This window comes from Streptomyces phaeoluteigriseus (assembly GCF_001896135.2).
GTDB lineage: Bacteria > Actinomycetota > Actinomycetes > Streptomycetales > Streptomycetaceae > Streptomyces > Streptomyces phaeoluteigriseus.
The window spans coordinates 332,269-380,786 of the sequence record NZ_MPOH02000005.1 but is presented as its reverse complement, the minus strand read 5'-3'; the positions used below and the strand labels follow the sequence as shown (position 1 = coordinate 380,786).

General features: G+C 72.8%; 32 protein-coding genes and 9 pseudogenes. 27 read left to right on the top strand and 14 right to left on the bottom strand.

The annotated features are described in order from the left end of the window. Positions 1-375 precede the first annotated feature (375 nt). Together BM536_RS04910 and BM536_RS04905 are read left to right on the top strand one after the other, a co-directional pair. Entirely contained in the window at positions 376-2,760 is a 2,385-nt protein-coding gene (locus tag BM536_RS04910; protein ID WP_094102574.1) for a phosphoketolase family protein, read from the top strand. 368 nt (positions 2,761-3,128) lie between these two features. Then, positions 3,129-4,199, top strand: coding sequence for an ATP-grasp domain-containing protein (locus tag BM536_RS04905; RefSeq protein ID WP_107439548.1), 1,071 nt, complete (start codon positions 3,129-3,131; stop codon positions 4,197-4,199). On the opposite strand, the gene BM536_RS04900 is transcribed toward BM536_RS04905, so the two are convergent. Then, on the bottom strand, positions 4,183-4,674 hold the full coding sequence (locus BM536_RS04900) for a SpoIIE family protein phosphatase (RefSeq protein WP_073493354.1): 492 nt from the start codon (positions 4,672-4,674) through the stop codon (positions 4,183-4,185). The two genes, BM536_RS04905 and BM536_RS04900, sit on opposite strands and share 17 nt — an antisense overlap. Positions 4,675-4,972: 298 nt before the next feature. Here BM536_RS04900 and BM536_RS04895 point away from each other — a divergent pair. Continuing rightward, a pseudogene (locus tag BM536_RS04895) lies at positions 4,973-7,359 on the top strand (ATP-binding cassette domain-containing protein). 418 nt (positions 7,360-7,777) lie between these two features. Next, the gene (locus BM536_RS04890) at positions 7,778-8,629 is read left to right on the top strand and encodes a fructosamine kinase family protein (protein WP_094102573.1); all 852 of its coding nucleotides are present in this window, start codon (positions 7,778-7,780) and stop codon (positions 8,627-8,629) included. An 84-nt stretch (positions 8,630-8,713) separates the two neighbouring features. Here the strand turns inward: BM536_RS04890 and BM536_RS04885 are convergent, their stop codons facing one another. Then, positions 8,714-9,067, bottom strand: a complete 354-nt coding sequence (locus BM536_RS04885; protein ID WP_094102572.1) for a DUF8129 domain-containing protein — start codon at positions 9,065-9,067, stop codon at positions 8,714-8,716. 56 nt (positions 9,068-9,123) lie between these two features. Continuing rightward, entirely contained in the window at positions 9,124-9,489 is a 366-nt protein-coding gene (locus BM536_RS04880) for a DUF6479 family protein (protein WP_094102571.1), read from the bottom strand. Between the two features lie 114 nt (positions 9,490-9,603). On the opposite strand from BM536_RS04880, the gene BM536_RS04875 reads away from it, so the two are divergent. After that, positions 9,604-9,978 (top strand): four-helix bundle copper-binding protein, encoded by a 375-nt coding sequence (locus tag BM536_RS04875; protein WP_073493363.1) that lies wholly within the window; start codon positions 9,604-9,606, stop codon positions 9,976-9,978. Between the two features lie 118 nt (positions 9,979-10,096). After that, positions 10,097-11,273 (top strand): annotated as a pseudogene (locus BM536_RS04870) (acyl-CoA dehydrogenase family protein). A 9-nt stretch (positions 11,274-11,282) separates the two neighbouring features. Here BM536_RS04870 and BM536_RS04865 read toward each other — a convergent pair. Then, a complete protein-coding gene (locus BM536_RS04865; protein WP_073493365.1) occupies positions 11,283-12,137 on the bottom strand; it encodes an NUDIX hydrolase in 855 nt (284 codons plus the stop codon). 135 nt (positions 12,138-12,272) lie between these two features. On the opposite strand from BM536_RS04865, the pseudogene BM536_RS04860 reads away from it, so the two are divergent. Continuing rightward, positions 12,273-13,849 (top strand): annotated as a pseudogene (locus BM536_RS04860) (phytoene desaturase family protein). Positions 13,850-13,898: 49 nt separating this feature from the next. Here BM536_RS04860 and BM536_RS04855 read toward each other — a convergent pair. Further along, positions 13,899-14,705, bottom strand: coding sequence for an SDR family NAD(P)-dependent oxidoreductase (locus BM536_RS04855; protein WP_094102570.1), 807 nt, complete (start codon positions 14,703-14,705; stop codon positions 13,899-13,901). 142 nt (positions 14,706-14,847) lie between these two features. Here BM536_RS04855 and BM536_RS04850 point away from each other — a divergent pair, with 142 nt between their 5' ends. The 3 genes from BM536_RS04850 to BM536_RS04840 all read left to right on the top strand — a co-directional run bounded on the left by BM536_RS04850 (position 14,848) and on the right by BM536_RS04840 (position 18,389). Continuing rightward, the gene (locus BM536_RS04850) at positions 14,848-15,636 is read left to right on the top strand and encodes a helix-turn-helix transcriptional regulator (RefSeq protein ID WP_094102569.1); all 789 of its coding nucleotides are present in this window, start codon (positions 14,848-14,850) and stop codon (positions 15,634-15,636) included. Between the two features lie 78 nt (positions 15,637-15,714). Beyond that, entirely contained in the window at positions 15,715-16,839 is a 1,125-nt protein-coding gene (locus BM536_RS04845) for an NAD(P)H-dependent flavin oxidoreductase (protein ID WP_094102568.1), read from the top strand. Continuing rightward, positions 16,836-18,389: an acyl-CoA synthetase gene (locus BM536_RS04840; RefSeq protein ID WP_073493369.1), complete on the top strand. Its 1,554-nt coding sequence runs from the start codon at positions 16,836-16,838 to the stop codon at positions 18,387-18,389. Before BM536_RS04845 ends, BM536_RS04840 begins: the two co-directional genes overlap by 4 nt. Before the next feature lie 19 nt (positions 18,390-18,408). On the opposite strand, the pseudogene BM536_RS04835 reads toward BM536_RS04840, so the two are convergent. Continuing rightward, positions 18,409-20,653, bottom strand: a pseudogene (locus tag BM536_RS04835) (penicillin acylase family protein). Between the two features lie 642 nt (positions 20,654-21,295). Between BM536_RS04835 and BM536_RS04830 the strand changes: the two are divergent. Then, on the top strand, positions 21,296-22,795 hold the full coding sequence (locus tag BM536_RS04830; RefSeq protein ID WP_073493371.1) for an acyl-CoA synthetase: 1,500 nt from the start codon (positions 21,296-21,298) through the stop codon (positions 22,793-22,795). 64 nt (positions 22,796-22,859) lie between these two features. Here the strand turns inward: BM536_RS04830 and paaK are convergent. Then, positions 22,860-24,157: pseudogene (gene paaK / locus BM536_RS04825) on the bottom strand (phenylacetate--CoA ligase PaaK). 176 nt (positions 24,158-24,333) lie between these two features. Between paaK and BM536_RS44710 the strand changes: the two are divergent. Together BM536_RS44710 and BM536_RS44705 are read left to right on the top strand one after the other, a co-directional pair. Further along, a pseudogene (locus BM536_RS44710) lies at positions 24,334-24,787 on the top strand (alpha/beta fold hydrolase); the annotation flags it as partial. 217 nt (positions 24,788-25,004) lie between these two features. Beyond that, positions 25,005-25,214, top strand: coding sequence for an alpha/beta fold hydrolase (locus tag BM536_RS44705; RefSeq protein ID WP_425444603.1), 210 nt, complete (start codon positions 25,005-25,007; stop codon positions 25,212-25,214). 16 nt (positions 25,215-25,230) lie between these two features. Here BM536_RS44705 and BM536_RS04815 read toward each other — a convergent pair. Further along, positions 25,231-26,843 (bottom strand): annotated as a pseudogene (locus BM536_RS04815) (acyl-CoA synthetase). A gap of 186 nt (positions 26,844-27,029) precedes the next feature. Between BM536_RS04815 and BM536_RS04810 the strand changes: the two are divergent. From BM536_RS04810 to BM536_RS04775, 8 genes and pseudogenes are all read left to right on the top strand, one after another. Continuing rightward, positions 27,030-27,830, top strand: a complete 801-nt coding sequence (locus BM536_RS04810; protein ID WP_073493375.1) for a crotonase/enoyl-CoA hydratase family protein — start codon at positions 27,030-27,032, stop codon at positions 27,828-27,830. 13 nt (positions 27,831-27,843) lie between these two features. Beyond that, entirely contained in the window at positions 27,844-28,785 is a 942-nt protein-coding gene (locus BM536_RS04805) for a Zn-ribbon domain-containing OB-fold protein (protein WP_094102567.1), read from the top strand. Next, positions 28,782-29,852 (top strand): thiolase domain-containing protein, encoded by a 1,071-nt coding sequence (locus tag BM536_RS04800; protein ID WP_094102566.1) that lies wholly within the window; start codon positions 28,782-28,784, stop codon positions 29,850-29,852. Before BM536_RS04805 ends, BM536_RS04800 begins: the two co-directional genes overlap by 4 nt. Beyond that, positions 29,849-31,015: a thiolase domain-containing protein gene (locus BM536_RS04795; protein WP_073493379.1), complete on the top strand. Its 1,167-nt coding sequence runs from the start codon at positions 29,849-29,851 to the stop codon at positions 31,013-31,015. Before BM536_RS04800 ends, BM536_RS04795 begins: the two co-directional genes overlap by 4 nt. An 82-nt stretch (positions 31,016-31,097) precedes the next feature. Beyond that, a complete protein-coding gene (locus BM536_RS04790) occupies positions 31,098-31,340 on the top strand; it encodes a DUF397 domain-containing protein (protein ID WP_073493381.1) in 243 nt (80 codons plus the stop codon). Positions 31,341-31,518: 178 nt separating this feature from the next. Next, positions 31,519-32,421 (top strand): universal stress protein, encoded by a 903-nt coding sequence (locus BM536_RS04785; protein WP_094102565.1) that lies wholly within the window; start codon positions 31,519-31,521, stop codon positions 32,419-32,421. Between the two features lie 43 nt (positions 32,422-32,464). Then, positions 32,465-33,064, top strand: coding sequence for a CGNR zinc finger domain-containing protein (locus tag BM536_RS04780; RefSeq protein WP_094102564.1), 600 nt, complete (start codon positions 32,465-32,467; stop codon positions 33,062-33,064). A gap of 90 nt (positions 33,065-33,154) precedes the next feature. After that, positions 33,155-33,651 (top strand): annotated as a pseudogene (locus BM536_RS04775) (hypothetical protein). 6 nt (positions 33,652-33,657) lie between these two features. Here BM536_RS04775 and BM536_RS04770 read toward each other — a convergent pair. Further along, positions 33,658-35,643: an N-acetylmuramoyl-L-alanine amidase gene (locus BM536_RS04770; protein WP_094102563.1), complete on the bottom strand. Its 1,986-nt coding sequence runs from the start codon at positions 35,641-35,643 to the stop codon at positions 33,658-33,660. Positions 35,644-35,876: 233 nt separating this feature from the next. After that, entirely contained in the window at positions 35,877-37,019 is a 1,143-nt protein-coding gene (locus BM536_RS04765) for an aminoglycoside phosphotransferase family protein (RefSeq protein WP_073493383.1), read from the bottom strand. Between the two features lie 233 nt (positions 37,020-37,252). Here BM536_RS04765 and BM536_RS04760 point away from each other — a divergent pair, with 233 nt between their 5' ends. Then, complete coding sequence (locus BM536_RS04760) at positions 37,253-38,749, top strand: DNA-binding protein NsdB (protein WP_073493385.1); 1,497 nt, start codon at positions 37,253-37,255, stop codon at positions 38,747-38,749. A gap of 27 nt (positions 38,750-38,776) precedes the next feature. Here the strand turns inward: BM536_RS04760 and BM536_RS04755 are convergent, their stop codons facing one another. Then, entirely contained in the window at positions 38,777-40,189 is a 1,413-nt protein-coding gene (locus BM536_RS04755) for a PP2C family protein-serine/threonine phosphatase (RefSeq protein ID WP_094102562.1), read from the bottom strand. Positions 40,190-40,642: 453 nt separating this feature from the next. On the opposite strand from BM536_RS04755, the gene BM536_RS04750 reads away from it, so the two are divergent. Further along, positions 40,643-41,065 carry an SsgA family sporulation/cell division regulator gene (locus tag BM536_RS04750; protein ID WP_073493387.1) on the top strand — a complete coding sequence of 141 codons (423 nt, stop codon included), beginning with the start codon at positions 40,643-40,645 and terminating at the stop codon, positions 41,063-41,065. 14 nt (positions 41,066-41,079) lie between these two features. Here the strand turns inward: BM536_RS04750 and BM536_RS04745 are convergent, their stop codons facing one another. Together BM536_RS04745 and BM536_RS04740 are read right to left on the bottom strand one after the other, a co-directional pair. After that, positions 41,080-42,093 carry a Gfo/Idh/MocA family protein gene (locus BM536_RS04745; protein WP_073493389.1) on the bottom strand — a complete coding sequence of 338 codons (1,014 nt, stop codon included), beginning with the start codon at positions 42,091-42,093 and terminating at the stop codon, positions 41,080-41,082. A 59-nt stretch (positions 42,094-42,152) separates the two neighbouring features. Then, positions 42,153-43,247: a baeRF3 domain-containing protein gene (locus BM536_RS04740; RefSeq protein WP_094102561.1), complete on the bottom strand. Its 1,095-nt coding sequence runs from the start codon at positions 43,245-43,247 to the stop codon at positions 42,153-42,155. 299 nt (positions 43,248-43,546) lie between these two features. Here BM536_RS04740 and BM536_RS04735 point away from each other — a divergent pair, with 299 nt between their 5' ends. The 4 genes and pseudogenes from BM536_RS04735 (at position 43,547) to BM536_RS04720 (ending at position 47,615) form a co-directional block, all read left to right on the top strand. Further along, the gene (locus BM536_RS04735; RefSeq protein ID WP_073500186.1) at positions 43,547-44,500 is read left to right on the top strand and encodes a carbohydrate ABC transporter permease; all 954 of its coding nucleotides are present in this window, start codon (positions 43,547-43,549) and stop codon (positions 44,498-44,500) included. Positions 44,501-44,519: 19 nt separating this feature from the next. After that, positions 44,520-45,394, top strand: a pseudogene (locus tag BM536_RS04730) (carbohydrate ABC transporter permease). A gap of 149 nt (positions 45,395-45,543) precedes the next feature. After that, complete coding sequence (locus BM536_RS04725) at positions 45,544-47,160, top strand: glycoside hydrolase family 13 protein (protein ID WP_073500104.1); 1,617 nt, start codon at positions 45,544-45,546, stop codon at positions 47,158-47,160. Between the two features lie 107 nt (positions 47,161-47,267). Further along, positions 47,268-47,615: a DUF1330 domain-containing protein gene (locus tag BM536_RS04720; RefSeq protein ID WP_073500102.1), complete on the top strand. Its 348-nt coding sequence runs from the start codon at positions 47,268-47,270 to the stop codon at positions 47,613-47,615. A gap of 35 nt (positions 47,616-47,650) precedes the next feature. Here the strand turns inward: BM536_RS04720 and BM536_RS04715 are convergent, their stop codons facing one another. Continuing rightward, positions 47,651-48,073, bottom strand: a complete 423-nt coding sequence (locus BM536_RS04715; protein WP_073500100.1) for an ATP-binding protein — start codon at positions 48,071-48,073, stop codon at positions 47,651-47,653. Positions 48,074-48,518 lie beyond the last annotated feature (445 nt).

The following is a 48,518-nucleotide window of genomic DNA, read 5'->3' as shown; positions in this document are numbered from 1 at the left end:
CCCTGCCCCGAAGGTCAAGCATCATCCGGTAGCCCCGCACCGCCTCGAAGGTCCGGCACTCTCCGGTTGGCCCGGCCCCGGGCAGAAGGTCCAGCACTCTCCGGTAGGCCCAGCCCCGCGCAGAAGGTCCGGCCCCGCTGCCGGGAGGCCCCGCCCTCGCTCGGCGAGCCCGGCACCGGTCCCGGCGGCCGTGCACTCGTCCGGCACGGGGAACCCCGGCATCCGTCCAGCGAGCGCCCACCCCGTCCGGCGTCCTCCGGATGGCCCGTCCGGCCCTGGCGGGTACCCGGGGGGTCGGGAGAGGGTGGGAGGGAACGGACCGGCCCCGCACTTCCCGCGCACCTACCGCCGAACCGATCTTGGAAGGGACCCGAGATGTCCGTCGACCCCCAGCAGGCGTCCGCCCGTCTCACCGACGACGAACTGAGGACGCTGGACGCCCACTGGCGCGCCGCGAACTACCTGTCCGTCGGCCAGATCTACCTCATGGCCAACCCCCTGCTCACCGAGCCGCTGCGCCCGGAGCACGTCAAGCCGCGGCTGCTCGGGCACTGGGGTACGTCCCCCGGGCTGAACCTCGTGTACACCCACCTCAACCGTGTCATCCGCGACCGTGACCTGAACGCCCTGTGCGTATGGGGGCCGGGCCACGGCGGGCCGGCGGTGGTCGCCAACTCCTGGCTGGAGGGCTCGTACACCGAGACGTACCCCGACGTCACGCGGGACGCGGCCGGCATGGCCCGGCTGTTCAAGCAGTTCTCCTTCCCCGGCGGCATCCCCAGCCACGTCGCCCCCGAGACGCCCGGCTCCATCCACGAGGGCGGCGAACTCGGCTACTCGCTCTCGCACGCCTACGGCGCCGCCTACGACAACCCGGACCTGCTCGTCGCCTGCGTGATCGGCGACGGTGAGGCGGAGACCGGGCCGCTGGCCGCTTCCTGGCACTCCAACAAGTTCCTCGACCCGGTCCACGACGGCGCCGTCCTGCCGATCCTCCACCTCAACGGCTACAAGATCGCCAACCCGACGGTGCTGGCCCGCATCCCCGAACCGGAACTGGACGAACTGCTGCGGGGCTACGGCCACGACCCGATCCACGTCACCGGCGACGAGCCGGCCGCCGTGCACCGCGCGATGGCCGAGGCCATGGACACCGCCCTGGACCGCATCGCGGCGATCCAGCGCGCCGCCCGGGACGAGGCGCCGGCCAGCGGCCCCCGCTGGCCGGTGATCGTGCTGCGCACCCCGAAGGGCTGGACCGGCCCCGCGCAGGTCGACGGGTTGCCCGTGGAGGGCACGTGGCGCGCCCACCAGGTCCCGCTCTCCGCCGTACGGGACAACCCGGAGCACCTGCGTCAGCTGGAGACGTGGCTGCGCTCCTACCGGCCCGGGGAACTCTTCGACGAGCAGGGCGCCCCCCGGCACGACGTACTGACCTGGATCCCCGACGGCACCCGCCGCCTCGGCGCCACCCCGCACGCCAACGGCGGACTCCTGCTGCGCGAACTCCCGCTGCCCGCTTTGGAGTCGTATGCCGTCGCCGTCGACAAGCCCGGCACGACCCGGCACGAACCCACCGGTGTCCTCGGTGAGTTGCTGGAGGAAGTGATGCGGTCCACCGCCGGGCGGCGCGACTTCCGGCTGGTCGGCCCCGACGAGACCGCCTCCAACCGCCTCCAGGCCGTCTACGGGGCCAGCGGCAAGGCATGGCAGGCGCAGACGCTCCAGGTCGACGAAGACCTCGACCGGCACGGCCGGGTGATGGAGATCCTCTCGGAACACACCTGCCAGGGCTGGCTGGAGGGCTATCTGCTCACCGGACGGCACGGACTGTTCTCCTGCTACGAGGCGTTCGTGCACATCGTCGACTCGATGGTCAACCAGCACATCAAGTGGCTGCGCGTGACCCGCCGGCTGCCCTGGCGCGCCCCCATCGCCTCCCTCAACTACCTGCTCACGTCGCATGTGTGGCGCCAGGACCACAACGGCTTCTCCCACCAGGACCCCGGCTTCGTCGACCACATCCTCAGCAAGAGCCCCGAAGCCGTCCGCGTCTATCTGCCGCCGGACGCCAACACGCTGCTGTCGGTGGCCGACCACGTGCTGCGCAGCCGCGACTACGTCAACGTCGTCGTGGCCGGCAAGCAGCCCTGCTTCGACTGGCTGACGCTGGACCAGGCCCGCGCCCACTGTGCCCGCGGCGCCGGGATCTGGGACTGGGCCGGCACCGAGAACGGCACCCGCGAACCGGACGTCGTCCTCGCCTGCGCCGGGGACGTACCGACCCAGGAAGTGCTGGCCGCCGCCCAGTTGCTCCGCCGCCACCTGCCCGAACTCGCGGTCCGCGTGGTCAACGTCGTCGACATCGCCCGCCTGATGCCGAGCGGCGAACACCCGCACGGCATGAGCGACTTCGAGTACGACGGTCTGTTCACCGCCGACAGGCCCGTCGTCTTCGCCTACCACGGCTATCCGTGGCTGATCCACCGTCTGGCCTACCGCCGCACCGGCCACCAGCACCTGCACGTGCGGGGTTACAAGGAGATCGGCACCACGACCACGCCGTTCGACATGCTGGTCGGCAACGACTGCGACCGGTACCGCCTGGTCATGGACGTCATCGACCGCGTCCCCGGCCTCGCCGTGCGTGCCGCGGCCGTGCGCCAGCGGATGGAGGACGTCCGGCTGCGCCACCACGACTGGATCCGTGTCCACGGCACCGATCTGCCGGAGGTCGCCGACTGGGCCTGGGACGGCTGACCCGGACCCCGGGCAGGGCGCACGGTCCGGGCGGACGGCGCAGAGGCAGGGGCAGGAGCCGGGCGGCCGTGCGCCCTGTCACGGGGCCGGGCCCGGTGCTTACAGTGGTCGGCCAGCCCCGCGGCACGATCCGACGGGGCGCCCCCACCCACGTGGTCACCGGCCGCCCCGGCCCCGGCGGTGGTCCGGGCCCGGCCCCCCGGCCCCGGCGGTGGTCCGGGCCCGGCCGGCCCGTATCCCGGCGCGGCTCCCAGGGCGACGGGTGCGAGGACCACCCGCGCGACAGGCACCACACACCGTGACGCCGTTTCGTACCGCGCGACCGGGACCGCGGTACGAGCGCGCGTCGAGAGCCACTGGAGGCCGCTGTGTCCCGACCGTGCATCGCCCTGATCGCCGACCCGACGTCGCCCGAAAAATGTAGCGAGTACCTGGCCGACGCCGTGGAACTGCTCACCGGCGCACCGCCCGTGCGCATCGACTCCCGCCACTTCGCGACCGGAGGAAACGCAGGAAACGGAGGCCCCGGAACGGCCGGAGCGGCCGGAGCGGCCCAAGCCTCCGGCCGCGGCGTCCGCGACGGAGGCCGCTTACGGCTGCGGGTCCCGCAGGAGGGGCTGGACTTCGTGCCCGACATCGTCGTGCTGTACGAGATCCCGCCGCACCGCCGCCGCGCCCTCGCCGGCTTCCAGGAACTCCTGGGCCGCCATGACGTGGTCACACTAGGCACCGGCCCCGACGCGTGGCGGACCGCCACGGAGAAGAACCTCACCGTCGAACGCTTCCGCCGGGACGGCATCGCCCAGATGGAGACCGCCGTCCTGTCCCGTCCCACCGCACGGGAGGCCGCCGAGGCGTTCGAGCGGCTCGGCGGCGACACCTGGGCGCGGCCCGTCGTCGGCACCGGCGGCAACGACACCTTCCACGTCACCACGCCCGCCCAACTGGAGGCGGCGACCGGCTACTACGCCGAGCACGGCACCGACTGGATGCTCTCCCGCGACGCGGGCAACTTCACCGCCGACGGGCTGCGCCACCAGTTCCGTGTCTTCGTCCTCGGCGGGCGCGTCGTGCACGCCCGCGAACATCTCCAGCCCGCCCCCGACACCCCCTGCAACACCTGCCAGGGCGCCACCGCCGTCCACATCGACCCGCCGGACCTGCCGCCCCGCCTCACCGAACTCGCCGTCGCCGCCACCGCCTCCGTCGGCCTGCCCTTCGCCGGGGTCGACCTGGCCGTGGAGAACGGCGGCGTCGTCTTCGAGGTCAACGTCCAGCCCGCGTTCGTCGACGGGGAACTCGAGAGCGTGGCCGTCCCGTACATCAAGGCGCACCTGGACGCCTACGAGCTGGCGGTGGGCGGCCGTCGCACGGCACGGGAGCCGCACCTGACCCAGCCGGTCACCACCGGCCGCAGGGGCTTCACCGCCCCGGCCTGAACCCGGTCGTCCGCCCTCGTCCCACGGCCGCACTCCGGGCCGTGGGACGAGGCGCGCGCGCCGCGCGCCGCGTCCGGAGCCCTACGCCGCCGGGAGCTGTGCCAGCAGGAGGGTCACGTCGTCGTTGTGACTCTCCGGATCCGGCAGCACCCGCGAGCATCCGGTCGACCGCCTTCTCCAGGCGGGGCGCGTCGGCGAACAACTGCCGGAGCGGCACGGTGAGTTCGGCGATGCCCAGCTCCATGTCGCTGCCCGGTGTCTCGATCAGGCCGTCCTTGTAGAGCACCAGGGTCGCCCCCGGGGGTGTCTTCGCGCGGGCCCGCTCGAGCGGGACGTCGCCGATGCCGACGCCGACGCCGAGAGGCATGTTGACCGGGCAGTCGAGCGCCCGCACGCCCTGTCCCGTCCCGACGACCAGGACCGGCAGATGCCCCGCCGAGCAGATCGTCACCGTCCCCGCGCCCGGGATGATCAACGGATAGCAGCAGCTAGGAGCAGATAGCAGCAGGTGACGAGCCGGTCGGGCACGTCCAGGTCGGCGACGCAGGTGTCCGGCGCGCGCATCAGCGGTCGCGGGGTGTGCGCCACCGGCGGGTTCGGGCCGTGCTCCGCCGCCGATCCGAGGGGTATGCCACGGTACGTGCCCCGGCAGCGCCGGCACGGACCGGTTCGGTCAGGAATCGAGAAGCGCCGGTCACCGGGCAGCGCATAGCGTGAGAGCGACGCCCACGGAGACCGCGAAGGCCGGCCCGGACAACCGATGGAGACAGTTGATGAGCACCACGAAGAGGACGGCCGCCCGGCCGCCCGTGCCGCACGCAGCCGACACCCACGACGTGATCCGTGTGCACAGCGCGCGCGTGAACAACCTCAAGGACGTCAGTGTCGAGATCCCCAAGCGCCGGCTGACCGTCTTCACCGGTGTGTCCGGCTCGGGCAAGAGCTCTCTGGTGTTCAACACGATCGCCGCCGAGTCGCAGCGGTTGATCAACGAGACGTACAGCGCCTTCGTACAGGGCTTCATGCCGACACTGGCGCGGCCCGACGTCGACGTCCTCGACGGTCTGACCACCGCGATCATCGTCGACCAGCAGCGGATGGGCACCGACCCCCGCTCCACCGTCGGCACCGCCACCGACGCCAACGCGATGCTGCGCATCCTCTTCAGCCGGCTGGGCGAGCCGCACATCGGCCCGCCCAGCGCCTACTCCTTCAACACCGCCTCGGTGCGGGCCAGCGGCGGCATCACCGTCGAGCGCGGCACCAAGAAGACCGTGAAGGCGACCTACAACCGCACCGGCGGCATGTGTGTCCGCTGCGAGGGCCGGGGCACGGTCTCCGACATCGACCTCACCCAGCTCTACGACGACAGCAAGTCGCTGAACGAGGGCGCGCTCACGATCCCCGGCTACAGCATGGACGGCTGGTACGGCCGCATCTTCAGCGGCTGCGGCTTCTTCGACCCGGACAAGCCGATCCGCGAGTTCACCAAGAAGGAGCTGCACGACCTCCTCCACAAGGAGCCGACCAAGATCAAGATCGACGGCATCAACCTGACGTACGAGGGTCTGATCCCGAAGATCCAGAAGTCGATGCTCGCCAAGGACATCGACGCGCTCCAGCCGCATGTGCGCGCCTTCGTGGAGCGGGCGATGACGTTCACCGTCTGCCCCGAGTGCGACGGCACCCGGCTCAGCGAGGGCGCCCGCTCGTCGAAGATCGACAAGGTCAGCATCGCCGACGCCTGCGCGATGCAGATCACCGACCTGGCCGACTGGGTCCGGGCACTGGACGAGCCGTCGGTGGCGCCGCTGCTCACGGCGTTGCGGCAGACCCTCGACTCGTTCGCGGAGATCGGCCTCGGCTACCTCTCGCTCGACCGGCCGGCGGGCACCCTGTCGGGCGGTGAGGCGCAACGCGTCAAGATGATCCGCCACCTCGGCTCCTCGCTCACCGACGTCACCTACGTCTTCGACGAGCCCACCGCCGGTCTGCACCCCCATGACATCCAGCGGATGAACGACCTGCTGCTGCGCCTGCGGGACAAGGGCAACACCGTGCTCGTCGTGGAGCACAAGCCGCAGACGATCGCGATCGCCGACCACATCGTCGACCTCGGTCCCGGCGCAGGTACGGCGGGCGGCACCGTCTGCTTCGAGGGCACCGTGGAAGGGCTGCGGGCCGGCGGCACCGTCACCGGCCGCCATCTCGACGACCGGGCCGCCCTGAAGGAGTCCGTGCGCAAGTCCACCGGGGCGCTGGAGATCCGCGGCGCGACGGCGCACAACCTCCAGGGCGTCGACGTGGACATCCCGCTCGGCGTGCTCGCCGTCATCACCGGTGTCGCCGGTTCCGGCAAGAGTTCGCTCGTGCACGGGTCGATCCCCGGCGAGGCGGGCGTGGTGTCGGTCGACCAGAGCCCGATCAGGGGCTCCCGGCGCAGCAACCCGGCGACGTACACCGGACTGCTCGACCCGATCCGCAAGGCGTTCGCCAAGGCCAACGGTGTCAAGCCGGCCCTGTTCAGCGCCAATTCCGAGGGCGCCTGCCCCACCTGCAACGGCGCGGGCGTCATCTACACCGACCTGGCGATGATGGCGGGCGTGGCCACCACCTGCGAGGACTGCGAGGGCAAGCGGTTCCAGGCGGCGGTGCTCGACTACCACCTCGGTGGCCGGGACATCAGCGAGGTGCTCGCGATGCCGGTGGCCAGGGCCGAGGAGTTCTTCGGCTCCGGCGAGGCGCACACCCCGGCGGCGCAGCGCATCCTCGGCCGCCTCGCGACGTCGGGCTCGGCTACCTCACCCTCGGCCAGCCCCTCACCACCCTGTCCGGCGGCGAGCGGCAGCGGCTCAAGCTGGCCACCCACATGGGCGACAAGGGCGGCATCTACGTCCTCGACGAACCGACCACCGGCCTGCACCTCGCCGACGTCGAGCAACTGCTCGGCCTGCTGGACCGGCTCGTCGACTCCGGCAAGTCGGTCGTCGTCGTCGAACACCACCTGGCGGTCATGGCCCACGCCGACTGGATCATCGACCTCGGCCCCGGCGCGGGTCACGACGGCGGCAGGATCGTCTTCGAGGGCACTCCGGCCGACCTGGTCGCGGCCCGCTCGACCGTCACGGGTGAGCACCTCGCGGGGTACGTGGGCGGTTGACGCGGACGTCGTCGTGGTGGGGGGGCGGGGTGCCCTGGTGTGGTGCGGGCCGGGGTTTCCGGGGAGGCCGGGCGGGTGGTCTTGGAGGGCACTCCGGCCGACCTGGTCGCGGCCCGCTCGACCGTCACGGGTGAGTACCTCGCGGGGTACGCGGGCGGGTGACGGTCGGCGTCGTCGTGGCCCGGGAGTCGCGGTGTCGCTTCACTCGGGGCGAGACGGTGACCGGAGTGTTGTCGGGCTCGGGGCACCGGGGTGTCGTCGGGTCCAGGGTGTGACGGTGGCCGAGGTGTCCCCGGGTTCGGGGTTGTGACGGTGGCCTGGGTGTCCTCGGGTTCGGGGTGCTGGGGAACAGGGCGTCACGGTGGCCGGGGTGTCGTCCAGGGCGCCCCGGCCCCCCCGTCGTCGTAGCCTGGGCGCCGTGACTCCGCCTGACGAACCGGGTGCCGCCGCGGCGTGGCTGACGGGTGCGGCCGTCCAGCGCGTGCGCCCGCTGTCGGGGGACCTCGCCGAGGTCGTCCTCGACGGCGGGCGGGCGGTGATGGTCAAGCGGGGCGACCCCCGCGCCGTGCGGGCCGAGGCCGCCGGGCTGCGCTGGCTGGCCGACGCCCGCACGGTCCGCGTCCCGGCCGTGCGCGGCGCCGGAGGACGATGGCTGGTGACCGACCGGGTGCCGACCGGTCCGCCGAGCCCCGAAGCGGCCTTCCGGTTCGGCCGCGACCTGGCGGCCCTGCACCTCACCGGCGCCCCCGCCTTCGGCGCACCGCCCCCGGACGGCCCGCGGGAGGCGTTCGTCGGCCTCGCCCCGATGCGCAACGTGCCCGGCGACGACTGGCCCGCCTGGTACGCCGAGCACCGGGTGCTGCCGTATCTGCGGACGGCCTTCGACCAGGGGACCGTGCGGCCCGCCGGGGCGGCCCTCGTCGAGCGGGTCTGCGAGCGGCTGCCCGACCTGGCCGGCCCCCCGGAACCGCCCGCCCGACTCCACGGCGACCTGTGGAACGGCAACGTGCTGTGGGGCGCCGACGGACATGCCCGCCTCATCGACCCGGCCGCGCACGGCGGACACCGCGAGACCGACCTCGCGATGCTGGACCTGTTCGGCTGCCCGCACCTGAACCGGGTGCTGGACGGCTACCAGGACGCGGCCCCCCTCGCGGCGGGCCGAGAGGACCGGGTCGGTCTCCACCAGCTGTTCCCGCTGCTCGTGCACGCGGTGCTGTTCGGCCGGACGTACGCCGAACAGGCGGTGGCCTTGGCGGCGCGGCTGTAGCCGAGGCTCGCGCCGCCGCAGGCGCCACGGACGCCAGGGCCCGGGCACCGGCCCGGACCCTGATTGACGCGGACGGGGACGGACCTACGTCCGGTTGCCCTTCGGCCTGCCCCGTTGATCCGGGGTGCCGTGCGGCGGCGGACCGAACGGCTGCGGCGAGGTCGCCGGCGACACCGGGGAACCGGAGCGCCCCGTGGACTGCTCCGGGCGCAGCGCTCCCGGGTCCCCCGAAGTCGGCTCGGCGCCCGCCGCCAGCTGCTCCAGGCGGGACGTCAGGACCTCGGTCACCGGCAGGCGGTCGGCGTGCGTGCGTTCGTAGGCGAGCAGTTCCTCGACCTCCCCGGCGGTGAGCGACCGTACGCGGCTCTCCAGGCCGCCGATGGGCAGGTGGTCGTAGTCGGGCAGGGGCAGGGTGCTGCGACCGTCGTCGCCATGGATCTCACTCCGTTCGCGATGGCCCGGGAACGGTGGGCGCTGGTTGCGCGGGGCGGGGCTCAGTGGCCGCCCAGTCCACCCCCGCCGAACGATCCGCTGCTGCCCGGACTCCAGCGCCGCGGCTCCTTGGACGTGCTCGGCCGGGTCTGCATGTTGGTCAGTTCGTACGGGGTGAGGGCGCGGCCCCCCTTCGGGGTCCGCGGTACCTCGTCGGGCTCCCGGTACTGACGGACCTCGTGCACGGGTCCGTCCGGGGGCAGCTGCGGCTGCTCGTCGGGGCGCGGCCGGGGCAGCTCGCGCTGCTTGACGCGTGCGCCCAGCCAGAAACTGCCGGCCAGCAGGGTCACGAGACCCGCACCGACCACGAACATGGCCACGCTGAGCAGGCCGCTCGAGGAGGCCAACTGCATGCTTGCGCTACTCATATCAGGCGAATACCCCACCAATCGGTCGCGAACCGCCAGGCGGCGTCTGTCGCTCTCCGTGCCCGGTTCGCCCCCGTCGAGTTTGGCGGGGGCCGTCGAGGCAACCCGCGCTGTGTGACTTCGACGACATCCCAACAGGAGCTCATCCGGTTCCTGGAGGACCGCTTCGCATGCGCCCAGGCGTGCACCGAGTGCGCGCGGGCCTGCGCGCTGCGTGCGAGCCTCGTGGATCCGGACGGAACCGAACAGCAGGAGTTCGTGCGGCGCAAGGGGATCATGTGCGCGGAGGTCTGTGACGCGACCTGCCGCGTGCTGTCCGAGGACAACCGGGTGGACGAAGCCGAAATCCGGGTCCAGGTGGAGTGGTGCCGGACCGTCTGCCTGGAGACCGCGCACGTCTTCGAGCGGCATCCCGGCGCCGAGGAGAGTGCGGCCGCGTGCCGCGCGTGTGCCCGCGCCTGCACGGACTTCCTGGAGACGCTGGAGTGAGGTGGTGCCCGAGACGGCCGATCGGCGGCTCCGGCCGGTGACCGGCATTCCCAATTTCTGAAACACGTTCTACGGTGTGCGCCGTCAGGAGACCGGCCTTGGGAAGCCAGGAGGCGCCGTGCACCTCGACCACACGCCCGAGCAGTTGCGGCTGCGCACCGAACTGCGTGCCTACTTCGCCGAGCTGGTACCGGACAACGCGTACGCCCGGCACGCCGACCCGGTCGCCGCGAAACGCTTCTACCGCGAGACCATCCGCCGGCTCGGCGCGGACAACTGGCTGGGCGTCGGCTGGCCGAAGGAGTACGGCGGGCGCGGGCTGACGCCGACCGAGCAGTTCGTGTTCTTCGACGAGGCCGCGCAGGCGGGCGTCCCGCTGCCCCTGATGGCGCTCAACACCGTCGGCCCGACGATCATGCGGTACGGCACGGACGAGCAGAAGGCGTACTTCCTGCCGAAGATCCTCGCCGCGAGATCGACTTCGCGATCGGCTACAGCGAACCCGACGCGGGCACCGACCTCGCCGCCCTGAAGACCCGCGCGTGCGCGACGGGGACGAGTACGTCGTCGACGGCCAGAAGATCTGGACGACCAACGGCGACACCGCCGACTGGGTGTGGCTCGCCGTGCGCACCGACCCCGACGCCCCGCCCCACAAGGGCATCACCATGCTGCTGGTCCCGACCACCGACCCCGGCTACTCCTGCACGCTCATCCGCACGCTCGCCTCGCACGACACCACCGCGAGCTACTACGAGAACGTGCGCGTCCCCGTCACCCACCGGGTCGGCGCCGAGAACCAGGGCTGGCGGCTGATCACCAACCAGCTCAACCACGAGCGCGTGACCCTGGCCGCGCACGGCACCATGGCCATCCGCGCCCTGCACGACGTCCAGCGGTGGGCGACCGGGACCAAGCTCGCCGACGGCCGCCGCGTCGTCGACCTGCCCTGGGTCCGCCGCCTCCTCGCCCGCACCCATGTGAGACTCGACGCCCTCAAACTCCTCAACTGGCAGATGGTCGCCGCCCTCCAGAACGGCACCCTCACCCCGCAGGACGCCTCCGCCGTCAAGGTCTACGGCTCCGAGGCCCGCCGGGACGCCTACGCCTGGCTGATGGAGGTGGTCGCCGCTCCCGGCGCCCTCCGGGAGGGCTCGGCCGGCGCCGTCCTGCACGGCGAACTCGAACGCGGCTACCGCTCCGCCGTGATCTTCACCTTCGGCGGCGGAAACAACGAGATCCAGCGGGAGATCATCTCCTGGATCGGCCTGGGCATGCCCCGGGTACGGCGCTAGCCGGGGCGCTCAGTCCCAGCCCAGCTCCGTGTACGCCCGTCCGTCGCGGATCCCCTCGACGGCCGCCCGCGCATAGCCGACCATCGGTTCCGGCAGGGCGTCCAGGGGCCACCACTCCCAGCCGAGGCACTTGTCCGGCTCCAGCACGCGCGGCTCGCCCCTCCAGGTCCGCGCCCGGAACACCAGCTGGAGCCGGGGCCGCGTACCGGGACGGTCGAGGACGTGGACGGTGTGCACCAGCTCGACGTCGTCGGCGCCGATCTCCAGCCCGGCCTCCTCCCGGGCCTCCCGGACCAAACAGGCCACCGCCGACTCAAGCTCGCAGTGACCGGCCAGGAAGTGGTGTCGCAGCGGGGCGAAGGACAGATCGGGGTGGCGCAGTCCGAGCAGGACCTTGCCGTCGCGCTCCAGATACAGGTGCACGCCGACGACGTTCGGGACCGTGCCCCGGCCCGACACCGGCCGGGCCGGGGGAAGCGTCCCGTCGGCCCGGTGCAGGGCGAGGATCTCGGCCGCCCACGGGGCCATCGTGAGCCGCGCCGTCGTCTCCGCGTCGAAGAAGGCGAACATGACGCCCTCGGTGACGGACAGCCGTGCCGGATCACCGTCCCAACGGCCCAGGAACACCTGGATGGTGCCGTCGACGACGCCGTACCGCGTCAGCCCGTCGAGCACGAGCCCCGTCTCCTCCAGCAGCTCCCGTGCGACGGCCTCCTCGGCCGTCTCGTCCCCCTCCCGCGCCCCACCGGGCAGCGACCAGGCGCCCGGATCGCAGATCGGCCGGTGCGCGTCCCGGAGGTGGAGGAGGTACTGGCCGCGCCCGTTGACCAGGAGCGCGGCGGTCTGACGGGGTCCGTCGGCCATGGGGTCTCTCCTTCACGAGCGGCTGCGGCTGGGCCGGGCTGGTGTGTGCCTGCCCATCGCGCGGCGCCGCCAAGCGGGGGTGTCGTCCGGCGCGCGACCCTGGCCCGTGCCGATCGCCCCGTGTTACGAAGAACCATGCCTGCACTCGAGGGAGACCCCGGACGTCGCGCCTACGACGCCGTCATCGTCGGTGGTGGTCACAACGGGCTGGTCGCCGCCGCCTATCTGGCGCGGGCCGGGCGGTCCGTGCTGGTGCTGGAGCGGCTGGACCACACCGGGGGCGCCGCGGTCTCCACCCGGCCGTTCGCCGGTGTGGACGCCCGGTTGTCGCGCTACTCGTACCTGGTCAGCCTATTGCCGCCGAAGATCGTGCGGGATCTGGGGCTGGACTTCCGCGTCCAGGGGCGCACCATCTCGTCGTACACGCCGGTGGAGCGTGACGGCCGGGCCACGGGGCTGCTCGTGGGCGGGGGTGAGGCGCGCACCCGGGAGGCGTTCGCGCGGCTGACCGGCGGGGAACGTGAGTACGCGGCCTGGCGGCGCTTCTACGGCATGACCGGGCGCCTCGCCGAGCGGGTCTTCCCCACGCTCACCGCACCGCTGCCGACCCGCGAGGAACTGCGTCGGCGCGTCGACGACGAGGACGCCTGGCGGATGCTCTTCGAAGAGCCCGTCGGTGTCGCCGTCGAGGAACACTTCATGGACGACCTGGTGCGGGGTGTCGTCCTGACGGATGCGCTGATCGGCACCTTCGCCGACGCCCACGACCCCTCCCTCAAGCAGAACCGCTGCCTCCTCTACCACGTGATCGGCGGCGCACCGGCGCCTGGGACGTGCCCGTCGGTGGGATGGGCGCCCTGACGGACGCCCTGGCCGACGCCGCCCGGAGCGCCGGCGCCGTCCTCGCCACCGGGCACGAGGCCGTGCGGATCGACACGGACGGCCGTCGCGCCGAGGTCACCTACCGCACCGCCGACGGCGAGGGCGTCGCCGCCGCCCGGCACGTCCTCGTCAACGCCTCCCCGCAGCGGCTCGCCGCCCTCACCGGCGACACCCCGCCGCCCCCCGCCGAGGGCGCCCAGCTCAAGGTGAACATGCTGCTCGAACGGCTGCCCCGGCTGCGCGACACCTCCGTCGACCCGCGCGAGGCCTTCGCCGGCACCTTCCACATCGCCGAGGGGTACGCCCAACTGGCCGCCGCCCACGCCCAGGCCGCGGCCGGCGACCTGCCCGCCGCCCCGCCGTCGGAGATCTACTGCCACTCCCTGACCGACCCGACGATCCTCGGCCCGGACCTGGTCGAGCGGGGCTGCCAGACACTGACCCTGTTCGGCCTGCACGCCCCCGCCCGGCTCTTCGAGCGGGACAACGACGCCGTACGCGCGGACCTCCTCGAGGCCACCCTCGCCCAACTGGACGCGCACCTCGCCGAGCCGCTCGCCGACTGCCTGGCCACCGACGCCGACGGCCGCCCCTGCATCGAGGCGAAGACCCCGCTGGACCTGGAGCGCGACCTCGGCCTGCCCGGCGGCAACATCTTCCACCGCGACCTGGCCTGGCCGTACGCCCAGGACGGCGCGGGCCGCTGGGGCGTCGAGACCCCGCACGCCAACGTGCTGCTGTGCGGCGCCGGCGCGGTGCGCGGGGGAGGGGTCAGCGGGGTGCCGGGGCACAACGCGGCCATGGCGGTCCTGGAGGACCTCACCGGGTGAGGCGGCCGGGTGAGGCGCCGGTGCGTCGGGGCCCGGGCCGAAGAGGCCTTCAGGACCGCATGCCACCGTCCACGCGCAGCACCGTCCCGGTGACATAGGACGCACGGTTGCTCAGCAGCCACGCCGCGGCCTCGGCGACCTCCGAGGGGTGGGCGCCGCGGCCCAGCGGGGTCTGGGCGTTGAGCCGGCCGACGATCCCGGGGGAGGCCTGCTCCCACGCGTCGATCATCTCGGTCATCGTGGTGCCGGGAGCGATGGCGTTGACGCGGATGCCCTCCGGGCCGTACGTCATCGCCGCCGAGGCGGTGAGGCTGTTCAGCGCCCGCTTCGCCGCCCCGTACGCCGGCAGGGTGGGGTTGCCCATGAGGCTGCCGACGCTGGAGGTGTTCACGATGGCACCGCTGCCCGCGGTGGCCCGGATGGCGGCGATCTCGGCGTTCATGGCCACCCAGGGCCCCTTGAGGTCGACGGCGAGGACGTGGTCGAACTCCGCCTCCGTGAGCTGGTCCATCGGGCCGGGCTGCTGGATCGTCGCCGCGTTGTTGAAGGCGACGTCGAGCCTGCCGTACAGCTCCACGGCCCGGTCGACGGCGGCGCGGACGCTCGCGGGGTCGGCGAGGTCGCAGCGGACGTGGGCGGCGGTGCCGCCCGCCGCCCCGATCTCCTCGGTCACCGCCTCGAGCTGGCTCTCCGTGCGGGCCGCGAGGAGCACCCGGGCGCCCTCGCGGGCGAACAGGCGCGCCGCGGCGGCGCCGATGCCGCGCCCCGCTCCGGTGATGAAGGCGACCTTGCCGGCGAGCAGCCCCGCGGTGGTGGTGCCGGTCGTGCCGTCGGTCATGTGCGTTGCGTTCGTCATGCCGACGAGCCTGCGCCCGGCCGCCCATCCCAGCCAGGCACCGGCGGTACCTGGCTGGGCGGCCGGGCCCCGCGCACACTGGACGCGTGGACCGACGAGAACTGGCCGACGCACCCGACGTGAGCGCATCACCCCCGCCGACGTGGGGCTTCCCGCCGGGCGGCGCCGTCGCACGCCGGGCCTTCGCCGCGAGGAGGTCGCGCAGCTGGCGTACATCTCCACCGAGTACTACACGCGCCTGGAACAGGCCCGCGGCCCGCACCCGTCCCGCGAGGTGCTCGCCCAACTGGTGCGTGCCCTGCGCCTGTCGGACGCGGAGCGCGACCACCTGCACCACCTGGCGGGCACCCCGCAGGGTCCGCCGCCGGGTCCCTCGCGCGAGGTGCGGCAGAGCATCGTCGACCTGCTGCACCGGCTGCCGCAGGCCGCGGCGTTCGTGCTGTCGGCGACGTACGAGGTCATCGCCTGGAACGACCTGGCCGCCGCCCTGATGGAGGACTTCTCCGCCCTGCCGCGCCGCGACCGCAACGTCGTCCGGCGGGCGTTCCTCCAGCAGCCGGCGGGCGGTCGGCGGCTGTACAGCGTGACCGACGCCGACGAGTTCGCCCGCACCGCGGCCCAGCACCTGCGTGCCGCCGCCGCCCGCTACCCCGACGACCCGGAGCTGACCGTGCTGATCGCCGAACTCCTCGACGGCAGTGAGGAGTTCGCCCGGCTGTGGGCCGCCCACGAGGTGGCCGCCCGGCCCACGCTCTGCAAGACCTTCGACCACCCCCTCGTCGGACCCGTCACCGTCAACTGCGACGTCCTGGACATCACCGACCGGGACCAGCGGGTCGTCATCTACACGGCCACCCCCGGCTCGCCGTCGGAGGAGGCGCTGCGGCTGCTGTCCGTCATCGGCACCCAGCGGATGGACGTCGCCCGCTGAGCGTCCGAGCGCCAGGGAATCTGACGGAGTATCAGAAAAGGTCTTCCGTCGTCCGGACCGCTGCGGCATCCTGCGCCCATGCAGACGGAGCTGAGCAACCAACTGGGAGTCGAGCACGCCGTCTTCGGCTTCACGCCGTTCCCCGCGGTGGCGGCGGCCATCAGCCGCGCCGGCGGTTTCGGCGTGCTCGGCGCGGTCCGCTACACCGCCCCCGACGATCTCCGGCGCGACCTCGACTGGATCGAGACGCACGTCGACGGCAGACCCTACGGCCTCGACGTCGTCATGCCCGCGAAGAAGGTCGAGGCCCCGAAGCACCGGACACTGAGCGAGGCCGACGTCGAGGCGATGATCCCCGAGGGGCACCGGCAGTTCGTGCGGGACACCCTCGCCAAGCACGGCGTACCCGAGCTGGCCGAGGGCGAGGCGTCCGGATGGCGGATCACCGGCTGGATGGAGCAGGTCGCCCGCGGTCAGCTCGACGTCGCCCTCGACTACCCGATCCGGCTGCTGGCCAACGCCCTGGGGTCCCCGCCCGCCGACGTGGTGGCCCGCGCCCACGAGCGGGGGGTGCTGGTCGCCGCGCTCGCGGGCAGCGCCCGGCACGCGCTGAAACACCGGGACGCGGGCATCGACATCGTGGTCGCGCAGGGCTACGAGGCCGGCGGTCACACCGGCGAGATCGCCTCCATGGTGCTCACCCCCGAGGTCGTGGACGCCGTCGCCCCCATGCCGGTGCTGGCCGCCGGCGGCATCGGCAGCGGACGGCAGATCGCCGCCGCCCTCGCCCTCGGCGCCCAGGGCGTGTGGCTCGGCTCCCTCTGGCTGACCACCGCCGAGGCCGACCTGCACTCGCCCGCCCTGACCCGCAAGCTTCTCGCGGCCGGCTCCGGCGACACAGTCCGCTCCCGCGCCCTCACCGGGAAGCCCGCCCGCCAGCTCCGCACCGAGTGGACCGACGCCTGGGACGCCCCCGACGGCCCCGGCACGCTCCCGATGCCCCTTCAGGGACTGCTCGTCGCCGACGCCGTCTCACGGATCCAGAAGTACGAGGTCGACCCCCTCCTCGGCACACCCGTCGGGCAGATCGTCGGCCGGATGAACGAGGTCCGCAGCGTGCGGGCCGTCTTCGACGACCTCACCCGCGGCTTCGAGCGGGCCGTCGACCGCGTCAACCGCATCGCAGGAAGGAGCGGCCAGTGACGAGCGCACCCCCCACCGGCTTCTGGGCCCAGGCCACCGAGGACCCCGGCCGTACGGTGCTGATCGCGCCGGACGGCGAGGAGTGGACCGCCGGACGTCTGCACGCCGCCGCCAACCGCCTCGTCCACGGGCTGCGCGCGGCCGGGATGGAGCGCGGCGACGCCTTCGCCGTCGTCCTGCCCAACTCGCCCGAGTTCCTCACCGCCTACCTGGCCGCCACCCAGGCCGGTTTCTACCTCGTCCCCGTCAACCACCACCTCGTCGGGCCCGAGATCGCCTGGATCGTCTCCGACTCCGGCGCGAAGGTCCTCCTCGCCCACGAACGCTTCGCCGACCAGGCCCGCCGGGCCGCCGACGAGGCCGCCCTCCCCGTCACCCACCGGTACGCCGTCGGCGAGGTCCCCGGCTTCCGGCCGTACGCCGAACTCCTGGCCGGGCAAGCGGAGTCGGCGCCCGCCGCCCGGACCCTCGGCTGGGTCATGAACTACACGTCCGGTACGACGGGACGCCCCCGCGGCATCCGGCGCCCGCTGCCCGGCAAGCCGCCCGAGGAGGCGTATCTCGGCGGATTCCTCGGCATCTTCGGGATCAGGCCCTTCGACGGCAACGTGCACCTCGTCTGCTCGCCGCTCTACCACACGGCCGTGCTCCAGTTCGCGGGCGCCTCGCTGCACATCGGTCACCGACTGGTCCTGATGGACAAGTGGACGCCGCAGGAGATGCTCCGCCTCATCGACGAACACCGCTGCACGCACACCCACATGGTCCCGACCCAGTTCCACCGCCTCCTCGCCCTCCCCGACGACGTGAAGGAGCGCCACGACGTCTCCTCCATGCGGCACGCCATCCACGGCGCCGCGCCCTGCCCGGACCATGTGAAGCGCGCGATGATCGAGTGGTGGGGCGACTGCGTGGAGGAGTACTACGCGGCCAGCGAGGGCGGCGGTGCCTTCGCGACCGCCGAGGAATGGCTGAAGAAGCCCGGCACGGTCGGCAAGGCCTGGCCCATCAGCGAACTCGCCGTCTTCGACGACGACGGCAACCGGCTGCCGCCCGGTGAACTCGGCACCGTCTACATGAAGATGAGCACGGGCGGCTTCAGCTATCACAAGGACGAGGCGAAGACCCGCAGGAACCGCGTCGGCGACTTCTTCACCGTCGGCGACCTGGGCTGCCTCGACGAGGACGGCTACCTGTTCCTGCGCGACCGCAAGATCGACCTGATCATCTCCGGCGGCGTCAACATCTACCCCGCGGAGATCGAGTCCGCCCTGCTCGCGCACCCCGCCGTCGCCGACGCCGCCGCCTTCGGCATCCCGCACGACGACTGGGGCGAGGAGGTCAGGGCCGTCGTCGAACCGTCCCCCGGCCACGAGCCCGGACCCGGACTCGCCGCCGACCTCCTCGCCCACTGCGCCGACCGGCTGGCCGGCTACAAACGGCCCCGCAGCATCGACTTCATCGCCGAGATGCCCCGCGACCCCAACGGCAAGCTGTACAAACGGCGGCTGCGCGAGCCGTACTGGGAGGGCCGCACCAGGCCGGTGTGAGGGTCACCGGCGGGGAGGGTCACCTGTGGTCACCGACCCGGACGACCCGCAGGGCGGGCGAGGACAGGATGTCCTTCTCGCAGAACCGGGACGTCACCCACCTCTCCCCCGAGAACAACCGGGTCTGGTCGTCGTGGTGACGGGAAGCCGGGTTCGAGGACTGCGAGTACGTCAGCAGGGTCCGGGCCACCGGGCAGCGGCCGCCGTTCCAGCCGACGGCCTGAAGGTAGCTGGAGCCGGTCGACACCTCGGTGTAGCCGCCACCCGCCGGGTTCCACACGGACTCGACCTTGTTCCAGACGCCGAGGGACTCGGTGCCGCCCGGCACGGGGATGCGGGTGCCGCCGCGGACGACGAACTGGTGCTCACCGAGTGGGGAGTCGAGCGGGATGTTCGCGGCACGCAGTTCGGCGACCGCGTCCGCGAGGGCGGTGGCGAAGGCCGGCGCGTCCGTGTTCAGCGTGTGCGGTGTGCCCACCGGGTCGGCCGCCGAGAACGGCACCTTCCACTGCTGGGCCGCCGGGAACCTGCGCCAGAAGCGGTCGAAGAGCAGCGCTCCCCGGCTGCCGGTGTCGGTCGTGCGGTCCCAGGCGGCCAGCACCCCGCAGGCCCCGCTCACGTCGACGGCCTGACCGCCGCTGCCGGTCGCCGTGCCGCCCGGCAGTGCGGCGCAGGCCTTCGCCGCGTCCGCGGCGGCGAGGTCGGCGGCCGGCACCCGGTTGGTGTACTGCTGCCGTTGCAGGTCGCGCACGGTCAGGCCGCCGCGGTCGGCCAGCGCCGCCACGTCCTCCAGCGCGCCCCGGGTGCGCAGGGAGCGCGCGGTGCCGATCGTGCCGAAGACCCGCTGGTAGCCGGTGAGCGGCCGGTCCGCGTTGGCCAGCCAGGCGCTGTCGTTGGAGTTCTCCGCGTACGGCGCGTCCCGGAGGGTGGGCAGCGCGGCCGGCCCGAAGATGCCGGGCTCCACGGCGTCACCGTCACGGCCGAGCGCGCAGTCGCCGCGCGAGCCGTCCAGGACCGCCACACCGGACGCCGGGTAGGTGGCCCGGCCGAGCGGGGTGGAGCAGCGCTGTGCCAACTCGTCGGTGATGCGGGGGAGCACCTGGGACTGGGTGAACAGGGTGTGGCCGCCCGAGTCGGCGGCGATCGTGTTGACCCACGGGAGGCCCTGCGTGCGGCGCAGGGTGCCGAGGACGTCCGCCGTGCTGCGGGCGGTGCCGAAACCGAGGGCGGTGTCGGAGGCGCGGAGGTTGGTGGAGTTGGGGTCGTTGAGGGCGTACGCGGTGGTGGTCGTCCAGGGCAGCGGGAGGCTGCTGCCGAGGCCGGTGACCACCGGGCCGTAGCGCGTCCACCACTGGGTGCGGGTCACCGGGGTGCCGCCCCGGACCGCGACGTCACCGAGCGCTTCGTCATGCGTTCGGGCGCGCCGTCGACCAGGTAGACCGTCGGGTCGGCCGGGTCCAGTGCGAGCTGGTGGAGGTTGAGGGTGACGCCGGTGGCGACGGTGTGGCTCCAGGCCACGTGCGCGTTGTGGCCGATGGACACGGTGGGCGTGCCGAGCAGCGAGGCGCCGGCCACGTCGAGCCTGCCCGGGATGGTCTGCTGGGACTGCAGAAGCGGCGGCCGCCCTGCCAGGGGTAGTGCGGGTTGCCGAGCAGCAGTCCGCGGCCGTTCGCCGTGGTGGAGCCGCCGAACGCCACCGCGTTGGAACCCATGTCGGCGGAGTCGGCGGCGAAGAGCTCGCCGGCGGCGCGGGCGGTGCGCGCGGGGTCGGGGGCGGTGCCGGACGGTGTGGTGGAGCCCGTGGTGGGCGGCTGCGCGGCCGTGATGCCGTCGACGGCCCGGCCCTGGCCGCCGAGGACGGCGAGCGCGTAGCCGCGGGCGGCCACGTCGAGCGTGGTGATCGGCCGCACCCAGGCGGCGCCCTCGCAGGTGGGGTCGGTGATCCGGTTCTGCCGCAGCCAGGCGTTGTACCCGGCCGCGTAGCCCCGCATCAGCTCCTTGGCCGTACGGCTCGGACCGGCGGGCGCGGGCCGCGCGAGCAGGCGCTCGACGGTGCCGGTCTCGCGGACCCCGCGGAAGTAGAGGTCGCTGGAGAGGTTCCTGGCGGCCGAGGAGAGCGAGAAGTCGGTCGCCGCGTCGGGCCCGAAGAACCGCGAACGCTCGCCGCGCACGGTCACGAAGCCGTCGGCGACGGTGCACACCTGGTCGGCGGCCTGTGCCCAGCCGGTGCCGAAGCCGAGGTCCGCGTGATCGCGGGCGAGGATGTGCGGGATGCCGTACTCGGTGTAGCGGATGACGGCGGACAGGCCGCGGCGGAGGGGTGTTCCCCGCGGCCGCGGTCGTCGGGCCGGTCGGCCGCGGTCGCCGGGAGCGTGCCCGTCGCGGCGGTGAGCAGGGCGACGGCGGCGACGACGATTCGTCTCAGGCGGGTGCGCATCGTGCCTCCCAACATCATCGGAGGAAGAAGCGGTTGAGCGTACCAGCGGGTATGTTCCGCGTCAGGACGGTGCGTCGAGTTTGAGCGGGATCAGGACTTGCTCCCGCTGCCCGGCGACCTCGGCCTCGTAGGAAGGAAAGGTGTCGACAACAGCCGTCGCTGATCGTCCGTCAGCCGTACAAGTGCCCTGCGCCGGGTGGCGGCTCCCGCGGCGAGCCCCACCGGGACCGCCGGTGCGTGGGCGTCCGCGACGGCGACGATCCGCCGCCGCCCGTCCCGCTCGACCTCACGCCGTTCCGGAATGCCCTTTCGGCGGCCTCCGTTCTCGGCGACGACATCCGCGAGGAGACCGTCGTCTCCCTCATGGGCGTCCCGGCCGACGGACCGGGGTGGGCGGCGAGCCGGACTGACCCGCCCGGGTGTGCCGGTGACTTGACCTGCCCGGGCGGCCCGCCGAGGATCATGTGCCATGACGCCCGGACACGGCAGCACCGTCGACGGGGTGCTGCGCCGCAGTGCCCGACGCACCCCCGCGCGCGTGGCGGTGGAGTACCGCGACCGCACCTGGACCTACGAGGAACTCGACGAGGCCGTCTCCCGCGCGGCGGGTGCCCTGCTCGGCCAGGGACTCGTTCCCGGCGACCGGGTCGGCGCCTACGGCCACAACTCCGACGCCTACCTCGTGGCGTTCCTCGCCTGCGCCCGCGCCGGCCTGGTCCACGTCCCCGTCAACCAGAACCTCACCGGCGACGACCTCGCGTACATCGTCGGCCAGTCGGGCAGCACCCTGGTCCTGACTGATCCCGACCTCGCCGAACGCCTCCCCGGCGGCGTACGGACGCTGCCGCTGCGCGACACCGACGACTCGCTCCTCGCCCTGCTGGCCACCGCCCCCGCCCACGACGGCCCCGAGCCACGCGGTGAGGACCTGGTCCAGCTCCTGTACACCTCCGGTACGACGGCCCAGCCCAAGGGCGCGATGATGACCCACCGCGCCCTGGTCCACGAGTACCTCAGCGCGATCACCGCCCTCGACCTGAGCGCCGGCGACCGCCCCGCGCACTCCCTCCCGCTGTACCACTCGGCGCAGATGCACGTGTTCCTGCTGCCGTACCTCGCCGTGGGCGCCACCAACGTCATCCTCGACGCGCCCGACGGCGACCGGCTGTTCGACCTGATCGAGGCGGGCCGCGTCGACAGTCTCTTCGCCCCGCCCACCGTGTGGATCGGCCTCGCCAACCGGCCCGACTTCGGCACCCGCGATCTGGGCGGGCTGCGCAAGGCGTACTACGGGGCGTCGATCATGCCGGTGCCCGTCCTGGAACGGCTGCGCGAGCGCCTGCCGAAGCTCTCCTTCTACAACTGCTTCGGACAGAGCGAGATCGGCCCCCTCGCCACGGTCCTCGCCCCCGACGAGCACAAGGGACGCATGGACTCCTGCGGACGCACCGTCCTGTTCGTCGACGCGCGCGTGGTCGACGAGAACGGCGCGGACGTTCCCGACGGGACACCCGGCGAGATCGTCTACCGCTCCCCGCAGTTGTGCGAGGGCTACTGGGAGAAGCCCGAGGAGACGGCCGAGGCCTTCCGCGACGGCTGGTTCCACTCCGGCGACCTCGCCGTGCGCGACGCCCACGGCTACTTCACGATCGTCGACAGGGTGAAGGACGTCATCAACTCCGGTGGCGTACTGGTCGCTTCGCGCCAGGTCGAGGACGCCCTCTACACGCACGAGGCCGTCGCCGAGACCGCCGTGATCGGCCTGCCCGACGAGAAGTGGATCGAGGCCGTCACCGCGGTCGTCGTCTCCCGCGGCGAGGTCACGGAGGCCGAACTGGTCGCCCACGCCCGCGAGAAGCTCCCCGCGTTCAAGGCCCCCAAGCGGGTCGTGTTCGTGGACGAACTGCCGCGCAACGCCAGCGGGAAGATCCTCAAGCGGGAGCTGCGGGACCGCCTCTCCGGCGCGTAGCTCCCGCTTGAGGCTCTTCCCCTCGTCACCCGAGCGGACGCAGGTCCACGGTCCGCGGGATCGGTCACCCGCGCGGACGCAGGTCCACGACCCGCCGGATCTTCCCCACCGACCGCTCCAGCGACTCCGGGTCCACGACCTCGACGGCGACCGAGACACCGACACCGTCCTTCACCGCCGCGGCGATCGCGCGGGCGGCCGTGTCACGGTCCTCGGGCGTGGCGTCCGGGCGGGCCTCCGCGCGGACGGTGAGGGCGTCGAGGCGGCCCTCGCGGGTCAGCCGCAGCTGGAAGTGCGGGGCGACTCCCGGTGTGCGCAGCACGATCTCCTCGACCTGGGTGGGGAAGAGGTTCACCCCGCGCAGGACGATCATGTCGTCACTGCGCCCGGTCACCTTCCGCATCCGCCGGAACACCCGCGCCGTGCCCGGCAGCAACCGGGTCAGGTCGCGCGTCCGGTACCGGATCACGGGCATCGCCTCCTTGGTGAGCGAGGTGAACACCAGTTCACCCTCCTCGCCCTCCGGCAGCACCTCGCCCGTGAGCGGATCGACGATCTCCGGGTAGAAGTGGTCCTCCCAGATGTGCAGCCCGTCCTTGGTCTCCACGCACTCCTGCGCCACTCCGGGGCCGATCACCTCCGACAGCCCGTATATGTCGACCGCGTCGATCGCGCACCGCTCCTCGATCTCCCGGCGCATCGCCTCCGTCCACGGCTCGGCACCGAAGATCCCCACCCGCAGGGAGGTGCCGCGCGGATCAACGCCCTGCCGCTCGAACTCGTCGAGCAGGGTGAGCATGTAGGACGGGGTCACCATGATGATCCCCGGCCGCAGGTCCTGGATCAGCCGCACCTGGCGGGACGTCATGCCGCCGGACGCGGGGACGACCGTACAGCCGAGCCGTTCGGCGCCGTAGTGGGCACCCAGACCGCCGGTGAACAGGCCGTAGCCGTAAGCCACATGAACCGTGTCGCCGGGCCGGCCGCCCGCCGCCCGGATCGAGCGGGCCACCAGGTCCGCCCACAGGGACAGGTCGTTCTCCGTGTACCCGACGACCGTGGGACGGCCGGTGGTGCCGCTGGAGGCGTGGATCCGGCGACCTGCTCGCGCGGCACGGCGAACATGCCGTACGGGTAGTTCTCGCGCAGGTCCGCCTTGGTGGTGAAGGGGAACCGGGAGAGGTCGGCGAGGTCGCGGCAGTCGTCGGGGTGGAGGCCCGCCCGGTCGAACGCCTGCCGGTAGAAGGGCACATGGGTGTAGGCGTGCCGCAACGTGGCCCGCAGTCGCTCCAGTTGCAGCGTGCGCAGCGCGTCCGGGCCGAGCCGTTCGCCCTCGTCCCGCAGGTCCCTCGCATCCGCCACGGACGCCTCCCTCGCCGACTGTGCCGACCGCGCCATCCGGACGACCGATCATTCGGTCGTCGCCTCACGGATCATTGATCCAGACGTACCCCGGTGAGGCAAGAGACCGGGCCGCACTTTCCGGACCTCCGGGAACGCCGTTGCGTCCACAGCCGCCCGGCGCCGAGGATCAGCGCATGCCGATCTTCACCGCGCCCGACGGAACCGCCCTCGCCTACCACGTCCGGGGCGAGGGCGAGCCCCTCGTCGTCCTGCCCGGCGGGCCCATGCGGGCCTCGGAGTACCTGGGCGACCTCGGCGGCCTCGCCGCCCACCGCCGCCTGATCCTGCTCGACCTGCGCGGCACCGGCGGCTCCGCGACCCCGGCGGACCCGGCGACGTACCGCTGCGACCGGCAGGTCGAGGACGTGGAGGCGCTCCGCGCCCACCTGGGCCTGGAGCGGATGGACGTCCTGGCGCACTCCGCGGGCGGCAGCCTCGCCATGCTCCACGCGGCCCGCCATCCCCGGCGAGTGAACCGGCTGGTGCTCGTCACGGCCATTCCCTGGGCCCTCGGCCGGCCCGCCACCCCGCAGGAACGGCTCGCCGCGGCGCGCCTGCGCGCGGCCGAGCCCTGGTTCGCGACGGCCTTCCCCGCGTTCGAGGCATGGGTGACCGGAGCGGCCGGGGAGGACATCGACTCCGAGACCGTCGACGCCTTCTTCTACGGCCGCTGGGACGACACCGCCCGCGCCCACGCGGCAGCCGCGGACCAGCAGACCAACGACGACGCGGGCGATCGCTTCCACGACCCCGCCGCCTACCGACCCGCCCGCCCTGCGGCGCCCTGGCCCACGTCGACACCCCGGTGCTGGTGCTCGCCGGCGAGGTGGACGGCGGACCCCGCCCCGAACTGGCCCGGCTCGTCGCCGACGTCTTCCCGCGCGCCGAGTTCGCCGTGCAGCCGGGAGCCGCCCACTACCCGTGGCTGGACGACCCGCAGTGGTTCACCGCCCGCACCGAGGCCTTCCTCACCGGGACCGGCACCGGCCTGCGCCCGCCGCCGACGGCAGGATAGGGCGGGCACCCCGGCCTCACCCGTCCGCCGCCACCGCCACCTCCCGCGCCCATCGGTAGTCCGCCTTGCCGCTCGGCGAACGGCGGACGGACTCCGTGATCACCAGCTGGCGCGGGATCTTGTACCCGGCGAGGCGGGCACGGCAGTGGGTCTGGATCTCGTCCAGGGAGGGCCGCGGCGCGCCCGTGCGCAACTGGACCACCGCCGCCACATGGCTGCCCCAGGTCGCGTCCGGCACCCCCGCCACCAGGGCGTCGTACACGTCGGGATGCGCCTTGAGGGCCTGCTCGACCTCCTCGGGGTACACCTTCTCGCCACCGGTGTTGATGCACTGCGAGCCCCGGCCCAGGACGATCACCACCCCGTCCGCGTCGACCGTGGCCATGTCACCGAGCAGCACCCAGCGCTCGCCGTCCTTCTCGAAGAAGGTCTCGGCGGTCTTCACCGGGTCGTTGTAGTAGCCGAGGGGAACATGGCCGCGCTGGGCGACCCGGCCCACCTCGCCCGCCGCGACCGGTTCGTGCGTGACGGGGTCGACCACCCGCGTGCGGGAGTTGACGCGCACGCGAAAGCCGCGCTCGGGCCCGGAGTCGTCGGTCGCGGTGCCGTTGAAGCCGGACTCCGAGGAGCCGAAGTTGTTGAGCAGCACCGCGTTCGGCAGGAGCACCCGGAACTGGGCGCGGACGGTGTCCGACATGATCGCCCCGGACGAGGAGACGCTGAACACCGACGAGCAGTCCGTGCCCTTCAACGGGCCCTGGAGCGCGTCGATCAGCGGCCGGAGCATCGCGTCGCCGACCAGGGAGATGCTGGTGACCTTCTCCTTCGCCACGGTCCGCAGCACCTCCTCGGGCACGAACTTGCGGTGCACGACCACACGTTGGCCGAAGAAGAAGCCGATGAACGCGGTCAGGGTGGAGGTTCCGTGCATCAGCGGGGGAGTGGGGAAGAAGGTGATCCCCGACCCGCCGGCCGCGACCCGCTCGGCCAGCTCCTGCGGCTTCCTCACCGGCTCCCCGGTCGGCGCCCCACCGCCCAGACCGGCGAAGAACAGGTCCTCCTGACGCCACATCACCCCCTTGGGCAGCCCGGTGGTGCCACCCGTGTAGATGATGAACTGGTCGTCGGCCGAGCGCGGCGGGAACCCGCGCCCGGGGGCACCGCGCGCCTCGCGTCCGCGAAGGGAAGGGCCGAGCGGGACGCCTGTGGGTCCGCCCCCACCCGGATCAGGTGCCGCAGCTCCGGAACCTGCGGCAGGGCCCCCGCCACCCGCTCCGCGAACTCCGTGTCGAAGACCAGCGCGACCAGATTCGCGTCCCGGTAGAGGTGGACCAACTCCTCTTCGACGTAGCGGTAGTTGACATTGACCGGCACGATCCGCGCCTTGAGGCAGCCGAGTACGGTCTGGAGGTACTCCACCCCGTTGTAGAGGTGCAGCCCGAGATGCTCGCCGGGACGGACACCGCTGTCGAGGAGGTGGTGGCCGATCCGGTTGGCCGCCGCGTCCAGTTCGGCATACGTCAGCCGGCGTTCCGCGCCCGTGCCCGGGTGGTCGACGTACACCAGGGCCTCGCGGTCCGGCACCACGTCGACGACCGACTCGAACAGGTCGGCAAGGTTGTACTCCACCGTTCCTCCTGATCTCGGACGGGTCTGGCTCCGCTGACGGTTGCCGGTCATCAGAGCAAAGGGCGCCCCAAGGGGGAAGGGCCCTCACCAGAAAATCTGACTGTCTGTCAGAAAACCCTTGAAGTGCCATCCCCACTCCTGCAACCTGTTCTCGTTCTGGACGTGGCAGGCAGACGGGAGACGGCCGTGGGCGGTACGGAACACCTCACCGTGCGGCGTGAAGGCGCCACACTCGTGCTCACCCTCAACAGGCCGGAGGCGAAGAACGCGCTCTCACCGGCCATGCTCGTCGGCCTCCACGACGGCTGGCTCCAGGCCGACCAGGACGACTCGGTCCGCTCCGTCGTGTTCACCGGCGCGGGCGGCACCTTCTGCGCCGGCATGGACCTCAAGGCCCTGGCCGGAGAGGGCATGGAGGGCGAGCAGTACCGTGACCGGCTCAGCGCCGACCCCGACCTGCACTGGAAGGCGATGCTGCGCCACCACCGCCCCCGCAAACCCGTGATCGCCGCCGTCGAGGGGTACTGCGTCGCCGGCGGCACCGAGATGCTCCAGGGCACCGACATCCGCGTCGCGGGCGAGTCCGCCACCTTCGGCCTCTTCGAGGTGCGCCGCGGCCTGTTCCCGATCGGCGGCTCCACCGTCCGCCTGCCGCGCCAGATCCCGCGCACCCACGCCCTGGAGATGCTGCTCACCGGACGGCCGTACACCGCGCGCGAGGCCGCCGCGATCGGGCTGATCGGCCATGTGGTCGCGGACGGCACGGCCCTGGAAAGGGCCCTGGAGATCGCCGAACAGGTCAACGCCTGCGGCCCGTTGGCCGTCGAGGCCGTGAAGGCGTCGGTGTACGAGACCGCCGGGATGACCGAGACGGACGGCCTCGCCGCCGAACTCGCGCGCGGCTGGCCGGTCTTCGACACCGCCGATGCCAAGGAAGGCGCCCGCGCCTTTGCGGAGAAGCGGCCACCTGTCTACAAGCGCGCCTGACGAGGGAGACCCCGTGCCCGAAGTCCTCAAAGCCCCACTGGTCGTCGAATTCCCCTTCACCCGCTCCCTCGGCCCGGTCCAGAGCGCCTTCCTGACCGGCCTGCGCGAACGCGTCGTCCTCGGCGTGAAGACCCGCGACGGCCGCACCCTCGTCCCGCCCGTCGAGTACGACCCGGTCACCGCCGAGGAGATCCGCGACCTCGTCGAGGTCGCCCCCACCGGCACGGTCACCACCTGGGCCTGGAACCACGAACCCCGCCGCGACCAGCCCCTCGACACCCCCTTCGCCTGGGTCCTCGTCCGACTCGACGGAGCCGACACCGCCCTCCTGCACGCCCTGGACGCCCCCGGCCCCGACTCCGTGCACACCGGCATGCGGGTCCGCGTCCGCTGGGCGCAGGAGCGCGCCGGGGCGATCACCGACATCGCCTGCTTCGAGCCGTACGACGGTGAACCTGCCGAACCGGCGGGGCACAGCGGCGAGTTCGACGACGCGGTCACCGGCATCGTCGCCGCCGCCCGCCTCGACTACACGTACTCGCCAGGTCGCGCCCAGAGCGCCTACATCAACGCCCTCTCCGACCGGCGCACCGTCGGCGAACGCTGCCCCTCCTGCCGCAAGGTCTACGTACCCCCCAGGGGTGCGTGCCCCACATGCGGTGTCGCCACATCGGAACAGGTGGAAGTGGGGCCCGGCGGCACGGTCACCACGTTCTGCGTCGTCAACATCAAGGCGAAGAACCTCGACATCGAAGTCCCCTACGTCTACGCCCACATCGCCCTCGACGGCGCCGGCCTGGCCCTGCACGGCCGGATCGGCGGCATCCCCTACGACCAGGTGCGCATGGGGCTGCGCGTCGAGCCCGTCTGGACCGAGGGCGCCCGCTACCCCGACCACTACCGGCCGACCGGCGAACCCGACGCGGACTACGACACCTACAAGGAGCTGCCGTGACGCGCCACGCACCCGCCACCGCGCGGGACATCGCCGTCGTCGCCTTCGCCCAGACCGACCACCGCCGCACCTCCGACGACCTGTCCGAGGTCGAGATGCTGATGCCGGTCCTGCACGAGGTCCTCGACCTCACCGGCCTGAGGACCGCCGACATCGGCTTCACCTGCTCCGGGTCCAGCGACTACCTCGCGGGCCGCGCCTTCTCCTTCACCCTCGCCCTGGACGGCGTCGGCGCCTGGCCCCCGATCTCCGAGTCCCACGTCGAGATGGACGGCGCCTGGGCACTGTACGAGGCCTGGACCAAACTGCTCACCGGCGACGCCGACACCGCGCTCGTCTACGCCTACGGCAAGTCCTCGCCCGGCCCGCTCCGCGACGTCCTCACCCGCCAGCTCGACCCGTACTACGTGGCTCCCCTCTGGCCCGACTCCGTCGCCCTCGCCGCCCTCCAGGCCCAGGCCCTCATCGACGCGGGCGACACCGACGAGTCCGCCCTCGCCGCGATCGCCGCCCGCAGCCGGTCCGACGCCACCGCCAACCCCCACGCCCAGCTCCGCGGCCCGGTACCGCAGGGCGCCCCGCTCGTACGCCCGCTGCGCACCGGCGACTGCCCGCCCATCGGCGACGGAGCCGCCGCCGTGATCCTCGCGGCCGGCGAACGGGCCCGCGAACTGTGCGCACGCCCCGCCTGGATCCGGGGCGTCGACCACCGCATCGAGGCGCACTCCCTGGGCGTGCGCGACCTCACCGACTCGCCCTCCGCCCGCCTGGCCGCCGAACGGGCCGGCGCCTTCGAACGGCCCGTCGACACCGCCGAACTCCACGCCCCGTTCACCTCCCAGGAGGTCGTCCTGCGCAAGGCGCTGAGACTCGACGACGCCGTGCGGGTCAACCCCTCCGGCGGCGCCCTCGCCGCCAACCCCGTCATGGCCGCCGGACTCGTCCGCATCGGCGAGGCCGCCGCCCGCATCCACCGCGGCGACTCCGACCGCGCCCTCGCCCACGCCACGTCCGGCCCGTGTCTGCAGCAGAACCTGGTCGCCGTACTCGAAGGGGATCCGCGATGAGCAAGGAGCCCGTGGCCGTCGTCGGGATCGGCCAGACCAAGCACGTCTCCGCCCGGCGGGACGTGTCGATCGCCGGCCTGGTGCGCGAGGCGGCCCGGCGCGCCCTCGACGACGCCGAGTTGACGTGGGCCGACGTCGACGCCGTCGTCATCGGCAAGGCGCCCGACTTCTTCGAGGGCGTCATGATGCCCGAGCTGTACCTCGCCGACGCCCTCGGCGCGGTCGGCAAGCCGATGCTGCGGGTCCACACGGCGGGCTCGGTCGGCGGATCGACGGCACTGGTGGCGGCCAGCCTGGTGGCGGCGCGCGTCCACGGCACCGTCCTGACGCTCGCCTTCGAAAAGCAGTCCGAGTCCAACGCCATGTGGGGCCTGTCCCTGCCGATCCCCTTCCAGCAACCCCTGCTGGCGGGCGCGGGCGGCTTCTTCGCCCCGCACGTACGGGCGTACATGCGGCGCAGCGGCGCACCCGACACCATCGGCTCCCTCGTCGCGTACAAGGACCGCCGCAACGCCCTCAAGAACCCCTACGCCCACCTCCACGAGCACGACATCACGCTGGAGAAGGTCCAGGCCTCGCCCATGCTGTGGGACCCGATCCGCTACTCGGAGACCTGCCCCTCCTCCGACGGCGCCTGCGCCATGATCCTCACCGACCGCGCGGGGGCGGCCCGCTCCCCCCGCCCGCCCGCCTGGATGCACGGCGGTGCCATGCGCAGCGAGCCGACCCTGTTCGCGGGGAAGGACGCCGTGTCCCCGCAGGCCGGGAAGGACTGCGCCGCCGACGTCTACCGGCAGGCCGGGATCTCCGACCCGCGCCGGGACATCGACGCCGTCGAGATGTACGTGCCGTTCTCCTGGTACGAGCCCATGTGGCTGGAGAACCTCGGCTTCGCCGCCGAGGGCGAGGGCTGGAAACTCACCGAGGCCGGGGCGACCGAGCTGGACGGGGACCTGCCCGTCAACATGTCGGGCGGTGTGCTGTCGACCAATCCCATCGGCGCCTCCGGCATGATCCGCTTCGCGGAGGCGGCTCTCCAGGTGCGCGGACAGGCCGGGGAACACCAGGTGGACGGGGCCCGCAGGGCCCTCGGGCACGCCTACGGGGGCGGCTCGCAGTTCTTCTCCATGTGGCTCGTCGGCGCGGCCCCGCCGCAGACCTGAAAGGTCCCCCTCACGTGCTCTGTCGGCACCAGGGACCGATCGCTAGGCTGGCCGCGGACGACGAACCGGGAGGAGCACGGACGTGGCCGAGAGCACCATCCAGCAGCAGCCGCTCACGGGCTGGGACAAGCCGGAGCTGGACCTCAGCACCGCCGAGTGGCAGTCCAGCAGCCAGGGTCGGGGGGATGTCCAGATCGCCTTCGTCGAGGGATTCATCGCGATGCGCAACAGCGGCCGCCCCGAGAGCCCTTCCCTGATCTTCACGCCCGCCGAATGGGGCGCGTTCGTGTCGGGGGCACGTGAGGGGGAGTTCGACCTGACCTGAGGCCCCCGACCCGGCCCGGCCGCCGGGACGAACCACCGTCACGAGCCGCCGCGACGGGCCGAACCGGCGGTGTCGTCCCTCGTTTTCCGGACACGCGACCGGTGAGAGCCGGCCGGGGCCGCTGCCTGGGCCAGGCTGGTCCCACCAGCACCCAGGTCGTATTCCGGAGGTGAGGACCATGAGCACCCTGCCGGTCGCCGTGGCGGTCGACGGTTCCGAGGACAGCCTGCGCGCCCTCGACTGGGCCGTGGACGCGGCACGCAGACGCGGCTCGGCGCTCCGCGTGTGCCATGTGCGCCACTACGCCGCGTGGACGCAGCCCGGCGCACCGCTGATCATGCCCCCGCCCCCGGACGAGGACCCCGTCCTCACCGACGCCCGCGCCCGGCTGGAAGCGACCGCGGACGGCCCGGACGTGGAGTACGTCGGTCTCGACGGGGCGCCCGGCGCACTCCTTCCCGAACTGGGCGCCGAGGCCGAACTGCTCGTGCTCGGCTCCCGGGGCCGGGGCGGCTTCGCCGGCCTGCTCCTCGGCTCCAACGGCATGACCGCCGCCCGGGACGCCGAGTGCCCCGTCGTGATCGTGCCCAGGCCCGGCCGCGAGGTCGAGGGCCCACCCCCCGAGCCCGGCCCGCGGGTCGTCGTCGGCCTCAACGTGGACAGTCCCGACGACGCCACGCTCACCCTCGCCTTCACCGAGGCCGCCCTGCGCGACGCCCGCCTCCAGGTGGTCGCCGCCTACCCCTGGCCCGTCCGGACCTGGACCGCCGCCCCCGGCGAACTCCTCCCTCCCGCCGTCGACCAGGACGCCGTCGAACGCGAGACGCGCGCCCTCGCCGACGGCTTCCTCGCCCCGCACCGGGAGCGCCATCCCGATGTCCGCGCGGAGCCCCGCCCCGCCCCCGGCGACGCGGCCGGCCACCTCGTCGCCGCCTCGCGGGACGCCACGCTGGTCGTCCTGGGCCGTCACCGCCGACGCCTGCTGGCCCCCGCCCGCATGCTGGGCTCCGTCACGCACGCCGTCCTGCTGCACGCGGCGAGCCCGGTGGCGGTGGTGCCACCGCTTCCCGCGGAGGAATGAGGCCGACGCCCTAATGGATACCCGCGGCTCTATCATTAGCCGCATGCAGGACGCGCTCCCCGGCGACAGCCGCCTCGCCCTCGACCTCGCACTGACCCTCCGGCACGACGGTCACGGCGGGGTCGCCGACGACCTCACCGAGCCCGCGGGACTCACCACCTGGGTCCGGGCCCGCGCCCACGACCTCCCGGTCGCCCCCGGCTACGCCGCCGACGCCACCGGCCTCACCGCCGTACGCGACCTGCGCGCCGCCGTCCGCGCCCTGTTCGCGCACGCCGTACGGCCAGGCGCGCCGAGTCCCGCCGACACCGACCGGCTGCTGCCCGTCCCCGAGGCCCTGGACCGCGTCAACGCCGCCGCCGCCCGCCTGCCCACCGTCCCCTTCCTGTACTGGACCGAGGGTGCCGGCCCCGGCGTCCACCGGCGGCCCGTACCGGACGGCGGCGACCTCACCGCCGCCCTCGCGCACGCCGCGATCGCCTTCCTGGCCGGCCCCGACGGGCAGCGCCTGCGCGCCTGCCACGCCCCGCGCTGCGTCCGCTACTTCCTCAAGGACCACCCGCGCCAGGAGTGGTGCGCACCGTCCTGCGGCAACCGCGCCCGAGTGGCCCGCCACCACGAACGCCACAGGCGACCCTCGTAGTCCGGGAGGCCCCGACCGGCCGCGCGACCCACCGGTGACGGGCGGGCGCCCGGCCGACGCCGACCGCCCGCGTGCACGTACCATGGCGGCATGTCGTTCCTCCGCCGCCGCAGCGCCACGCCCGCCGGGCCCGACTTCGACGTCCTGGCCATGGATCCGGGTGACTGGCCCGGTAATCTCGGCGCCGGCCTGCTGCCCGCCCCCGACGCACGTGCCAGGGAGTCTTCCTGCGCTACGACCTCTTCGGCGGCCGCGGCCCCGCGATGATCATCGGCAACCTCCCCGAGGGCTCGCCGGCCCGCGAGATCGCCGAGGACGAGGTCCCCTTCGAGGTGGCCCAGCTGCTGCTCGCGCTGGAGAACGACGAGGAGGTGACCGTCGTCGGCACCGAGGACATGCCGGTGATGCAGGGCGACAACCTCCTCATCGTGCGCCGCCTCAAGCTCTCCGAGAGCCGCATCGCCTGCGTGCAGTTCGACCGCAGCGACAACGTCCTGGTGACCATCGCCGCCTGGGACCGCCCCATCACCGACGACCTGTACGCCCTGCTGAAGCCGCTCCCGGCGGAGCTTTTCCAGCAGGGCTGACGCTTCCTACGGCATCGGGGTCCCCGGCGTGGTCAGCCGCACGTCCGCGGCCCGGACGAACGCCACCCGGTGCCCGTACTGGATCTCGTAGTACAGGTCCTTGCCCACGACCACCCGGTGCGAGTCGGTGGCGAAGGTGACCGCGTAGTAGTACTCGCCCGGCACCTTGTCACCGGCCACGTACTTCTGGCCCGCCGGCAGCCGGTACGGCAGCGGCGACACCGACTGGGCGGGCACGCCCGCCGGGTACGCCGACGCCTCCGGGTAGGCACGCCCGTAGACCGGCACGCTGTCCACACCGTCCTTCGGGGTCACCAGCAGCCCTTTCGCGGGCACGGCCGTCGGCCGCGCCGCGGGGTTCCTGAACCAGGCCTTCTGGCCCAGGTACCAGATCGCCGTCCAGTCGCCGAATCGGTCGGCGACCGCGTACTGCTGGCCGGTGGAGACCCGCGAGGAGATGTCGTTGACGCCCGTCGTGGGGGTCGTGCCCAGACCGACGTCCTTGATCAGGGCCGAGTTCTCGTCGTGGTCGGAGTACAGCCGCACCGCACTCGACCCGTGCGCCGCGCACGGCTCACCCTTGGCCGTGCAGCCCGTGTACACCGGCTGGTTGGCGGTGTAGTCCGGCAGGATCGTCACCAGACCGGCGTTCTTACGGGCCGTCGCCTTGAAGGGACGGCCGAGCAGCTCGAAGTAGTGCCGCCAGTCCCAGTACGGCCCCGGGTCGGTGTGCATGCCCGGCACGGTCCCGGCGGTCGGACCCGGCACGGTGTCGTGCCCCAGGATGTGCTGCCGGTCCAGCGGAATGTCGTACTTCTCCGCCAGATACGCCACCAGACGCGCCGACGACCGGTACATCGCCTCCGTGTACCAGGAGTCGGGGAAGGCGAGGAAGCCCTCGTGTTCCAGGCCGATCGACTTGGAGTTGATGTACCAGTTGCCCGCGTGCCAGGCCACGTCCTTCGCCTTCACGTGCTGGGCGATGTGGCCGTCGGTGGAGCGCAGCGAGTACTGCCAGGACACGTAGGCGGGGTCCTGGACCAGGTTCAGGACACCCTCCCAGCCACCCTCGGTGTCGTGCACGACGATGTACTCGATCGACTGGGACGCGGGGCGGTCGCCCAGGTCGTGGTTTCCGTAGTCGTTGTCGCCGAACTGCTCGTACGGCGCCGGGATCCACTCGCAGGAGACGGAACCCGGGCACTCGGTGCCGGCCGCGGACGCCGTGCGCAGACCGGTGCGCCGCAGCTGCCCCGTGTCGGGCGCGAGGCCCGGCCGCGCGGCCAGCGCCACCACCTGTCCGGCGTCCGTGGTGCGTTCCGCGCCGCCGCGGATCACGTCGTAGACGTCGTTCGCGTACGCGGCGGCCGTCGCGGTGTCGTCGGCGCCGGAGAAACGTGCCACCGCGCCGTACCAGTCCGCCGGATCGGCGGTCAACGGCTCGCCCAGGTCCCGTTGCGCGGCGGCGAGCAGGGCGGCACCGCCGGCCACGTTCGCGGCCGGGTCGGTGCGCAACTCCTCCGGGCCCAGACCGGTCAGCTCCGCGGCCTCGGGGAGCGTCCGCAGCCGGGCCGGGATCTCGGTGTCGGCCGGGATCTGCGCCTCGGGGTACAGGGGGGCACGGGCGTCGTCGCCGCGCGGGTCCTCGGTGCCCTCGCTGTGGTGCGGTGCGGTGGCGAGGGCGGTGCGGGCGTCCGTGAGGTGCATCGGGCCGTAGCCACCGGTCACGCTGGGCGCTCCGCCGTGCGCGTCCCAGCGGGACTGGAGATAGGAGACGCCCAGCAGCACGCTCTGCGGCACGTCGTACTCGGCGGCCGCGGCGGCGAACGCCCGCTGCAACCCGGTCGTGGACTCCGCCGCGGCGACCGGGCCGGGGGACGCGGCGAGCAGCGGGAACAGCAGAGCCGCCGAGGCTACGGCGCCGGCGGCTCTGCGGGTGCGCGGGGGTCTCGGGGTGCGTGCGGGTCTGGGGTGGGTGACGGATCCTCGCAATGCGGCCTCCTGGGACGAGCGGGCTGGGCAGGGCGTGCGGGGCCGGACGTGGCTCAGTGGTACCGGCTTGCCGACGATCCGTCAATCATGCGCACCAGGGGGCGATTTCCCATGTCAACCGGGGTCGGGCGAGTTCGTGGCGGACCCGGACGTGCGAAGGTCCGCGGTGCGCCGCCGCTCTGGCGCACCGCGGACCTTCCTCCCTTCGGCAGGTACTGATCGACGAACACCGATCAGCGGGTGCCGACCGCCGCCCGGACGGCCCGGCGGGCCATCTGGCAGTCGTCGTGCAGTCGTCGCAGCAGCAGCCGCTGCTCCTCGCCGGTCGGCGCGGCACCCGGGTGTGCCGGCCCCGGAGCCGTGGGTGTCGAGTCGTGCATCGAACGCTGCACGGCCGTCTCGTAGGTACGGATCTCCCGGGTCAGCACCAGCATCAGGTTGATCAGGAAGGCGTCACGCGAGGCCGGGCCCGCCGACTGGGCGATCTGGCTGATCTGACGGCGGGCCGTCGGCGCCTCACCGAGGACCGACCACAGCGTCGCCAGGTCGTAGCCCGGCAGGTACCAGCCCGCGTGCTCCCAGTCCACCAGCACTGGACCGGCCGGTGACAGGAGCATGTTGGACAGGAGGGCGTCGCCGTGGCAGAACTGGCCCATGCCCTGCCGGCCCGCGGTCGCCGCGATGCCGTGCAGCAGCTTCTGGAGGTCGCCCAGATCCCGGTCGGTGAGCAGCCCCAGCTCGTGGTAGCGGGAGATCCGCGCCGCGTAGTCCAGCGGGGCGTCGAAGGTGCCTGACGTCGGCCGCCACGCGTTGAGCCGGCAGATGGCGGTGAGCGCCGCCCGGATGTCCGCGCGGGGCGGGGCGTCCGCGGGATGCCGCTGGAGGGCCGCCACGCGTCCCGGCATCCGTTCGATGACGAGGGTGCAGTTGTCCGGGTCCGCCGCGATCAGCCTCGGCGCCCGCACGGGGGGGCGGTGCCGGACGAACGTGCGGTATGCCGCTATTTCGTGCCGGATCCGCTCGGCCCACACGGGGGAGTGGTCCAGTAAACACTTGGCGACCGCTGTGCTGCGTCCGGTCGTACCGACCAGGAGCACGGACCGGCCGCTGCGGCGCAGTACCTGCACGGGGGCGAACTCCGGGCAGATCCGGTGCACCGACGCGATCGCCGTGCGTAGTTGGGCGCCCTGAGGGCCTGACAGATCGAGTCTCCCGCTGACGGGCTGTGTGCCGGGCCCCGCGGGGCGCCGGGCGCCGCGGCCCGCGCCGAGCACGGGAGGTGCCGGCCGGGCGGGGTCGAGGTAGGGGCCGCCGCCGCCCGGGCGGGAGTGCAGCGACCGGGGCGGGGCGGACACGGAGGACGATGCTGCGTACATGGGAGAAACAGATCCCTTCGTGTGCCTGCGACGTCAATGCGCTGCCCCGGCCCGGTCCCCCGGGTGCACCCTGGGGAATGTCCCTCGGCGACCGGGTCGGGGTGGCGCATTCCTACCTGACACCTGTGGCCCAGTGGCACACCATCTGGCGCACCCTGGCGAACCCTGGCGAATAGTCGCCCGGCAACTTGCACGGGGCTACTGTCAACTCAGCCGAGAACCTGGGGGCTTACGTGAGCGGACAACCCAACACCCGCCTGGCGGACCTGTTCGGCCTGGCCGGCTGGTCCAAAGGGGAACTCGCGAGGCTGGTCAACCGGCAGGCGGCGGCCATGGGCCACCCCCAGCTGTCGACCGACACCTCCCGGGTGCGGCGGTGGATCGACATGGGAGAGATCCCGCGCGATCCCGTGCCGCGGGTGCTGGCGGCTCTGTTCACCGAGCGTCTCGGCCGTGTCGTGACCATGGAGGACCTCGGTCTGGTCCGGCACGGGCGTGCGGGGAAACGGCCACGCGACGGGGGTGCGCAGCATCCCGACGGCGTGCCGTGGGCGCCCGAGCGGACTGCCGCGGTCCTCACCGAATTCACGGGAATGGACCTCATGCTCAACCGACGCGGCTTGGTGGGCGCGGGTGCCGCGCTCGCCGCGGGATCAGCACTCAGCAGCGCCATGCACGACTGGCTGCACACCGACCCCATCCTCTCCGCCGACGCACCCGTCGTCGACCAACCCCTCCTGCACGCCGACTCCGCCGGGTTCGACCGTTACGAGGCCGCCCCCATCGGTACGGAGGAGGTCGACGAACTGGAGCGCTCGGTGGAGGTGTTCCGAGCCTGGGACGCCGCCCGTGGCGGCGGGCTCCAGCGCAAGGCCGTGGTGGGCCAGCTCAACGAGGTGGGCGGCATCCTCGCCTACCGTCACCCGGCCCACCTCCAGCGGCGCCTGTGGGGCGTCGCCGCCAACCTCGCCGTCCTCGCGGGCTGGATGTCGCACGACGTCGGCCTGGAGCCCACGGCCCAGAAGTACTTCGTGATCGCCGCCCATGCCGCGCGGGAGGGCGGTGACCGGCCCCGGGCGGGGGAGGCCCTGTCCAGGGCGGCCCGTCAGATGGTGCACCTCGGCCGGCCCGACGAGGCCCTGGACCTGATGAAGCTCGCCCAGTCCGGCTCCGGCGACGCGGTGCTGCCGCGGACGCGGGCGATGTTCCACACCATCGAGGCCTGGGCGCAGGCGTCGATGGGCAAGGGACAGGCCATGCGCCGCACCCTGGGGCAGGCGGAGGACCTGTTCGTCTCCGGCCGGATCGACGCGGAGACGCCGTCCTGGATGCAGACCTTCCGGGACGAGGATCTGTACGGTATGCAGGCCCTGGCCTACCGCACGCTCGCCGAGTTCGATCGGGGGGCGGCCGTGCACGCCCAGTACTACGCGGAGAAGGCCCTCGCCCTGCGGGTCGACGGACGGGAGCGGTCGAAGATCTTCGACCATCTGTCCATGGCTTCCGCCTGTTTCATCGCGGACGACCCCGAACAGGCCGACCGGTACGCGCGGCTGGCCCTGATGTCGATGGGGTCGAACTCCTCCCGCCGTACCTGGGACAGGCTGCGCGAGATGTACCGGCTCACCGCGGAGTACGCGAGCTACCCGCGGATCAGCGAGCTGCGCGAGGAGATCCGGCAGGCGCTGCCGAAGCCGAAGGGGGGAAGGGGCAACACCGCGCAGGCGTAGACCGGTCGGTGGCTTCCGGTCCGTCGGTCACCGGGTGACCCGGGCGACGAGCATGCAGGCGTCGTCCTCGCGGTCGCCGTCCCCGAACTCCTCCACGATCAGCCGTGCGCAGTCCTGTGCGGTGGCCCGGCCGACCAGGCGCGGGGCCAGGTCCAGGAGCCGGTCCGCGGTGTCCGGGCCGGCGGCGGGGACCAGCCCGTCGGTGTGCAGCAGGAGCAGGTCGCCCTCCTCCAGGGTCGCCTCGGCCTGCCCGTGGGCGGTCCCCGAGGTGCTCCCGAGGAGGACGCCGTCCGGTGCGTCCAGCCGACGCCCCGTCCCGTCGCGGAACAGCAGTGGGGCGGGGTGTCCGGCCTGCGCCCACGCCAGTGTGCGGGTGGCGGGCCGGTAGCGGCAGCAGAGGGTGGAGCACAGCGTCGGCGCGTCGCCGGCGTCCAGTAACTGGTCGAGCCAGGACAGAAGTTGGGCCGGTCCGGCGCCGGACATCGCCATGCCGCGCAGGGCGCCGAGCGTCATCGCGAGGGTGGAGGTGACGTCCGGGCTGTGTGCGGTGAGGCCGCCGACGCCCAGCAGCGTGTCGCCGCCGGGCAGTTCGACGCTGTCGTACCAGGAGCCGCCGATCGGTGATCCCGTCGGGGCGGGAAGGTGCCGGGCGGCCACGTCGAGTGTGCCGGAGGGGTGGTGCGGGAGCCGCAGGGGGCCGGGCCAGGTCGGTGGCTCGGCGTCCCGCGGCTCGGCCGCGATCCGGTGCTCGGGCTGTGCCGGGTGCCGTCGGGGGTGCAGCGAGTCACGGGTCTCGCGCACCGCGCGCTGGCTGCGGCGCAGTTCGCTGACGTCCCGCAGCACGGCCCACATCGAGGTGGTGCTGCCGTCGGCGTCGAGCACGGGCTCGCCCATCATGTGCACGGTCCGGACCTCGTCGTCGGGCCGCACGACCCGGAACTCGCCGTCGATGGGCTTGGCGTCGATGAGACAGCCGGTGACCATGGCGGTGAGGCGCGGGCGGTCTCGTCGTGGAGGAGGGAGGGGAGGTTCGTCGAGGGTGAGCGGGGCAGTGGCCGGGTCGCGGCCGACGATCCCGTACAACTCCGGGGACCAGAAGGCCTCGTCCGTCAGCAGGTTCCACTCCGCGCTGCCGACCCGGCTGAGCGGCGACTCCCCCGGGGGCAGGGGCAGGGGCAGGGGCTGTGGCGGCGGCGGTGGCGCCGGTGGGCCGTCCCGCAGTTGCGCCAAGTGGGCGTCGAGGTCGTCGAGTTGGTGCAGTGCCAGATCGCACAGCGCGCGCTGCCAGCGTCCCCGGGGGTCCGTGGCGTCGTCCTGCGCGTCCCGTCGTACGGCGTCCACTTCGCCCTTGAGCCGTCGCGTCTGCGTGATCAGCGAGTCGACCTGGCCGCGTCCTGGCGGCTGGGCGGCTGGGTGGTCCGCAGAGAGAGGGGACGGCATGACGCACTCCGATGCGGGGACGGGACGGCCGGACTGACTGACGAAGGGGCCGCTACGACTGTGGCACAGCCCGCGACGCGGTGTAAGAGGTTTGGCAACACACGATCCGGTGATGCGTTCGGCATATGCCACAGTCTTCACGGACGGTTCCCGGGGTGCCGATGACGTACTTCGACACAGGGGGTAAGTCGTAGGCGGAGTACGTGACTTGAGGGATTTCCGGAAGGTGCTTCGGGACACTCATCCGCGTGTTCGACGGTCATGTGTTCCCTGGCGTTGCCGGGAATCGGCGGCAGGTCGGCGGTGGACCGGTGTCGGACGATGGTGGACGGCCCCATCGTGACGCACGTCACAATAATTCATCCGGCTTTCGCGTAATGCGAACGGCCCCCGCGAGGTCCTACAAGCACCACACCGGAAACGGCCGACCTCTCACCGCTGCGGAGACTGCCCATGGATCGCACCCACGTCACCGTCGAACAGCCCGCCCGCGCCCGGCTCATCACCGCCGAGGAGCGGGAGCTGCCCGTGCCCGCGACGCTCCGTTACACCGCCGCCGACCCGCTCGCCGTGCACCTCGACTTCCCGCAGGAGGTCTCCCTCCAGGGCGAGGCGGTCACCTGGACGTTCGGCCGCGCGCTGCTGGCGGAGGGGTTGCGCGGGCCGGCCGGCGGCGGTGACGTGCACATCTGGCCATGCGGCAGGTTCCGTACGGTCGTGGAGTTCCACTCGCCGTTCGGGCTGGCCCTGCTCCAGTTCGACACCGCCGCGCTGGACCGCTTCCTGCTGCGCAGCTACGCCGTGGTCGCCGCGGGCCAGGAGGACGTCGGCGCGGCCGTCGACGAAAGCCTGCACGCGCTGCTCGGCAACGTGTGAGGCCGGTCCCGGCGTCAGCCGTACAGGGCCGGGCGCGGAGCGAGGTCGACGGCCACGCGCGTGCCGTCCTCCAGCGCCCGCACCCCGGCCTCGGCGACGACGGAGGCCGCGTAGCCGTCCCAGGCGGTCGGGCCGGTGACCCGGCCCCGCCGGGTTGCGTCGACCCAGGCCTGCACCTCGCGGTCGTAGGCGTCGGCGAACCGGACGAGGTAGTCCTGGGGAACGTCCGCGGCGGCCGAGCCGCGCGCGGTCACGAGCATGCCGTGGTCGCCGCCGATGCGCGCGCTGCCCGCCTCGCACACGACCTCGCAGCGCACCTGGTAGCCGAAGCCGCTGTTGACGAAGACCTCCACGTCGACCAGGGCCCCGCCGGCGGTCTCGAAGACCACGAACTGGGGGTCCGCCAGGCCCCGCGGGGCGCCGGACGAGGGGCGTGGCCGCAGCACGGTGACCGCGGTGAGTTCCTGGCCGAGCAGCCAGCGGGCCGCGTCGATCTCGTGCGACACCGAGCTGTCGATCAGCATGGCGCTGGTGAAGCCGGGCGGCGAGGAGACGTTGCGGTGGGTGCAGTGCAGCATCAGGGGCTGTCCGAGGCGTCCGTCCTCCAGCAGCGCCTTGAGCCTGCGGTACTCGGCGTCGTAGCGCCGCATGAACCCGACCTGGACGAGCCGCCGGCCGAGCCGGGCCTCCGCCTCCAGCACCCGCAGTGCCCCGGCCGAGTCCGGCACCATGGGTTTCTCGCACAGCACCGGAAGGCCGCGGGCGAAGGCCGCGAGCAGCGCCTCCTCGTGCGCGGGCCCGGGCGAGGCGATCAGCACGGCCTCCACGCCGGGCGCGTCCAGCGCGGCCTCGGCCCCGGTGTGCACCGAGGCCCCCTCGACACCGGCGACGGCCGCCTTCGCACGGGCGGCGTCGGGATCGGCCACGGCGGCGACCCTGGCCCCGCTCACCACCCGGTCCAGACGCCGTACGTGGTCGGCGCCCATGTGTCCCGCGCCCAGTACGGCCACGCCCAGCAGCTCACCCACGCACGCGCTCCCTCCAGGCCGACGATCATGCTCAGCGTACGCCGACCGGGTGACAGGGTTCAGTAGCGCAGGACTCCCGCGATGCCCTCGGCGTCGGTCAGGGTGCCGTCGGGGACGAAGCGGACCTCGGCGCCCGTCTCCAGGCACTGTTCGACGATCTCGTCCACGATGTCGTCGCGGGAGTCGAGGTCGGTGCTCTCGGCCGGGATCAGGTGCTCGCCGTCGTCGCGGACCGTGATGCGGTAGTTCTCCTCCACGGCGAGCAGGCGGACGCGGCCCTCGCGGGCGTTCTGCCACAGCTCGTCGACCCCGGCCGCGAAGGTGCGGTGGCCGCGGGCGGAGTCCAGCTCGCGGGCCACGGCGGCGGTGTCCCGGCGGGCCTCGGCGTCGTGCAGCGGCCGTACCGCCTGCCACACGGCGTCCGGGGTGGCGTGGGTGAGGCCGCCGTGCGGGACGTGCACCGCGTCCCGGGTGACCCCGCCCATCTCGTCCAGGAGGGACAGTGCCGCCGTCTCGCCGGTGACGTAGAGCGGCCGCGGGGCCTCGCGCAGCAGCCGGCCCATGGCGGTGTCGGCGTCGCGCAGGAAGTGGCGGGTGCCCTCGTCGCGGAAGGTGCTCGGCAGGTCGCCGACGCGTTCCATGCGCTCGGCGTCGAAGTTCTCCCGGCTCCTGGTCAGCGGGAAGCCGTGGGAGTGCTCCTCGGTGACCCGGTCGGCGCCCCCGTTCCACAGCGTGACGCGGTCGGCGGAGACCGACAGCACCCAGAACGGCCGCTCGGAGGCCTGTGCCGAGACGAGGTTGCGGGTCAGGAAGGTGTCGGAGAGGACGACGCGCTCCGGGACCGGGCGGGCCAGCGACCACACCTGGTGCTCGCCCGGTGCGGCGAAGATCACAAGGCCGTCCTCGGTGTACGTGAGGTCGATCTCCGCGAGCGCCCGGTCGAGCTGTTCCGCCACGTCCGCGCGCCGCTCCCGGGTGACCGCCGGATCGGCCTCCAGCTGCTTCTTGGCCTCGGCCACGACATTGCGCAACCGGACCCGGTCCTGGCTGTTGTCGGGTTCACGGCGGTGCGTCGGCGTCAGCACGGACACCGCGGGATAGGGGCGCGGGCGGCGCAGTTCGGAGAGGGTCGCGGGGCTGAGTGCGTGCTCCATATGAGCACGATAGGTCCGATTCGGGAGCAGGGCATTTGGGGCATCGGGTGGCGGTGGGCCGGGCGCGCGGACGCCGGGCCCCGCCCGGTGGCAGGGCTGGGGGAGTGCCGCCTGCGGGCCAGGGCGCGGCGGCGTGCGCCCCCCTGGCGGCGCGGCCATGTCGATCATCACCAACACCTTCACGGACCCCGCGCGAGCGCGCCCCGCGCCCGCCCCTCACGCGAGGGCGGGCCCGACCGCCCACGTCACGTGCCCGGACCTCGCGTCCGGCGGCACCGCAGCACGTCAAGGAGCGCCCCATGTCGGCCCCCACCCTCGCGCAGGACCCGGCGGCCAAGGACCGCCGGCCCCGCGCCGGCGCCGTACGGCACCCGGACGCGGGCCTCGCCAAGGCAGTACGCCGCAACCTCACCGCCCACGGCTTCCTCATCGGAGCGGTCCTCTGCTTCGCCTTCTTCTCCTGGTACCCGATCGTCCGCGAGTTCCTGCTCGCCTTCCAGAAGACCGAGAACGGACACGTCAGCTGGGTCGGCTGGGACAACTTCGTCACGGTCTGGAACGACCCCGCCTTCGGACAGGCCTGGCGCAACACCCTGTGGTTCACCGTCCTCGCGCTCGTCCTGGGCTTCGCCGTGCCCTTCCTCACCGCCCTCGTCATCAACGAGTTCCGGCACGGCCAGGGCTATCTGCGGCTGCTGGTCTACCTGCCCGTGATGCTCCCGCCCACCGCGTCCGTGCTGCTGTTCAAGTACCTGTACGACCCCGGGTACGGCATGTTCAACGAGGTCCTCGGCGTCTTCGGCCTCCCCGCCAGGCAGTGGCTCCAGGACCCCGACACGGCGATGCTCTCCGTCGTCGTCGCCTCCACCTGGATGAACATGGGCGGCGCGACCCTCATCTACCTGGCCGCACTCCAGAGCGTCCCCGGCGAGCTGTACGAGGCCGCCGAACTCGACGGGGCGGGCCTGGTGCGCAAGGTGTGGCACGTGACGATCCCGCAGACCAGGCTCGTCCTGCTGCTGATGCTCCTCATGCAGGTCATCGCCACCATGCAGGTCTTCATCGAACCCTTCCTGCTCACCGGCGGCGCCGGTCCCGAGGGCTCCACCACCACGGTCGTCTACCTGATCTACCAGTACGCCTTCAACTTCAACAACTACGGTGCCGCGGCGGCGCTCGGTCTGCTCCTGCTCGTACTGCTGGCCGGCTTCTCGGCCGTGTACACCAGGCTGAGCCGCGCCGCGGACGAGTAGGACCGGGGGAGACACGCACATGTCCACACGCACCCTCATCCCACCCGCACGACTGGCCGCCCGCGCGGCAGAATCGTCTACTGGCTCGCCTTCGCGCTCGTCGTCGCCCTGTTCACGCTCACTTTCCTCGGCCCCCTGTACTGGATGGTCTCCAGCGGCCTCAAAACCACCCAGGAAGCCGTCCAGACCCCGCCGACCTGGGTGCCCGGCTCCGTCCACCCGGAGAACTACCGGCGGGCCTGGGAGGTGATGGACCTCGCCCGGCTGCTCCTCAACACCCTGTACTACGCCTTCGGAGCGCTCGCCTTCCAACTCGTCCTGGACGTCGCCGCCGCCTACTCGCTGTCCAAACTGCGGCCCGTCCTCGGCAAGGCCATCCTCGGGATGATGCTCGTCACCCTGATGATCCCGGCGACCGTCCTCGTGGTACCCCAGTACCTGACCGTGCTGGACATGCCGATCATCCAGCGCAACCTGCTCAACTCGCCCTGGGTGATCTGGCTGCCCTCGGTCACCAACGCCTTCGCCATCTTCCTGCTGAAGCGCTTCTTCGACTCCATCCCCAGGGAACTCCTCGACGCGGCCTCCATGGACGGCGCCGGCCCGCTGCGCGTCCTGTGGTCCGTCGTCCTGCCGATCTCGCGGCCCATCCTCGGCGTGGTGTCCATCTTCGCCGTCGTCGGCGTCTGGAAGGACTTCCTCTGGCCGATGCTGGTGCTGCCCGATCCCACCGGCCAGACCCTCGCCGTGGGCATCTACTCGCTCGCCACCAGCGTCCCCGAGAACGTGCTGATCGCGTCCCTCACCATCGCGTCCCTGCCCACCCTGCTGCTGTTCCTCCTCTTCCAGCGCAACATCATGAGCGGGCTGACCGCGGGCGGCCTCAAGGGCTGACGCACCCCTTCCCCCTCGGCACCGGCCCCGCCGGACCTCCTGGTGCGCCCCGTCGCCCCTTCCCGATCCTCCGCCGCCGCCTCCGTCCTCGACGCCCCGCTGTCCGAGGCGGCGGCGGAGCACCAACCCTGCCCCGAAAGGACCGTCACGTGGCAGCCCCTCATCACGACACAACCCCCGGCACCCGGGAAGACTGGTGGCGTGACGCCGCCATCTACCAGGTGTACCCCCGCAGTTTCGCCGACGGCGACGGCGACGGCACCGGAGACCTGGCGGGTGTCCGGGCGAAGCTGCCCTACCTCGCCGAACTCGGTGTCGACGCCGTCTGGTTCACCCCCTGGTACCTCTCGCCGCTCGCCGACGGCGGCTACGACGTCGCCGACTACCGCACCATCGACCCCGCCTTCGGCACCCTCGACGAGGCGGAGAAACTGATCGCCGAAGCCCGCGCCCTCGGCATCCGCACCATCGTCGACATCGTGCCCAACCACGTCTCCGACCAGCACCCCTGGTTCCGGGCCGCGCTCGCCGCCGGACCGGGCAGCCCCGAACGCAAGCTGTTCCACTTCCGCCCCGGACGCGGCGACCACGGCGAACTGCCGCCCAACGACTGGCCGTCACAGTTCGCCGGCCCCACCTGGACCCGGGTCGAGGACGGCGAGTGGTACCTGCACCTGTTCACCCCTCAGCAACCCGACCTCAACTGGGCCCACCCGGTCGTCCGCGAGGAACACGAGAGCGTGCTGCGGTTCTGGTTCGAGCGCGGCGTCGCGGGCGTCCGCATCGACTCGGCCGCCCTGCCCGCAAAGGACCCCGCCCTGCCCGACTTCGTCGAGGGCCGCGACCCCCACCCCTACGTCGACCGCGACGAACTCCACGAGATCTACCGCTCCTGGCGGCGCGTCGCCGACGCCTACGGCGCCGTCTTCGTCGGCGAGGTCTGGCTGCCGGACTCCGAGCGCTTCGCCCGCTACCTGCGCCCCGACGAACTGCACACCGCGTTCAACTTCACCTTCCTCACCTGCCCTTGGGATCCGGACCGGCTGCGTGGGGCCATCGACGACACCCTCGCCGAGCACGCTCCCGTCGGGGCCCCCGCCACCTGGGTGCTGTGCAACCACGACGTGACGCGCACGGTCACGCGCTACGGCCGTGCGGAAACCGGTTTCGACTTCGCCACCAAGGCCTTCGGCACCCCGACCGACCTGGAACTGGGCACCCGCCGGGCCCGTGCCGCGGCTCTCCTCACCCTCGCCCTGCCCGGCTCCGTCTACCTCTACCAGGGCGAGGAACTGGGCCTGCCCGAGGCGGACATCCCGCGCGACCGCATCCAGGACCCCATGCACTTCCGCTCCGGCGGCACCGACCCCGGCCGCGACGGCTGCCGCGTCCCCCTGCCGTGGAATGCCGACGCCCCGTACGCCGGCTTCGGCTCGGGCACCGAACCCTGGCTGCCGCAACCCGACGGCTGGTCCGCGTACGCCGCCGACCGCCAGGCCGCCGACCCCGCCTCGATGCTCACCCTCTACCGCACCGCGCTCCGATTGCGCCGCTCGGAACCAGGCCTGGGCGACGGCCCGTTGGAGTGGCTGCCCGCCCCCGACGGCGTCCTCGCCCTGCGCCGCGCACCCGGTCTGGTCTGCGTGGTCAACCTCGCCCGCACCCCGGCCGCCCTGCCGGACCACGAGACCGTCCTCCTCACCAGCGGCCCCCTGGACACCGACGGCAGACTCCCCACCGACACCGCGGCCTGGCTGCGCGGCTGAGCGTCCCCAGGTGCCGCCGCCCCGCTTACCTCCCGGGTAATCGACCGCGGGCCGTCCACGGCGCAGGATCGTGGGTGTCGAGAAGCCGAACCGAACGGAAGGACACCATGTCCGCCTACGCCATCGCCCACTTGCAGGAAGCGGCACCGCACGCGGAGGTCGCCGAGTACATCGAGCGCATCACCGCGACCTTCGAGCCGTACGGCGGACGCTTCCTGGTGCACGGCGCGCAGCACGAGGTGATGGAGGGCGCCTGGCCCGGTCACGTCGTGGTGATCGGTTTCCCCTCGATCGCGGAGGCACGGGCCTGGTGGGCGTCCGCCGCCTACCAGGAGATCGCGCCTCTGCGCGCCCGGCACATCGAGGGCGACATCATCCTGGTCCCGGGAGTCCCCGAGGGCTACGACGCGACGCTCACCGGCAAGGCGCTGCGCGAGGCGCTGCCCGCTCGGTAGCGTCCGCTTCTCGACGAGGGCCGACACCCGCGCGTTCAGCCGCGCCCGACGTCCGCCGTGGGCGGGCTGAAACACGCCGTGACCGTCTTCCCGTGCGGGCAGGGATGCGCCTCCCAACTGTCGGCCAGCGCGTCGACCAGGAGCATGCCCCGCCCTCCGACGCGGTCGGTGCTGGGCTGCCGGGGAGCGGGCAGCTCGCCCGAGTGGTCATGCACCGCGATGTGCAGACAGCGGCTGTCCCACAACATGACCAGTTGGGCGTTGCTGCGCGCGTGGCGGTGGGCATTCGTGACCAGCTCGGAGACCGCCAGCAGAACGGCGTCCGCCGTCTCCGGGGCCTCGGTGTTCCAGCCCAGGGCGTCGAGGTGTTCCCGGGCCCAGTCGCGGGCTGCTTTCACCGAACTGTCCATGGCCAGAGTGCGCGCCCATCCGACAGCCCGCAGCGACGACCCGTCCATCTTGACCCCTTTCGTGGATCCTGCCGCGACAGATTGGCGTGTACCCCCGAACAGCGGGGTGAGGCATGCCACGGCGGCGGAGAGCTGGGGGAAGGCGCGGGAGCAGACGGCGGCAGCCCTTCCGCGACGGGCGGCAGCCCTTTCGCGTCGGGCGGCAACCTTTTCGCGTCGGGTGGCGACCGGGTGGCGTGAAGTCGACCCGCTCTTCCGAACGGACGGACATGAAGGTTACGAGGCACGCCGCGAACCACCGCCGGCGCACGCGCACGAGCACGCGCGGACTGTGGACCACGGCGATCGCGGCGCTGGTCGCCACGGGCGTCCTTCTCTGCCTGCTGATGGGGCTGCGCCCCCGACGCCGGCGGCGACCCCCGGCCGGACCGTCGCGGCCCCCGCCGCCGACGCCCCGTCAAGCACCGCGCCGCCCACGGCGCCCCGGTCACCT

Excerpts from the sequence above, each read along its gene's own strand:
- BM536_RS04910 (WP_094102574.1), top strand. The coding sequence starts at position 376 with ATGTCCGTCGACCCCCAGCAGGCGTCCGCCCGTCTCACCGACGACGAA.
- BM536_RS04880 (WP_094102571.1), bottom strand. The coding sequence starts at position 9,489 with ATGAGTAGCGCAAGCATGCAGTTGGCCTCCTCGAGCGGCCTGCTCAGC.
- BM536_RS04865 (WP_073493365.1), bottom strand. The coding sequence starts at position 12,137 with ATGGCCGACGGACCCCGTCAGACCGCCGCGCTCCTGGTCAACGGGCGC.
- BM536_RS04855 (WP_094102570.1), bottom strand. The coding sequence starts at position 14,705 with ATGACGAACGCAACGCACATGACCGACGGCACGACCGGCACCACCACC.
- BM536_RS04845 (WP_094102568.1), top strand. The coding sequence starts at position 15,715 with ATGCAGACGGAGCTGAGCAACCAACTGGGAGTCGAGCACGCCGTCTTC.
- BM536_RS04830 (WP_073493371.1), top strand. The coding sequence starts at position 21,296 with ATGACGCCCGGACACGGCAGCACCGTCGACGGGGTGCTGCGCCGCAGT.
- BM536_RS04795 (WP_073493379.1), top strand. The coding sequence starts at position 29,849 with ATGAGCAAGGAGCCCGTGGCCGTCGTCGGGATCGGCCAGACCAAGCAC.
- BM536_RS04785 (WP_094102565.1), top strand. The coding sequence starts at position 31,519 with ATGAGCACCCTGCCGGTCGCCGTGGCGGTCGACGGTTCCGAGGACAGC.
- BM536_RS04780 (WP_094102564.1), top strand. The coding sequence starts at position 32,465 with ATGCAGGACGCGCTCCCCGGCGACAGCCGCCTCGCCCTCGACCTCGCA.
- BM536_RS04765 (WP_073493383.1), bottom strand. The coding sequence starts at position 37,019 with ATGTACGCAGCATCGTCCTCCGTGTCCGCCCCGCCCCGGTCGCTGCAC.
- BM536_RS04755 (WP_094102562.1), bottom strand. The coding sequence starts at position 40,189 with ATGCCGTCCCCTCTCTCTGCGGACCACCCAGCCGCCCAGCCGCCAGGA.
- BM536_RS04750 (WP_073493387.1), top strand. The coding sequence starts at position 40,643 with ATGGATCGCACCCACGTCACCGTCGAACAGCCCGCCCGCGCCCGGCTC.
- BM536_RS04740 (WP_094102561.1), bottom strand. The coding sequence starts at position 43,247 with ATGGAGCACGCACTCAGCCCCGCGACCCTCTCCGAACTGCGCCGCCCG.
- BM536_RS04735 (WP_073500186.1), top strand. The coding sequence starts at position 43,547 with ATGTCGGCCCCCACCCTCGCGCAGGACCCGGCGGCCAAGGACCGCCGG.
- BM536_RS04720 (WP_073500102.1), top strand. The coding sequence starts at position 47,268 with ATGTCCGCCTACGCCATCGCCCACTTGCAGGAAGCGGCACCGCACGCG.
- BM536_RS04715 (WP_073500100.1), bottom strand. The coding sequence starts at position 48,073 with ATGGACGGGTCGTCGCTGCGGGCTGTCGGATGGGCGCGCACTCTGGCC.